The sequence below is a fragment of the Mycetocola sp. Y442 genome (assembly GCF_056898615.1).
In genome coordinates this window covers 632,106-688,428 of sequence record NZ_JBXHBV010000003.1, presented here as the reverse complement: position 1 = coordinate 688,428, position 56,323 = coordinate 632,106, and the positions used below count along the sequence as shown (strand labels likewise).

Sequence of the window (56,323 nt, the reverse complement as noted above, 5' to 3'; positions counted from 1 at the left end):
GTCGGGCACACCGGACTTCGACCGGTTGTACAACGCCTGGCTCGATGACTTTGAGGCGCGCCGGGTCACCGCTGTTGGGTTCGGATACATCACACTGCGGATGCCACTGGCGGGCGACCCATCACTGCGGCGACTTGAACGGTTGCACGGTTCGCTCGGCACCAATGAGTCAGGCCTTGGCGTGCACCTCGCGTCTGTGCTCGCCGCGCACGACTGGCAGAAGGTCCGCGACGACGAAGAGCTGGCCCTGTCGCACGTCACTGCCGCGCCTGACGTGACCGAGGAACGCCACTACTGGCCGGGAGACGAAGACCCCACCGCGATGATGCTGCGACAGGGCAGCGGTTTCGGGCGAACGATCCGGATGGATACCGCTTTGTCCGCCCTCGTCGGCGCGAGCGACGGTGACCTGACAATTGGTGCTGTGACCGCGGCCATCGCGCAGTTGCTCGAGGTCGATGTCGCCGAATTGCTTGCGGAACTGATGCCGCGCGTCCGCGGCCTTATCGACGACGGGTTCCTCGTCCCCGTCGATGAGACTGAGTAGTCGATGACGCTGAGTAGCCGCAGCGGGCACAAGAGATAAGGCATTCGCCCGATACTGCTCGCCCCCCTTAGAGAACACGATGGAGTCATCAATCTCAGGAGGACACCATGCAGATCTCAGGCGAATACGGAACGGAACTTCTGCTCCGCTATTCCGAGGAGGAGCTCAGGCGGCAACTGGAGTTCCGCCGCGTGGCCGAGGAGCGTGCGGGTGAATCCCGCGGTGACGCCGGGGCAGTCGGCGCCGTCCGCCCGTCGATGCTCGCCCGCTTCGCCCGGTTCCTGTTCCGCGAGGACACCGCGGCAGGAGGGCCCGAATGGATCCGCCCCGCTCAGGGATCATCCGCGAACCCCGAGCCCGTGCTGCCGCCGGCTCGCGTCGAGGCGGCGCCGTCGGTCACGAGCGTCGGCACGGAGAGTTCAGCGGAACGCGACGATGAGCGGATGCCGGTGATGGCCGGCTCGCCGCGATGACGGCACTGTGACGGCGACGGCGACGGCGACTGCGATCGTGACGACGCCGGCGGTCGACGTCCTCGCCCGGGTGCCATCCACCAACTCCGCTTCGGCCGGTTCGGGTGCCTCGACGCGTGTCAGTGCGTCGTGGCACGATGAACAGGTGAGGTCACCGGCGTCAAGTCCAGCCATGATCGGGCGTGAGTCCGAACTTGCGCAACTGCACGCGGTCTTTGACCAGGTCCTCACCGGCCGCCCGCAGGGTGTCGTCATCTCGGGCGAAGCCGGGATCGGCAAAACCCGCCTGATCGAGGAGTTTCTGGGTCTCGCATCCGTCGACGCACTTGTGCTTACCGGGCAGAGCGTCGACCTCGGTGCTGTCGGCGCCCCGTACTCTCCCATCCAGAGTGTCCTCCGCGGCCTGGTTGCCGAGCTTGGTGTAGAGGCAGTGCTCGAGGCGAGTGGTCCGGGGGCAGAGGCCCTCACCGCTCTCCTGCCCGAACTTGGCGCCCAACGCGCCGATCCGGCGGGTGCCGCCCTCAATCGACTGCACGACACGGTGGCCACGCTCGTCGAGACTGTGTCACGGCGGACTCCCCTCGTCATCGCGATCGAAGACCTGCACTGGGCGGATGAAGGCACCCTTGACCTCCTTCGTTTCCTGCTCCGGGTTCTCGGCCGTGGCCGCATTCTCGTTGTGCTCAGCTTCCGCTCCGAAGACGTGGGTCGCGGGCATCCGCTGCGTTCGCTCCTCAGCGAACTCGACAGAAGCCGCAGCGTGACCCGGGTCGAACTTGCTCGGCTCACGAAGGAGGAAGTGCGCAGGCAGGTGGCCGCGATTCTCGGATCCGAACCCGACGACGAGGCGTTCGACAGCGTCTACGCACGCAGTGAGGGAGTGCCGTTCTTCGTCGAAGAGCTCGTCGGCTTCGGGTCGACGGGTGAAGGCGAGTTGCCCTGGACCCTGCGCGAGCTCCTCCTCGCCCGTTATGAACGACTCAGCGACGAGTCGCAACACCTGCTGCGCCTGATCTCCGCCGGGGGCGTGCGTGTCGATCACGACCTGCTGTCGGCGGTGTTTTCCGGCGAGCCCGAGCAATTGGATGCCGCGGCCAGGGAAGCGATGATCGCCAACATCCTCGTGGCCGATGAACTCAGTTACGCGTTCAGGCACGCCCTGGTCCGCGAGGCCATTCACACGGACCTGCTGCCGGGCGAGCGGACCAGATTCCATACCCGGTTCGCCGAAGCCCTCGAGGCGCTGTCGGGTGAACGACGCGTCGCGGCAGAGATCTCCTATCACTGGCTGGCTGCCCACGACACGCAGCGTGCCTTCCCCGCGACGCTCGACGCGATGACCGAAGCTCGGGCGACCCACGCCTACGGCACGGCGGCGCAGATGGGCGAGCGGGCTCTCGAGCTGTGGGACCAAATTCCTGACGCGGAGAAGGTCGCCGGACGCCAGAAGATCGATCTCCTCGCGCAGACGGCATCCGCTCTTCGCAACGCCGGGGAGGGTGAGCGCTCGCTCGCGATGATTAACGTCGCACTCGAGGAGAGTCCCCGCACCGAGAGCCTCCGCTACGCGCGGTTGCTCAGGGACAAGGCGCTGTACCTCGGCAATACCGGCAAGCCGGGTTCGATTCCGTTGCTCAGGGAAGCCCTCGAACTGGTGCCGCCAGGCGCGACCGGAATGGCGGGCACAACCGGACTCGCGCGCGCCCCGATGAGCGCCGGTGAATTGCGATCGGCACTTCTCACCGCGCTCGCCGGTCGACTGATGCTCGCGGCACGCATGGACGAAGCAATCGAAACAGCCCGTGAAGGGCTCCGCGAAGCAACGGATGCCGGCTCAGACCGGCACGCATCGATCGCCTCGAACATCCTCGGTACGACCGAGATCAACGTCGGTCGATTCGAGGAGGGACGTGCGCATCTCGACGAGGCGCTGGCGCTCTCGCAGAACGAGACAAGTGCGCGTTTGCGTTACCGGGTCAATGCCTCCGACAGCGAATACCTCCTCGGGCACTACTCGGAGGCGGTGAGTATCGCTGAACTGGGCATCCAGCGCGCCCGCGAACTGGGCGTCGAACGCAGTTCGGGCATCATCCTCAAATCGAACGCCGTCGATCCCCTCATCGCCCTCGGACAGTGGGAACGGGCCGACCAGTACATCGACAGCGCCGTCCGCCTCCTGCCGTCGCCGACGTTCAACGCCTACCTCAACCGCGCGCGGATGTTCCTGCTGACCTGGCGGGGCGAGACCGACGCGGCGTACCGGCTATACCGCAGTGCTCGGGCGCACGCGCGTGAACTCGGTGAGTCCGAGATGCAGGTCAGGCTCAGTTTTCCGCGAGTCGCAGCGGAGCTTCACCTTGCCCGCGGCGCGGTGGCCGAGGCGTGGGACGAGATGGATGTCCTCTTCGACGGCGACCACACGCCCGTCGCCGGGTATGAACTTCCGTTGCTGGCAACGGCCGGCCGCACGCTCGCCGCCCTCAGGCGTGCTGGTGAATCTCCTGTGTCAGACGGTGCCCTGGAGAACCGACTCCGGGCGCTGGTCGGTCGGGTGGACTGGTGGCCAACGGCATCCCTCTGGTCGACGATCTTTGACGCTGAACTCTCCGGGGCGCGAGGGATGGGTGATGATCCTGGCGCGTGGAAGCGTGCGGCGGAAGTCGTGGCCTCCGACCCGGCTGCGCAGGCCCACCTGCCGTCGTACACGGCCCTTCGTCTCGGGCAGGCGCTCGTCGAGGCCGGTGAACGTCACGAAGCTGTTGTCGCCCTCCGTGACGCGGTTCGCGGCGCTGAGCTGCTCGGTGCCGGTCTTGTCGGGCGCACCGCTGTCGGTGTCGCCGAGCGCGCGGGACTCACCCTCGACGAGGCACCGAACAGGCGAACGACGAACGCGACGGAACTGACGCTTCGCGAGCGTCAGGTCCTCGACCTGCTCGGGCAGGGCCTGACCAACCGTCAAATCGGCGAGCGGCTCTTCATCAGCGCCAAGACGGCGAGCGTCCACGTCTCAGCGATCCTGCGGAAACTCGGCGCCTCCAGCCGTACCGAGGCCGCGTTTCTGGCGCGCGAGTCCGCCTGACAGGCGACTCACAAGCTCAGTGGGTGCTCTATGCATCCGGCGGTTAGGCATCCGGCGGTGCTGCCGCGTGCGTGGGTGAACCGTGCAGTCTGAGTGCCGCGAGCAATGCCCGCACTCCCCCGTTGGGTGAGGTGAGCACGCGGGTCGGAAGGTCAACGCCGTGAAGCGCCTCAGCCATCGACGCCTGGGCGAGAACGAGAACATCTGAGCGGGCCGCGAATTCGATCGCTGCGTCCCTGACCAGGGCGTTGTGCCCCGCGATGTCACCCTGTTCCTGTGCGTCGGCGGCGCCATCGACGACGGTGACGTCGACGGTCACGTCGGGGTGAGCGGCCGCGAACCGTTCGAGCAGGCGGCCGGTTGGCCCGACGGTGGACGGGCGGGTTACGAGTACTTCGATGTGCCCAGTGCGGTCTTCGCGGCGGGCCGCTTCGGTCGCGATCGCCACGGCCTGTTCGGCCATCGCCGCGTCGACCCGAACAACGGGAACCGTCGAGTTGACCTGCTCCGCAACCTCGGCGGTCGATGTGCAGGTAACGAGAATAGCCAGGGCGCCGGATGCTTCGAGGTGCCTGATGTGGGCAGCGACGCGGTTGGTGAGTTCCTGTGTCACCCCTCCGGCGGGATCCGGGTCGAGCAGCCCTGCATCCACAATATGGACTGATTCGACAGTGGGATGAGCGTCGCGGAGTGCTGAAGAGAAGGACGCTGCGAGGGCGGGATCTGTATGCAGCAGGCCGACCCGCTGTGAGTGTTGCGTGGTCATGAGTACTCCTGCCCGAGAGACCTGATCGAAGGTCGAGCACACTATGTCACAGTCCCGATCTGGCCAGAAGGGAGGATGGTCAACCCTCTCGCCGGATCATCGGTACCTCGCCGGTGGCATGATAGCCGGATTAATTCTGCTGAGAATGTCTTGCCGAGTTCTCCGTTCGCTTCTAGAGTCCCGTTGTAATGGCGCCGCAACAAGGGCGTGGTTTTCAGCTCGGTTTTTTCAGCACTGTCCTGAACCTGACACAGAGAAGAAGCATGAACAGACGAATCTTCAGGGCGTTTCGGACACGGGACCGTTCGTGACCAGCGTCGTCGGCCACGCAGAGGGCCGTGACACGAAGGCAGGCGCTCGACGCGTGCGCCCTCGCCGGGCGCCCAAGCGAACCTACAACCGCCGCGAAGCCATCGCCGGCTATCTCTTTATCGCTCCATGGGTGATCGGGTTTCTGATCTTCACCCTCGGTGCGATGGTCTACAGCCTCATCATCTCCTTCAGTGATTACAACCTCGCGGCGAACAGCTCGACCCCCGTTGGGTTCGCAAATTACGCCCAGCTCTTCGAGGACCCGAAGGTCGGTCTCGCTCTGGGCAATACCCTCGTCTACGCGCTCATGGCCGTCCCGCTGGAAATTGCGTTCGCGTTGTTTCTGGCGATGCTGCTGGCGCGCGTCGGAAGGGGCGCAGGCTTTTTCCGCACCGTCTACTACCTGCCCAAAATGACCCCGACAGTCGCGACGGCATCCGTCTTTCTCCTGCTCCTCAACGGCAACTCGGGCGCCATTAACCAGGGACTCGGCCTCCTCGGCATCGAAGGCCCGCAGTGGCTCGTCGACCCGGCGTGGGTGAAACCGTCGATTGTGTTGATGACGCTGTGGACGGTCAGCGGAACAATGGTGATCTTTCTGGCTGCCTTGAAGAGCGTGCCCCGAGACCTGTACGAGGTGGCGTCGCTCGACGGGGCCGGGCCGGTGCGGAAGTTCTTCTCGATCACCGTGCCGATGATCTCGAGCGCGATCTTTTTCAACGTGATCGTGCTGACGATCGGGGCGTTTCAGGTGTTCGACCAGGCATATCTCCTGTTCTGGCGTGACCAGTCCAACGCGTCACCGGAGTCGTCCTTGTTTTACGCGGTTTACCTGTTCCAGCAGGCGTTTCGGCAGTTCGATTTCGGGTTCGCCGCTGCGATGGCATGGCTGTTGTTCATGATCATCATGCTGATCACCTTTATTCAGATGAAGTTCGGCAACCGGTTCGTGTACTACGAGGGAGATGACCACACATGAGCGTGACTGAGTCATCGCCGGACGCCGTCAGGCTCAAGGGCCAGGTGATCGGGGAGCAGACGGTTGCCGGCACTCCCCGAAACGGTCCGAAGGTCGACCGTTGGTACAAACCGAAGAGTGTCCTCGGCAGGGTAGTTCTCTGGATCGCACTCATCGGCTTTGGGCTGTTGTTCATGTATCCATTCGTCTGGCTACTCGCGGCGAGCCTCAAGCCACGCGGGCAGGTTTTCGACAACTCGCTTATCCCGCGCACTTGGGTTCCTGAGAACTACGTCGAGGTCTGGGACCAGTTACCCCTGGTCAGCTGGATGTTCAACAGCCTTTCGATCGCCCTGCTCGCGGCTCTGGCGGTTGCCATTTCGAGTTCGGTTGTGGCGTTCGGCTTTGCCTACTTCAAGTTCCCGGCGCGCAACCTGCTGTTCGGGCTTGTCCTCGCGACGATGATGTTGCCGGGTGCCGTCACGATGATCCCCCAGTACCTCATCTGGAAGGAACTGGGCCTGATCGGAACGTGGGTGCCGCTCTGGGGAGCGAACCTCTTCGGGTCTGCGTTCTACATTTTCCTGCAGAGGCAGTTCTTCCTCGGGCTCCCGCGCGAGCTGTTCGAGGCCGCCCGCATCGACGGCTGCAGTTACTGGGGGCTCTTCCGCCGCATCGCGATGCCGCTGTCGATCCCGTCATTCATCATCGTCTTCGTCTTCGAGTTCCAGGCCAGCTGGAACAACCTTCAGGCGTCGCTCATCTACCTCAACGCGGGTTCGGTCGAGGGATTCACCGCACCGCTCGGGATCGCGTACGCGATGACGAAGTACAGCCCCACCGCCGGCGGCCACGGCGATTACCAGTACGTGATGGTGGCATCGCTCATCATCACCCTGCCCATGCTGTTGATCTTCGCCTTCGGCCAGCGTTACTTCATCGAGGGGGTGGCGACGCAGGGGCGAAAAGGCTGAACTTTCGCCTCCCTCACACAGAACGGGCAACCCAGCAGGGTTGCCCGTTCTGTGTGAGTCGCGTCAGACGTTACTTCACGACCTTGTCGTATGCCCGCATCGCCGCGTCCTGAGCGTCGGCGAGAGCATCCTCAGACGACTTGTCACCCAGCAGCGCCGACGTGACCGCGTTCTTCAATTCGGTCTGGATCTCCTGCCCCGCAGCGGAAGCGCCGTAGGACTCACCTTCTCCGACGACCTCGTAGAACGTGGCGATCGTCTGGTCGAAGCCGGCGTTTCCGCTCTCCTTGACGAACTGGTCGCGAATCGCCTCATCGGCCGCCGGCGATCCGGTGAACAGGCCGGTGTTGATCGCTCCCGGGCTCTCGGAGATCGTCGCCGCGCGCGCCTCTCCCGCAGCCAGCCACGCATCCTGGGAGGTGAGTTCCAGCGCCCAGGCGCAGGCGGCATCCGCATTCTTCGCCCCCACAGGGATCACGAACGCGGTACCGCTGGCGACCGAGAACGGCTCACCCTCGATGTTCTTGAACGGGACAGCCTCGATCTGGACCTCGTCCACGTACGGGCTCAGGACGTTCACGTACCACTGCGCGTTCACCTGAGCGCCGACCTGATCAGCAACGTAGGGGTTGTTGTCGCCGAACGCATCGAAGGAGTCCGTGAAGCTCCGGTATTTCGCATATCCGCCCTGGGCGTCGAACAGTTGCTTGAGGAAGTCGAGCGCCCGGGCATTCTCGGGTGAATCGAGAGCCGGCACGCCCTCGTCATCCATAATCTCGCCGCCGAAGCCGAGGAGCCATAAACCGGCCTGGTTGACACCGACGGAGTCGAAGCCGAGGACGGTCGGGTTCCCACCCGATGCGGTGTACATCATGCCAATGGCCCCGAGGAGGACATCGGGCTTTGACGTGTCGATCTGGTCAGGGGTGACGCCTGCTGCGTCCATGACGCGTTTGTTCAGGATGATTGCCGGTGGCTGATAGAACTGGGGGACTCCCCACACTTTGTCGTCCCACTCAACGTCATCCACGACCGACTCGTAGTACTGCTCGTCAGGGTCGACGCCGTGCGTGGCGAAGCACTCGTCGAGAGGTGTGATGAGCCCTTGCGCCGCATACGTGCCGACGAATTGGCGATCCATCTGCACCACGTCCGGGACATTTCCGCTGGCGACCCTCGTCGTGAACTTCTGTGCGTCGAATGCCGTTTGGTCGATCTCAATGTCGACATCCGAGAGCTGCTTCTCGGCGTATTCGAGCCGCGACGTTCCGACGTCGTCGGCGTTGTCGAATCCCCATGCCGCCAGGGCACCGGACGGGCTGTCGCTGAATGATACGTCTGCCGTTTCGCCGCCGCCCCCGCTGCACCCCGTCAGGACGAGCACGGATGCCGCCACAGTCACCGCAATAAGCCGCTTCTGCCTCTGAACCATCGAATTCCCTTCGTTGAGTCACGAGGCCATCCGCGATCGGCCACCGTGCCGAGAAATCACCAGCGAAATCGCTGCTCAGCTGAAGTTATCGACGGCCTTAACGACCAGCAAGGGGCTTGCGCATCCGCGTGATTCCGGGTTCGCTTCTCTTTTCGGCAGCGCGGGACGCTCTTCCCGCGATCGCGCGTCAGTTGGCGGTTGCGCCACCCTCGGCGAGGTAGGCGAGGCGCTGCAGCGTTTCGTTGTTGCGTGCGTGCAGCATCAGCCGTCGGACGGGTTCGGGGATGAGGCGGCCGGGGCCCTCGACGGCGTCTTCGGTGATCCGCACGACACAGTCCTCCCCGCGACGCTTCACGTCGAGGGTGACATGCGCCACTCCGATCGGCCAGCCGCGGGCACGAACCTTCATGTGCCGGGGTGGATCCCACTCCAGCACCGAAGTCGAGTCGTTGATGAGGCAGGGCCAGACGCCGAACGAGTGGAAGAGCTGAGCGCCCTCTTTGGGCCAGGAGTCATCGACGTCTCGCATCCGGGACGCACCGACGACCCAGCTCGGGTACAGCCATCCGTTGGCAAGCACCTCAAAGACGCGTTCAGGGCTCGTGTGGATGAGTCGGTAGTTGACGCTCATGGCTGCCTTCCGAGTAGCTGGTCTGGTGTGGGCGAGAGTGAGGGTGGTGTCGTGATGCCGAACCTGTCGCGGAGGGCGAGCAGTGCCGCGTTCCAGCCGGGCATTCCGTGCACGCCCGGGCCCGGTGGGGTCGACGACGAACACAGATACAAGCCGGCGAGAGGGGTCCGCCACGGGTTCAGCGAGAGGGTAGGACGGGCGACGAGCTGGAGCATGTCAACGTCGCCGGCGGAGATGTCGCCGCCGACGTAGTTGGGGTTGTACGACTCGTACTCGACGGCCGACTTATGGGCGCTGGCGAGGATCAGGTCGCGGAAACCTGGCGCGAACCGTTCGATCTGCCTGGTGATCGCCTCGGTCCGGTCCTCGGTGGATCCGGCGGGAACGTGTGTGTACGCCCACAGGGTGTGCTGGCCCTCGGGCGCTCGCGTCGAATCGAACACGCTCGGCTGCGACACGAGGACGTAGGGGTTCGACGGATGCCGTCCGCTGGCGACATCGTGCTCCGCGGCTGCGATCTCCTCGCGGGTGCCGCCCAGGTGCAGTGTGCCGGCCTCGCGCAGGGTTTCGTTGGTCCAGGGCACAGGCCCGGAGAGGGCGAAGTCGACCTTGGCGACGGCGTTGCCGTAACGGAACTTGCCCAACCGCCTGGCGTAACCGGCGGGCAGCCGGTTCCCCGCGATCTTTACGAGGCCGCGCGCGCTCGTGTCGAGCAGTACAGCCCTGGCTGGGGGCAGCTCGCGGAGGTGGGTGACCTCGGAACCGGTGACGATCTCGCCACCGTGCGCCGTGACATCCGCCGCCATCGCGTCGACGATCGACTGACTGCCACCGATCGGGACCGGCCAGCCTTCAGCGTGGGCGAGGGTGGCAAGCACAAGCCCGGCGGCGGTCGGCGCGAAGGTCGGCAGCGGCCGGATCGCGTGCGCGAGCACACCGGTGAGCAGTGCGGGGGCGGCATCGTCGTGCCAGCGCACATTCCACAGCGGGCTGCCCTGCTCCAGGGCGCGCAGCCCGAACCTGGCCATGGTGATCGGATGCTTCGGCACGCGAAGAAGGCTGCTTCCGACGAAGCCGGCAACCGAGGAACCGTGCGAAACGAGTGGCTCGAACAGTTGCCGCCATGCGGCACCGTCACGTCCGAGGTCCTCGACGGTGCGGTCGAGGGAGTGCCAGGCGAGGCCGGCGCGTCCCGAGTCGAGGGGCTGGGCGTAGGAGAGTTCGGGAAGTGCAAACGGGATGCGGTCGGTCAGCCCGAATCGGGAGAAGAATTCCGAGGCGAGGGCCATCGGGTGCACGGCGGAGCAGGTGTCGTGGCGGAATCCTGGAAGGGTCGCCTCCGAGGTGCGTGACCCGCCGCCGATGGTGTCGGCGCGTTCGTACACGCGAACGGACAGACCGGCTCGAGCCAGTGTGACGGCGGCGGCGAGGCCGTTCGGACCCGCTCCGACAACGATTGCATCAGGCTCAGACATCCTTCGCAGTATGCCAGCGACCACTCTCAGGATCGACCCCTTGACGGGGACGCGCGCGGAGCGATTCGATTTCCGCATGCCTTCCGACATTTGCCTTCCGTTGGGACACCTGCCGTGTCGCATTCACCTTTCGTTAGGAATGTTCTGGTCAAATGGCAGTTAACACCTAGGGTGGACACCACGAGGCATCACCGCCAAACCCGATTGGACGGATTGTGATAGAGCGCACGGCCGAGTATCCGAGGCCGGACCACTTCCTTCTGCACATCAGTGACACTCACCTTCTGGCCGGAGGTAACAGGCTTTACGGCTCGGTCGACAGCGAAGAACACCTCAGGCAGGTGTTCACAGAGCTCGAAGCCTCAGGGGGTCGTCCAGAGGCCATCATCTTCACGGGGGATCTCGCCGACAAGGGCGAGCCCGACGCTTACGAGCGCATCCGGCGCATCGTGGATCCGGCGGCGAGCCGGCTCGGTTCCCAGGTCATCTGGGTCATGGGAAACCACGACAAACGAGAAGCCTTCCGCGCCGGGCTGTTCAACGAGGTGCCGACGTCGAGACCCGTTGACCGGGTGTACGACGTCAACGGCCTTCGCGTCATCACGCTCGACACCTCAGTACCGGGGCATCACCACGGCGAAGTGACGAGCGACCAGCTCGATTGGCTCGCGGAAGAGCTTTCGGTGCCGGCGCCGGACGGAACGATCCTTGCGTTGCATCACCCGCCGGTGCCGAGTGTGCTCGACCTCGCCGTGAGCGTCGAGCTTCGCGACCAGAGCGGTCTTGCTGAGGTGCTTGAGGGGTCCGACGTTCGGAGCATCCTCGGCGGTCACCTGCACTACTCGTCGATGGCGACCTTTGCGGGCATCCCGGTCTCCGTGGCATCCGCCACCTGTTACACCCAGGACCTCACGGTCCCGGTCGGCGGGACCCGCGGGCGTGACGGGGCTCGGGCGTTCAACCTCGTGCACGTGTATCCCAACACTGTGCTGCACTCGGTTGTGCCGCTCGGTTCGTTCCCCACGCTCGACTACATCGATCCGCAGGAGAGCGCCAAGCGCCTGGACGTGCTCGGCGTTCACATCGCCGAGCCGATTGCGGGCGAGCCGGTTCCGACGCACACGGCTCCGACGCCCGTTCACCGGAGCGCTCCGCCGACGGAGTCGATCCCGGTACTCGTCTAGCTCTTCTGGGGCCGCCCCGTTCCCGGGTGCTCTCGCGAGGCCTGGGCCGAGAACATCAGTTCCGGTCGAGCGCATCAGTTGCGCGGGATGTTCTCGACCGCAAGTGATGCCCTCGCGCGACTGGAGTAATGGCATCCGCTGGTCGTCGACGCAAACGGATGCCGGGCCTGACGTCGCCGTGCGACGACCGGCTAGATCGCGTCCGTGACCGAGGCCGTGAATGATTCGGTGATGGACACCGTCACGCCCTCCTGCATCAGCTCCGGCTCTGCGCCGTGAACGGCGACTTCGGTCTCCCACGGGGCCGCGAACGGGAAGTAGTGCTCGAGGAACCGGGTGACAGCCTCCGTACGCTTCTCAACCGAGATCTCGGGCTTCGAACCGTCATTGAGGCAGAACATGTCCTGGTCGCGGCGCTTGAGCAACCGCTCCATCGACGGCAGTGACGACTTGAGCGTCGTCTCGATGTACTTCACTCGGGCGTTGGTCTGCACGACCGCTCGCCCCGTCATAAGCGCGTAGTAGTGGTAGAGCGAGTTGGTCACCGAAATGTCGGTCGCCGAGCGGAACCGGCTCGCCGCCGTGCGCGCGAACTCCTCGGGGAACTCGGCCTCGAGCTCGTGCAGGACGCTCTTGCGCATGGGTGCTGCCGAGTGCTCGAGGTGCCTCGTGGTGACTTTGCCGAACCGCTCGCGGAGCAGTCCCCTGTTGACACGAGCCGCGTTTTCGTAACCGCTGCGCGACGGGTCGCTGTCACCGAGTCCGATGCGCGTGGATGCCTCCACGAACTTCGTGATCCCACCGGGCGAGAAGAAGATGTCGGGGCTGATCGGGCGCCCGAAGAACATGTCGTCGTTCGAGTAGAGGAAGTGCTCTGAGAGCCCTTCGATGTAGTGCAACTGGGCCTCGACAGCGTGCGAGTTGTGCGTCGGGAGCACGCTCGTGTCCTTGAAGTGGTCCTCACTGCGGACGAGGGTGACAGCGGGGTGCTCAGCCAGCCACTCGGGGCGGGGTGAGTCGGTGACGATGAAGATGCGGCGCACCCACGGCGCGAACATGTAGACGCTCCTGAGCGCGTACTTAAGCTCGTTGATCTGCCGGAACCGGGCGTCGGAGTCGTCGCCGTCACCAACGACGTAGTTCTGCATCCGCTTCGCGCGTGCGCGCTGGAACTCTTCGCTTGAGCCGTCAACCCACGAGAAGACCATGTCGACATCGAACGTCACGTCGCTCGCCAGATCCGCGAACATATTCTGCAGGGTGGGCCAGGTCTGGCCGAACATCTCGACCGTGTCTTCGAGCGCTTCCGACCGTGGCAGCCTCCTGCGCATCAACGCGTTCTCGACGGGTGCGACGATCTCGTCCTCACCAAACCGCCAAAGTTCGAGCTGCACGGCGGTATCCGGGCCGTAACGCAACCGCCCGATCGGCTCGATGCGGGGACGGTACAGCCGGAAAACCGATGCTTTCTTGTCGCTCGCGAACGTGCCGTCCGCGAGCAGCGTCGGGGTGGCATCCGGCGTCTTACCGGGCTTTCCGCCGTCCCGGAGCGTCGCGGGGTCAATGGCCTTCGCGTAGAACGGCTCGTCCTCGTAGGCGGCGGCGAATGCGGCCGAGAGCTGCTTACGGCATTTGCGATCGACAGCGATCACCGGGTTGCCGTTGCTGCCACGCACCAGGAGATACGGGATGTCTGCGTCTTCGAGCACCCGACGGATGCTGAGCAGGTCGGTGATCATGGACTCACGCGGGGTGAGGTGGCCGTTGATCAGCGTGAATTCGCCCTTACGAAGGACCACATCGTCGCGGGAAAATCGGTTCAGGCGAGTGCCGTTTGAGAGCAGCACGAGCTCCGGTGACTCACTGATGATCGGCATCGACGCCGTGATCGGGTTATCACGGCGAAACGCATCGGCGGCGCTCTCGGTCGCCGTCTTGTGCTTCTTCGGTGTGTTAAACGTCGTCATGATCGCCACCCTTCTCGATGGGTTCGCCGTATCGGCGTGTGTGGTGCGCTCCGCATCTGCGGGCATGGCGGCGCTGCCTGCGCTGGGTCGACGGAGCGGCCGGGTGGCCGGTGTCGCAGTGCTCATTCTAAACACACCCGGCGCCGAATGACTCCTGAGCACCTCTGGACGCGCTCTCAGGCCGTGACCGAACCGCGTAGGACAGCGGAAACTCGCGGATAATGGATGGTTGTAGCGTCAAGCATTAGTAGACTGGCTTCATGACTGACGCACGCTGGCTCGATGAGGACCAACTCAACGCATGGAAGAAATTCGTTGCGGTGGTCGAGCTGTTGCCCGGCGTGCTCGACTCGCAGCTGCAACGTGACGCTGAACTTAGCCATTTCGAGTATTTCGTGCTCGCCATGCTCTCCGAGTCCCCTCACCACGTGCTTCGGATGACGGCCCTTGCGTCGGCGACGAACGCAACGCTTCCGCGGCTCTCGCACGTGGCATCCCGACTGGAGAAGAAGGGGTACATCGAACGCCGGCCGTGCGCCGAGGACAAGCGTGCGACAAACGCACACCTCACCGACGCGGGGATGGCGAAAGTGGTGGCGACGGCGCCCGGTCACGTGAACACTGTGAGGGACAACGTCATCGACCCGCTGGACGCCGCGGACATCGCAGACCTCGATCGCATCATGGGGCGAATTCTCGACACCCTCGATCCCGACCACAGGTTCGCCAGGCAAGCGCGCTGAGGCTGTCAGCGCCGGTCGAGCTCGGATAGGGGCTGAGCGAGAATTGTGGAATGACTGAGGCCGGCGAGTTCATCGACGCGGCTCTGCGGCGGGAGACCGCGTGGACGCCGCCCGCCGACGACCGGGACTCGAGCGGGCTGGGATCGTACGGCGCGTCGGTCGGTGCCGTGCGGGGTACCGTTCGGGATGCCATGCGCAAATACCGCGGGATGTCGCACGACGAGATCACCGCTCTGGCATCCGAGCTGTGGCGGCCCCCGATCTACGAACGTCGGCTCGCGGCGGTCGTGTTGCTGCAGTCACACGTGGCGATGCTCGACAACTCGGACCTGACCAGGATCGAAGGGTTCCTCCGTGACGGACGTGCTCGCTCGCTGGTCGACCCGCTCGCGACAGACGTCGTCGGGCCGATGATCGAGCAGTTGGATGACGTGGGCCAGAGCAAGGCTCGTGCGGCCCTTGACCGCTGGCTCGGAGAGAACAACGTGTGGCTCCGTCGCGCCGCGATCCTCGCCCCGCTCCGCGCGTTGCGCGCAGGGACGGGCGACCCCGAGCGGTTTGCGCGCCAGGCCAGGGCAATTCTCGCCGAACCGTACGCCAGTGAAATCGTCAGCGAGGCCATCGACCTCGTGCTGGATGCCCTGGCGACGTGACGCCAGTGCCGGAGACACCGCGCGGGAGATCCCACCGGCGACGTGTCCGGCATCCCACGTGTCCGGCATTCGTCCCCGCGGATAGTGGCTCGCGGAGCACCCGTCAAGGCCTGTGCCCGCGCATGGCCCAGGGCGTAACGTGGCAGGCCCCGAAAGGAGCACGATGACTGAGAATATCTCTGGCAAGAAGGTCGCATTTCTGCTGACCGATGGTTTTGAAGACTCCGAGCTGACGAGCCCATGGCAGGCGGTGACGGATGCCGGTGGCGAGGCAGTTCTCGTCTCACCGAAGATCGGCACGATCGAGGGTAAGAACGGGCACGAGCAGGACGTTGACGTGCGTTCGGCCGACGCGTCAGCCTCGAAGTTCGACGCGCTCATGCTGCCCGGCGGTGTCGTCAACGCCGATCACCTGCGCATGGACGATGACTCGGTCGCGTTTGCCAAGAGCTTCTTCGAGGAGCACAAGCCGGTTGGCGTCATCTGCCACGGCGCGTGGATCCTGATCGAGGCCGGCGTCGTCCGTGGCCGCGAACTCACGAGCTACCCGAGCCTCAAGACCGACCTGATCAACGCCGGAGCGAACTGGGTCGACGAAGAAGTCGTCGTCGACAGCGGCTTCGTTTCGAGCAGGACACCCGATGACCTGCCGGCGTTCAACGCCAAGTTCGTCGAAGAGATCGCCGAGGGCGAGCACTCCGGGCAGACCGCGTAGTCTCTCCGGTCACCATCAGAGGCGCCGCCGGATTCAGCGTCCGATCACCCGCGTGATTGTCATCACGAGGATCACCCGATCGGCGCTGTCCGGCGGCGCTTCTTGCGTGGCATTGCCGTAACGCTTGCCGAGTCGCACGTAGAACGCCCCGGTGGGGTCCGGGCGCACCTCGGCGAGCTCTCCGCGAAGCTCGATATAGCTCAGCGGGTTCTCCGGATCGAAGATTGAGAACGCCATCGACGGGTTCTTCTGCAGGTTGCGGAACTTGGCCCGCTTGGTCGTGTGCGTGAACAGCAGGTTCTCACCGTCGAAATCGAACCACATCGGGTTGACCTGCGCTGTGCCGTCGGGTCGCACTGTGGCGAGGCTGCCGAAGTTTGCATCGGTCAGCAGGTGCCGGAGATGCTGCGGGATCTCAACTGTCATGTTCCCAATGTACGGCGGCGTCGTTTCGCTGAACAGCACCGGCAGGGACGCCGCGGTTATCCACAGGCATCCGTTTGTCCACAGATTCCGGATGCCGTCGGCCGGGCCCCGCGCGCAGGTCGAGTATCGAGCCATGACAGAGATCAGCGCCTCGACGGCGAATCAGCAACCGCTCGACACAGACGAGCTCATTGAACAACGGGTGAGCGCCCTCATCGGCCGCGCCTCCCGACGGCAGCTCTGGCTGCTCTTTCTCGACGACGATGATGTGCAGCTGCCCATGCTCGTCCCGATCGACGACTTTCCGGTGCAGCCCCGCCCCGCAGAGGCCCATGCGCTGGCGACCGGCGTGGCGACCATCATGGAGTCCGCGGGGGCGGTCCGGGTAATCCTTGTCTGGGAGCGATACGCGGGCGCTGACCTCACCCAGCTCGACCGGGCGTGGGCGCGGCAGTTGAATGCCGAATGCGCCGCGGCCGGCGTGCCGGTTCGAGCTCAATTGCTGAGCCACAAGCGCGGGGTGCGGTGGATCGCTCCTGACGACTACCTGGCTTGAGGGGCAGCCTAGAGGTCGACCGACTTGTTGTCGCCGATGTCGGGCTGGTTCCCGGTCACCACGGCTTTTGCGATCTTGAACATGGTCACAACGCCTGGTTCGTTCAACGCCCAGTACTCGGCCGACTGCGCGCTGACCTTGATCAGGGCGACCGTCGGGTCGTCCTTGCCGTCGGGGAACCAGGCCTCGAGGGCGGGGCTCCACAGCTCGTTGATCTTGTCGCGGTCGTGCACGAGCGTCGCCGAACCCGAGATCGAGAGGTAGCCCTTGCCCGACTCGAAAGCGGCGTTGACCTGGTCGTTCGAGCGGATGTCTTCCACCTTCGAACTCGGGTCCTGGGTGAAGAACCAGAGGTCACCGTCGAAGTCGGATTCCTGGGTCGCAAGCGGACGGCTGTGCAGCTGGCCGCTCGGCGTGACCGTGGTGAGCAGTGCAATCTTCGACGCCTTGACCAGCCTGGCGATCGTGACCATGTCGTCGTCTTCGGCGGCGTGGAATTCTGGCGAAGACGGATCGGTGGTTTCCTCGGCGGTGCTCGGCGCTGTCACCGCGTCACTGATGCCGGCGTCGATGAGCCCGTCGTCAGTGGTGGTTGTCACCTCAGCCGTGTCGTTGGGGTCCGGGATCGTGTCGGCGCCGTGCGCAGCATCGGTGCGGCCGTATGCCGTGTTGACGGTGTCTGCGCTGGTGCCAATGGGTTCACCGGCGGCGCCTGTCGTACCCGGGGAGCCCGGCGTCCCTGAGTGTCCGGCACGGGTTGAATCGAATGGGTTGTTCAACGTCATCGCTCTGTCTCCCTCGTTGTGCGTGACGGCGCGCAGAATGCACGCGCCGGTCGATCCCTTGCGACGCTACGCTGGCGCGACAGCTGTTCTCAAGCGGTTGACAGCACCCCGGAGGCCGGGACTACCGTCGGCAGCATCATGGAGTGGTTTGCAGCGGGGGACTACGAGCTGGCGCGCCAGGTGCTTCAGCGCGGCATCGCTGCGCTCTACCTGATCGCGTTCATTTCTGCGGCCAACCAGTTTCCTGCCCTGCTCGGCGAGCGTGGCCTGGCGCCCGCGCCGTGGTTTCTGAACCGGGTCACTTTTCGGCAGTCCCCGAGCCTGTTCCACTGGAAGTACAGCGATTCGTTTTTGCTCGGCATCGCCTCGGCCGGCGCGGGGTTATCGGCGACCCTGGTGGTCGGTCTGCCGCAGCAGGGGCCACCGTGGTTGCCCATGGTGGCTTTCCTGCTGCTCTGGGTGGGGTACCTGTCGATCGTCAACATCGGGCAGACGTTCTACGGCTTCGGCTGGGAGAGCCTGCTCTGCGAGGCCGGGTTCATCGTTGCGTTCCTCGGTTCGGACGAGGTCGCTCCGCCGCTCGTGGTGATCATTTTCCTTCGCTGGCTGGTTTTCCGGCTCGAATTCGGTGCCGGAATGATCAAGATGCGTGGCGGGTCCGAGTGGCGTGACCTCACCGCACTGACCTATCACCATGAGACCCAGCCGATGCCGAACCCGGTCAGCTGGTACGCACACCACCTGCCGCGGTGGTTCCACAAGGGGGAGGTGCTCGGCAGTCACTTCACCCAGCTCGTCGTCCCGTTCTTTCTGTTTGCGCCCCAGCCCGTGGCATCCGTCGCTGCGGTGATCATCATCCTGACCCAGCTGTGGCTGGTCTTCACCGGTAACTTTGCCTGGCTCAACTGGATCACCATCGTGCTCGCATTCTCGGCGGTGAGTGATGACGAGGTGCAGGCGGTGTTCCCCGGTCTCCTGCTCGATGCTGAGCAACCGGAGACGCCGCTCTGGTTCGTTGTGGTCGTGCTTGCGGTGACCGCGTTCCTGGCCGTTCTCAGCTGGCGGCCGCTCGTGAACCTGTTTGCGCGGCATCAACTCATGAATGCGAGCTTCAACAGGTACCACCTCGTGAATGCGTACGGCGCTTTCGGCACGGTGACGAAGGTGCGGCTCGAGGTGATTGTCGAGGGCTGCACTGACGAGCACCCCGGACCCGACTCGGAGTGGTTGCCTTACGAATTCAAGGGCAAGCCGGGCGATGTGACACGGATGCCGCCGCAGATCGCTCCGTACCACCTCAGGCTGGATTGGCTGATGTGGTTTCTGGCGCTCGGGTCGCCCGACAATCGCTGGTTCCAGATGCTGATTGTGCGGCTGCTCGCCGGCGACTATCGCACGATACGGTTGCTCGGCGTCAATCCGTTTCCGGTGGCCCCACCACGATGGATCCGCGCCCGGGTATTCCGTTACAGGTATTCGACACCCGAAGAGAAGCGCCGGACCGGTGCGTGGTGGTCACGCACGCTCGTCGGGACGCTCGTGGATCCGGTGACCCTTCACCCCCAGGGGCGGGACTAACCGCGCGCGTCCTCGCGTGCCGAGCCGTATACCGCTGCGGGTATCTGGTCGGTGAAGATCCGCGCGGTGACCGGCCCGATTCCCTTGAGCGCGGTGAGGCGCCTGGTCAGCTCGTTCTCGTCCTCGGCGGTGGCGACGAGCCGGTGCACTGATCCGTAGTCGCTGATGATCGAGCGCATCACAGCGTGGAGGGTGTCGGCCATCTGGTAATCGAGGCGAACGTATCCGCCCTGATCGAGGAGTCGCCTGAGTGGTTCCCTGCCGATCTCGCCGAACTTCTGCGGGCTCGTGAAGTCGCGCTTGATCAAAATCCGATACGTCTCGGCCGCGACGGACTGCTGGATCGGACGCCCGAACAGCACGCTCGCCAGAAACCAGCGGTAGAGCTGCTGGGGTGAGCCGCTGGACGGGTCGAGGTCGAGGTCAGCCGGCGAGAGATTGCCGCTCATTCGGAAGGGGTGTCCTCCGACGACTGCCCGGCGTTACCGTTGCCCTCGCCCAGTCCTGTGCCATCGCCGATTCCGTCGTCGGAGCCGAAAGCCGCGTCATCCGAGGGGTTCGCATCGCTGTCGAGCGGGTCGGTCGATGTGGGGCTGGATTCACGGGAGAACTCACCGGAGTCGTTGGTCGTCATGTGGTGAGCGTACGCCGGGTACATCCCCGAGTCACAGGGGTTGACGATGGCATCCAGTCGTGGCATCCGTTCGTGGCATCCGTTGTCCATCGCTGGATTTTTGGCCAGGAAGGAGATGGCGCTCGGCCTCTGGTGACCCCCGTTTCTGCTGGCCGGAATGGAAGCATCGGTCCCGAGAGGGTAAACAGGACATATGACCAACTCTTCGGAACCGGGCCGCTCGCAGGTCGAGATCGAGCGCAAGTATGACGTCGACCGCGATGTGCAGCTCCCTGAGCTGGTGGGGGTTGCAGGTATTGCATCGGTCGAAGTGAAGGATCCGGTCACTCTCGAGGCCGTCTACTACGACACGGCTGATCTCGATCTCGCGAGGCGTCGGATCATCATCCGGCGGCGCGAGGGCGGGTCAGACGCGGGCTGGCACATCAAGATGCCGGCGGCGGAGGGGCGTACAGAGTTGCACTGGCCCCTCGGGGAAGACACCGGTGCGGTTCCTGACGCTGTGCTCGAACCAGTGCGGGTGTGGGTGCGCGACCGAGAGGTCACGCCGCTCGCACGGATTTCGACGACGCGGACCGCGGTCCACCTCAAGGACGCGACCGGTGTCGGGGTGGTCGAGCTTGCCGATGACGAGGTCGAGGCAACCGACATCCGCCATGAAGCCCTCCGCAGGTGGCGAGAGTGGGAGGTCGAGTTGCTGAGCGGTGCTCCCGACACCGAAGAGGGCAGGACCGTGCTGTTGGACCAGATCGAACGGATGCTCGGAGCTGTCGGTGCGCATCCGTCGTCGAGTGTCTCGAAACTGGCCCGCACGCTCGGGAGTGATTCACTCACCGATGTCGTTCCCGCCCACGAGGTCGGTCTCTCCGAGGAGGAGCCGACGAAGGCCGAGCTGCCGGACGGGAGTGCGGCATCCGTTGTCGTCGAGGCTCTCTCCACGCTGGTTCTGACCCTCGAGCAGGCGGACCCTGCGGCGCGTGCCGACGAACCGGACGCTGTCCACCGGATGAGGACGACCATACGGCGGTTGCGGAGTGTACTAGCCGCATATCGAAAGCTGTTCGACCGCCCAGCCACCGATGATCTGCGCGATCGCCTCAAGCGGTTCGGTGCCGCGCTGGGTGAGGTGCGAGACGCGGAGGTGCGTGGGATGCGTGCGATCGCATACCTCGACGGGTTGCCGCCGCAGGACGATGATGACGATGCCAGACTTCGGCTCATCGACGGTGCGAAAGTCGACTACCGGGATGCTCACGATCGCCTGCGCCGGCTGATGACGTCGACCGCGTACTTTCGACTGCTCGATGCGCTCGATGAGTTCGTCGCTGACCCTCCGTTGACCAAAGCCGCGTGGAAGCCCGCGAAGAAGGTCGTGAGGAAGACGGTCCGTCGTGAGATCCGTCGGGTGACGAAACGTGCGGATGCCATCGGCAATGCGGGAACTGACCTCGAGGTGCAGCTGCATGCGGTGCGGCGAGCCGCACGGCGGTTGCGTTATGTCGCTGAGACCGTGGCAGGAAAGAAGGGCTTCGGCTCGAAGTACGAACGCGTCGCGAAGGCGGGTGAGCTCGTGCAGGACACGCTCGGTGAGCATCACGACAGTGTTCTGTTCGGTCAGCACCTGGTGCTCACGGCGAACCGTGCCGATGCCGAAGGGGAAAGGACCTTCGTTTACGGAGTTCTCGCCGGCATCAACGACCGGAACGGTGACACGGCGCTCGCCGAGTCATCCGAAGCGATCGACGATGTGGAGAAGCTCGCCGATCGGTTCTAGGGCGGCGGCGTGAACTGCTCCCCCAGGTGCCCGCCTTGAGGCTCCTGGGGAGGCAGTGGGGCCGAGCCCCGACGTCACTCAGCGTGAGGCTTGCCGGCGTTCCCGCTCATATCGATCTCACCCGGGTCGACGTCGATGTCGCCGACATCATCGGGTCCACCCGTGCCGGGCAACAGAGTGACGTTGTCATCGTCGATGTCAGGATCGTCGAGGGCCGGCGAATCGCCGCCCGCGTTCTGCAGTTCCTCGGTCTCGACCGCGCTCGACGGACTGTATGACCGGTCCTTCGTGGTCTGCTCAACGTCGTTGAGGTCACCACTCGGCGTCTCTTCCACCGGGTCACCACTCGGTACGCCCTGTCCTGGGTTCAGTGTTTCATCACTCATGCGTCGAGGTTACGGGGGCGGGCCGATACCCAGAACCCCCTTGCGCTCCGGGGCTGCTTCCGCTCAGGTCGACGCGCGCGAGAGCATCAGTTCCGGTCGAGAACATCCGGCGCAACGGTTGCTTTCGACCGGAACGGATGCTTTCGGCCACCGCGGGCGCGTAACCTCACCGCGCAAATTTCCCGGCACACTTCCCGGCACGCACAAAAGGAGGGGCCGAGCGCCAGGCGCCCGAACCCCTCCTCGGGAAATCGATTAGTTGGTGCTGGCGGTGCCATCATCCGTGGTGTCCGCTGCGTCCTCGAGGACCCGTACAACCACGAATGCGTCATCGAGTTCGACGTCCGCCTGCGTGCCGTCCTCGCGGGTGATCTCGACCTCGAACGCGTGGTCGGCGTCGTCGCTGCGCTCGACGTCGGTGACGGTGCCCGGAACCTCGGCAAGCGCCGCAGCCTCAGCCTGTGCGCGCTCGTCGGCGGTCAGCGGAGTTTCAGTGGCGTCCGTTTCAGCGGCATTCGTCCCGGCATCACCGTTCTCGGTGGCATCCGTCTCTGAATCCTCGTCACCCTCATCAACCCGAACAACGGCGAAAGACTCGTCCAGAACGACCTCCACTTCGGTTCCGTCGTCGCGGGTGACCTCAACCTCGTAACCCGAACCGTCAGCCTCTGAGTCGGTCACCTTTCCCTCGCCGACCTCGTCGAGGGCTGCCTTCGACGCCTTCTCGAGCGACGAGCCGGTGAGCTGCTCATCGTTGTCGAACGGCTCGGTCACCGCGACGGCGACGCCGGTTCCTCCGAGCACGAGCACTGCTGCGAGTGCGGATCCGATCAACACTGTCTTCTTCTTCACGAGAGCCTCCTTGTGGCGTTTGCTGTGGCGTTTGTTCCACTGTGCCCGTCTCTCGCTGAAGCAGGCCTGAAGCCTCCTGAAGCCAATTTCAGGAAGGCGAAACGGATGCCGCCGACATCCTCGGGTAGGGACGATGCGCCCTGACGCCGGGCCGGGACAGGACGTTTGGCTCTATTCGCTGCCGCACCCGAAGGGATGATCGCGGGTAGTGTTTGCGGCTCTCCGACTCCGGCGGCACGCAGGCACACGGCGGGGGCTGTAGTGAGGGGGTCCCGGTCGGTCAGATGCGACCAGTTCACAGGATGTTGGGGAAACCAATGAACGCTGCACCCATTTTTAGTCGTCGCTCGATGGGACGGTTCGGTGCGTATCGAGTCCTGTTCTTGTTCGCAGCGGCCATCGCCCTGTTCGCGATGGTCCTGACGCCATTGGGCGGTGCAGCGAGGGCGTCAGTGCCTGACCCATTTCCCATCTCCGATGCCGAGCCGGGTGCGAACACGGAAATCCGAGCCACCGCCCTGGGTGCTGCCCAGAGAGTCGCGGCGTTCGCGCCGCCAACATCGTCACCGCCCGATCCGGCTGAGCCGTATCCAACCGCCAATCCGACCGGGTATCAAGCGGTGGGCAGGTACGCGGGAACGATCATCACGAGTTCGGTCGACAACCCGGCCCTGACGGCTGAGGTGTACTGCATCGAGCTCGGGGTGGAGACACAGGTTGGTGTCGGCTACGAGAGTGCAACCTGGGACGAGGCCAACGTGGCCAACATCGGATACGTGGCCTACATCGTCAATAACTACTACCCGTCCACCACCGAGCCCAGTGGGCTGACAGATAACCAGAGGGCCGCCGCCGTCCAGGCCGCGATTTGGTGGTTTACCGATGGCTACATCGTGAACACGTCTGAGCAGGTCGTGAGGGCGGCAACGGTGGCCATCGTCGAAGCAGCGCAGGCCGCGGGGCCGACGGCTCAGCCAGCCGCTCCCGATGTGACGATTACTCCGCCGACAGCCGAAGCTCCTGTGGGTTCAGCTGCCGGGCCGTTTGTTGTCGCCGCTGAGGGTGCCGCCGAGTTGACGGTATCGGTGCCGACCGGATACTCGATGTTCGCCGATGCGGCAGCGACAACCCCGCTGGCGAACCCCAGCACTGTTGCCTCGGGCACCTCCATCTGGGTGACCAGTGAAACGACGACACCGAATGAAACGACGTTGAGCGCGCGCGCCGCGGTGACCGCGCAGGGCGGGCAGATCTATGTCTATGACGGCAACGATCCCAACCTGCCGGACGCGCAGAGTGTGATTCTCGCGCGGACCACCGAACTTGAGGCCGTGGCGCAGGCGACACCCGGCTTCTTCGCAGCCGGAAGCTTGACCGTGACCAAGACCTTTGCTGGCGATGGGGTTGGACAGCAGGGCCCGATCCAGCTCCTGGTGGACTGCGGCGAAGGTTTCAGCTTTACGAGTGTCATCCCCGCCAATGCGACAGAGCCGCAAACCTTCACGTACCCCGGGATCCCGGTTGGAAATACCTGCACCGTTACCGAGCCGACGACAGGGTCGACAACCGCGGTCGAGGTGACGAGCAACACGCCACAGGAGGCGACGATCGACGCTGATGGTGAAACGGTCACCGTCGATAACACGGTCACGCTTCGGCCAGGCGATCTCACCGTCACCAAAGTCGTGACCGGAGACGCCGCCGGGCTCCAGGGCGAGATCGTGCTCGACATCGATTGCGGCACGGCGCTCGCCGAGACCGTGACGATTCCCGCCGGCACCGTCGCTGGCTCCTATGTTCAGGCATACTTCGGCCTTGCCGCCGGCACCGAGTGCACGATCTCGGAGACCAGTACCGGTGCCAGCGGGGCCGTGCTGGTTGACGCGACGGATGACGTCACGGTCGTCATTGTCCCTGGTCTGGTGGTTGACGCAACCATCACGAACACGGTCACAGAGGAAGAAACACCGGCAACCCCGGTGACCCCGTCGACGCCGGAAACCGGCGGCCAGTCCGGGTACTTGCCCCCGACGGGCGCGAACCCGACGGCGCCCCTGCTCCTGGCGGGAGGAGTACTCGCAGCTGGAACGCTCATGGTGCTGCTTGCAGCAGCGGCGTCACGGCGCCGCCCGAGGATTGTGGGCAGCGAGAAATGCTAGCGGAGAGGCTGCGGCGGATGATTCCGGCGCGCCCTCTCGTTGGTTCTCTCTCAACAAACGGATGCCGCCGGCATCCGCAGTTGAATCGAGAGCACGAGAGCACGGGACCCGGGCCCGCACGGGACATTCGCCTCTATTCGCTGCCGTAGCGACGGGGATGATCACCGTTAGTGTTCGGCGGCTCGCTGGCTCGGCTGGTCCCGGACACGACTGGCGGTTGTGATGCGGCCGTTCTGCCCGATGTGACCTGTGCACGTAACGAACCAGATGTGACCCGTTCACGTAATGAAGTTGAGGAAACCAATGAACGCCGCACCCATTTTCGGCCCTCGCTCGATCGGGCGGTTTGCGCCATATCGACTCGTGTTCTCGATCGCAGCCGTTCTCGCGATGCTCGCGATGCTCCTCATGCCCTTCGGCAACGCAGCCGGGGCCGCTGAACCTGATCCCCAGCCCGGTGGCAACTCGCCGCGAGCGTCAAACACAGAGATTCAAGTCCTCGGCCGTGGTACCGGCCAGACAGTCCAGGGGTTCCTTCCGACAACACCGACCACCCAGGACCCCACGGCGGCGTACCCCACCACTAATCCGACCACCGGCTATTCACCAGAAAACTCGTGGGCGGGAACCATCCGGACGGCATCGCTCTCCGACCCGACCCTGACGGCGGAGATGTACTGCATCAACATCCGGGTCCAGACGCAGAACGGGGTCGGATACGAAAGCGGCACCTGGGAAGAATCAACCATTCCCAACATCGGTTACGTGACCTACATCCTCAACAACTACTACCCGACCACGGACCGACCGACCGGCCTGACAAACACCCAGAAGGCCGCCGCGGTCCAGGCCGCGATCTGGTACTTCACTGATGGCTACGTGGTGGCTACCGCGCCGGGACCTTTGCGGAACGCAGTAGCGGCGATTGTCCAGGAGGCGCAGACCAACGGGCCCGTCGTGGAACCGCCCGCTCCCAACGTCACGATCACTCCGACGACAGCCGAGGCACCCGTCGGTGGAACGGGTGGTCCCTTCGTCGTCGAGGCAGATAATGCCGCCGAGTTGACTGTTTCGGTGCCCGACGGGTACGCGCTTTTCGCCGATGAGGCGGCGACCATCCCTGTGGCCAACAACAGTACGGTGCCATCCGGCACCTCCCTCTGGGTCACGAGTACCGCAACGACGGCCAACGACACGACGCTGAGCGCCCGGGCCGCTGTGACCGTGCAGCGGGGGCAGGTGTACATCTATGACGGCAACGACCCCGACCTGACCGAGGCCCAGCACCTGATTCTGGCGCAGACCACAGAGCTCGAGGCAGTGGCGCAGGCGACACACACTTTCTTTGCTGTCGGAAACCTCACGGTCAATAAGACCTTCGCGGGCGATGCTGTTGGTCAACAGGGTCCGATTCAACTCCTCATCGACTGCGGTGAGGATTACACCTACACGGCGGATATCCCTGCCAACGCGACGACGACGCAAACCTTCACCTATCCGGGAATTCCGGAAGGGAACACCTGCACGGTCACCGAGCCGACGACAGGGTCGACAACGACCGTAGAGGTGACGACCGACGCACCCCAGAGCGCGACCGTCGATGCGGACGGCGAGACAATCACCATCGCGAACACGGTCACCACCCGGCCGGGTGTGCTGAACGTGACGAAGGTCGTTACGGGTGAGGCAGCGGGCTCGCAGGAGGACATCGTCCTCAGCATTGACTGCGGTGCCGCTCTTGCGGAAACCTTCACAATCCCTGCCGGCTCTGCTGCGGGCTCCTACGTTCAGTCCTACACGGACCTTCCCGCAGGAACTTCGTGCACCGTCACAGAGACCTCAACCGGTGAATCCTCCACGGTTGTGGTCGATCCAACCGAGGCTGTGACGGTCACCATCGCACCGGGAGCCACGTCCGATGCGACAATCACGAACACAGCCACCTTCCAGCCAGGCGGTCTTCGGGTGACGAAGGTTGTCACGGGTGAGGCTGCTGGTCTGCAGGGTGAGATTGTCCTCCAGGTGAGTTGCGGGGAAGCGCTGAGCGAGACCGTCACAATTCCGGCGGGTGCGACGGCCGATTCGTATGTTCAGACTTTCAACAATATTCCGGCGAACACCGAGTGCACGGTCACCGAGACCGAGACTGGGACAACGCAAACTGCTCTGGTGGTGCCGACGGAGAACGTGACCGTCACCGTGACGCCGGGGACGATCGTCGACGCGACGATCACCAACACGGTGACCAACCAGCCGGGCAACTTGAATGTCACGAAGGTGATCACGGGCGAGGCGGCGGGTTCGCAGGAGGACATCGTCCTGAGCATCGATTGTGGTGAGGCTCTGAGTGAGACCTTCACGATCCCTGCCGGGTCTGCCGCCGATTCTTACGTTCAGTCCTACGCGGATCTGCCAGCGGGTACCGAATGCACGATTACGGAGACCGAAACCGGTGAGTCGTCCACGGTCGTGGTTGACCCGACCGAGGACGTGACCGTCACGATCGAACCGGGTGCAACCGCCGAAGCGACGATCACCAACACGGTGACGTTCCGGCCAGGTGTGCTGAACGTGACGAAGGTGATCACGGGTGATGCTGCCGGGTCGCAGGAGGACATCGTCCTGAGCATTGATTGCGGTGAGGCTCTGAGCGAGACCTTTACGATCCCTGCAGGGTCAACCGCGGATTCCTACGCCCAGTCCTACGAGGACCTGCCGTCGGGTACCGAGTGCACGATCACGGAGACCGAAACGGGTGAGTCGTCCACGGTTGTGGTCGATCCCACGGAGGACGTGACCGTCACGATCCCGCCCGGTGAAGGGGCCGAGGCGACGATCACGAACACTGTGACGTTCCGGCCAGGTGTTCTGAACGTGACGAAGGTGATCACGGGTGAGGCTGCGGGTTCGCAGGAGGACATTGTCCTGACCATTGATTGTGGTGAGGCTCTGTTAGAGACCTTCACCATCCCTGCCGGTTCCACTGCGGATTCGTACGTGCAGTCCTACGCGGATCTGCCAGCGGGTACCGAGTGCACGGTGACGGAGACGGAAACGGGTGAGTCGTCCACGGTCCTGGTCGACCCCACGGAGGATGTGACCGTGACGATCGAGCCAGGTGCGACCGCGGACGCGACGATCACGAACTCGGTGACGTTCCAGCCAGGTGGCTTGAACGTGACGAAGGTGATCACGGGTGAGGCTGCGGGTTCGCAGGAGGACATCGTCCTCACCATCGATTGTGGTGAGGCTCTGAGCGAGACCTTCACGATCCCTGCCGGATCCACTGCGGATTCGTACGTGCAGTCATACACGGATCTGCCTGCGGGAACAGAGTGCACGGTAACGGAAACGGAAACCGGGGAGTCGTCCACGGTTGTAGTCGACCCGACCGAGGATGTGACCGTCACGATCGAACCTGGTGCGACTGCTGAAGCGACAATCACGAACACGGTGACGTTCCAGCCGGGTGCTCTCCAGGTGAGGAAGGTTCTCACCGGTGAAGGTGCCGGATCCCAGGAGGACATCGTTCTCGACATCGACTGTGGTGAGGCTCTGACCGAAACCGTCACGATTCCTGCAGGGTCAACCGCGGGTTCCTACGTGCAGACGTTTACGGATCTGCCCGCGGGAACGGAGTGCACCGTCACTGAAACTGAAACTGGTGAATCATCCGCCGTTGTGGTTGATCCCACCGAAGACGTGACCGTCACGATCGAGCCGGGAGCAACCGCCGAAGCGATCATCACCAACACGGTGACGTTCCAGCCGGGCAGCCTGAGCGTGACCAAAGTGATCACAGGAGACGCGGCAGGACTACAGGGCGAGATCGTTCTCGAGATCGACTGCGGCGAGGCGCTCACCGACACCGTGACGATCCCCGCGGGTGCGACGGCCGATTCCTACGTTGAGACCTTCGACAACATTCCGGCGAACACGGAGTGCACGGTGACGGAAACCGAGACCGGTGCGACCGAAACTGTCGTGGTCGAACCGACTGATGACGTAACCGTGACCGTTGCGCCGGGAGCTACGGTCGACGCAACCATCACGAACACCGTCAGCTACCAGCCGGGTGGCCTGCGAGTGACAAAGGTGATCACCGGAGGAGCCTCCGGGCTCCAGGGCGAGATTGTTCTCGACATCGATTGCGGTGAGGCATTGACGGACACCTTCTCGATACCGGCTGGCTCGACGGCGGATTCCTACATCCAGATCTTCCAGGGCATCCCGGCAGGAACCGAGTGCACCGTCACGGAGTCAACGAATGGCGGGACCGCAGGAATCCAGGTAGCAGCGACGGATGATGTGACCGTCACCATCGCGACCGGTGCTTTCGTCGACGCAACGATCACCAACACCGTGACCAGGGAAGAAACCCCCAGTGGCGGCGGCGGTGGCTCAAGCTACCTCCCGATGACGGGTTCCAACCCGGGCATGTCCCTGCTGATTGCGGGCGGGGTGATCGCGGGCGGGCTGGCGATGATTCTGATCCGCGGCGCGGCGGTCCGGCGACGTGAATCCGCCCGCCGGAACAGTTAGAGGGTCAGCGGGCTAGTCCGGCTAGCCATGACAACGGGGCTGTAGTGGGGAAACCCATTACAGCCCCGTTCTCGGCGTTGCCTGGAGTGTGCGTTTTATTCGGGCGAAACGGATGCCGCCGGCATCCGCAGTTCGAATCGCGCACCACCCAGTTCGCTTGCGGTGACAGCGACAGACCCGCCGTGTGCAACGGCGATCTCGCGCACGATTGACAGGCCGAGACCGCTGCCGCCCGAGTCGCGGGCGCGAGCGTCGTCGAGCCGGACGAAGCGCTCAAAGATCCGCTCACGGTCGGCCTCCGGCACGCCTGCGCCGTCGTCGGAGACCGCGAGCAGTACCTGCCCGGCCGCCTCGCTCAGCTCGAACCGCACGGTTCTCGCCGCGTGACGCGCGGCGTTATCGGCGAGGTTTCGCACAGCCTGACCGAGTAGGCCCACATCGCCGAGCACCCGAGCAGGCCCGACGGCGCTGGCGTCGATCCGCAGCGACGTGGTGTCTTTGAGCCGGCGGACCTCACCGAGCACGAGGTCGTCGAGGTCGACGGGCGTGCGGTTCGGGATCAGCGTGCGCTCATCCGCCTTCGCGAGCACGAGCATCCCCTGCACGAGCCGCTCGAGCCTCGCGCCCTCGTCGAGGACAACGTCAGACAGCTCGGTCCCGCTCACCCGGTCGGGATGCGCACGGGCCACCTCGGCATACTGGCGCATCGACGCGAGCGGTGATCGCAACTCGTGCGAGGCATCCGAGATGAACCGTCGCTGGGTCTTCTGCGACGCGTCGAGCCGGTCGAGCATCCGGTTCATCGTTGCCGCGAGGCGCCCGATCTCGTCGCGTGACCCCGGGTCGGCGATCCGCCGGTCGAGGTGGGCGCTCGTCACGTCGTCGACCTCGCGGCGCATCCGTTCGACCGGCTGCAAGGCACGTCCGACGACGAACCACGTGGTCAGCGCGACAAATGCCAGAAGCACGGGCAGGGCGATCGCCAGCAGCTGGATGACCGTTTCCGTGGTTTCGCCGACGTCGCCGACGCTTCGACCGGTCACAATCGTGAGGTCGTCCACCTCAGTTGCGACGGCGATGAACCGCTCAGAATCTCCGGGCTGGGTCACTGTTTCGGCCTCGCCGCGCGGCGGAACCGCCACGGCACCAATGTCGGCGGCGTTCTCGCTTGCCGCCAGAACGCGGCCCGACGTGGCGATCACCTGGAAGAAAGCCTCATCGTCGTCGAAGCCGGCGAGGAAGTCTTCGGTCGTCTGGGTCACCGGGTCGTCGCTGCTGTCGGAGTCGTCATCGTCGTCGTCGGAATCGTCAGGTGACGGGGCATCCGGTGTGGTGGCATCCGTTGTCAGCGATTCAAGGCCGGATGCCTCCACCCGGTTGACGAGGTCGCTGAGGGTTTGCTCGGCCCTCCCCTGCACACCCTCGCGGAGTGACCCCTGCAACAAGGCGATGAACCCGGCGGCGCCGACCAGGAGCGCGACGGCGACAATGGCGGTCGCGGCGAGGACGATGCGGCTGCGGAGCGAGAGCCGTCGGCGCGCGGGCGAGTCAGCCACCGTTCGCCGCCAGCCGGTAGCCCGCACCGCGCAGGGTTTCGATGGCCTCGCGGCCAAACGGACGGTCGAGTTTGTTGCGGAGGTGCCGTACGTAGACCTCGACGATGTTCGGGTCGCCCTCGAAGTCGAAGTCCCACACGTTGTCGAGTACCTCGCGCTTCGACACCACGGTGCCGAGATTGCGGATGAGGTACTCGAGCACGGCGAATTCACGGCTGGTCAGGTCGATCGGAGCGTCACCGCGCCAGACCCGACGGGCGGCCGGATCCACCCGGATGTCGCCCGCCTCGAGCACGACGGGGCGCTCTGCGGCACCGCGGCGCATCAGCGCGCGCACGCGGGCGAGCAGGATCGCGAAGGAGAACGGCTTGGTGAGGTAGTCGTCTGCACCGGTATCGAGTGCCTCGACCTGGTCCCATTCGCCGTCCTTGGCGGTGAGCATGAGGATGGGCGTCCAGTTCTTGTCGGCGCGCAGGGTCTCGCAGACGCGGTAGCCGCTCATGCCCGGCAGCATGATGTCGAGGAGGATCACCGAGTACTGGTTTTCCCGCGCCAGCCAGAGCCCGTCGGTGCCGGTTTCGGCGACATCGACCGCGAAGCCCTCGGCCTCAAGCCCACGCCGGAGCCCGTCCGCGAGCCGCTTTTCGTCTTCGACCACGAGTATCCGCATGCCGATCACCTCCCCGGCCATTCTGCCGGAGCACGGCTGAAGCGGCGCTGAAGCTGCCGCCGAAGCCGAGTGTGCCGGGCAGGCCCGTGGCTTCGGGAGGTAGAAGTCTGGGTCCGTCGACGTGTGGGCCTTGGGTGGCCGGTTCTTCCTCCCGAAACACCGCGGAAGGGGTACTGGCTTCGGCTCGGCACCAGGCCGTAGAGAGTCAGCCCGGGGCGGGGGCGGCGAACTCGGGCCGAGGCCCTTCACGGGGCGGAGCGGTTGGGGCGGCTGGTTTGGGGAGGGAAAAGGTGGGGTCCGTCGACGTAGGGGGCGTGGGTGGCCGGTTCTTCCTCCCGAAAACCCGCAGCGACCCGGCGGTGGTGGCACCAGGCGCGGTGACCCGGCGGTAATGGCGCCTAGCGCGCGCGGCGACCGGGCTGGGGCCGCTTCGCCGGGGGCGGTGGGTTTTGGGGAGGATTAAGGCTGGGCCCGTCGAGGTATGGGCCTTTGGGGGCCGGTTTTCCTCCCGAAGCACACCGGACCGCCGGGCGGTCCCGACCTTTTCGCTCAGGGCGTGAACACGGTCGCCTCGCTCACAGATTTTCTCGGTATCGTGAGTCAGCAGATTTCCCGATTGAAAGCGAGCGGATGCCAGACAGCCCGATCTCGGCGACGCCATACGAGGTGCTCGGTGTGAGTCCGACCGCCGACCAGGACGAACTTCGGCGCGCGTACCGCAGGCTTATGCGGGAGACCCACCCCGACACCGGTGGCAGTGCTGCCCGGTTCACGGCGGTGCAGGTTGCCTGGGAGCGGATTGGAACGGCAGAGGGCCGTGCGGCCTATGACCGGGGACGCGGCAGCGGATCCTCGAACGGGGAGACCCACCCCACCTGGTCGGCATCGGCCGCGAAACCCCAGCCAGACTCGCGCCCTCGGGCGCGCTCATACGGGCACCCCGGCGGCTGGCGCAGGGAACGCTACCTCCGGCTCATGCGGGAGTGGACCGGTCGTGGCGTCGAGGCGGACCCGTACGACCCGGCTCTCGTGCGCACCGCTCCGCGCGAGCTCAGGCATCTCCTCGCCGATGCGCTCGCCGAGGAAGCCACGGCACGCAGCCTGGCCGACCTTGGCCTCGGCTTCACCGTCTGGCACGACGTCGCAACCGGCGCTCCCGACGAGAAAATCGACCACATAGTGCTCGGTCCGACGGGGCTCTTCGCTCTGCTGTCGGAGGACTTCGGTGGCCCGGTGAAGGTCAAGCGCGGCGAACTCATCGGTGAGGCCGTTGCCGGCGAACGTCCCATGCACGACCTGGCCGCCCGCGCCAAGGTCCTGTCCCGGTCGCTTCGGGCGCGTTTCACAGCGCTGGTGATAGTGCTCCCGGATGACGCGATCGAGGAGTCCGTCGTCGAACTCGGCTCGAGCCGCGGCGCGGTGACCCTCGCTGTGCGTTCGTCGTACCTGCCCGGGCTGCTGCGCAATGGCCTGCCCGGTATGGATCGCGCCGGCGGAAACGAACTGTTTGACGTGCGAACGAGGCTGCAGAACGGCATCCGCTTCGTCGAATAGTCAGCGAGAAGCGCCGCGATCGCGATGCCTGACAGCTGCTAGAGGGGCACCTACCCCCTGCAGGTGCCCACTCGTCCAGCACGGCGGGCGTGAACGCTCCGCCTTCTCTTTCCCCCGAAAGAGACCGGATCCGACACTGCCGGAGGACGCAGTCTGCACATTCCCCGTTGCGCGGTCCGGTTTCAACATAACCGGGATGAGCAACGCCCGCAAACTGTACGACGGGCGGGCCAAACGGCTCTTTCGGGCCGTGGGGCGACGGCACTACGGTTGCTGAAAGCGAAAGGACCGATCATGACGAGCTCACTGCCGGAACCGGTCGCGCGACTGATTGCCGCCGCGAACGCCGGGGATTCCGAGGCGTTTATCGAGACGTTCGCCGCCGACGCAACGGTCAATGATCGCGGCAGGGTCGTCACCGGTCGCGACGCGATTCGTGCCTGGGCGGAGGCCAATCTTCGCGGAGCCGGGGTGGCCGTCGACGTCACCGCCGAGATCACAACGCGTGAGCACGCCACGGTAACCGCAACGGTGGGCCGTGGTGGCGCCACGGCGCGCGTGCATTTGAGCTTCACTGTCGCGGAAGACCTCATCAGCGACATGACGATCACTGTCTGAGTCCCTGACCGTTCGGCGTCGGGCGGCCCGGGTCGTTGCGGAGCCCCTGACTGGTGTCTATCGCCGCGAAATAGCGCCCCGCTAGGCTGGGGGCGCCGCCCGACCGCCGGCGCCGAGGAGAGTCATGGAATTGCTAGGAATTGTTCTGAGCCCGATCATCGTGGCGGTCGTGGTGGGTGTCATCCTGCTGATCGTCATCATCATGTTCATCCAGGGCCGCTACAAGATCGCGCAGCCCGACGAGGCGATCATCGTCACCGGGCGTCGTGCCCGCAAATCGGTGGGCGCCGACGGCCGCACCATCACCGACCTCACCGGCCAGAAGGTGGTGCAGGGTGGCGGTGTCTTCGTCATCCCCTTCCTGCAGAAGCAGTTCTCGATGTCGCTGCGCTCGCGTGCCATCGGCATCCAGGTGGTCGCGCAGACCCGCAACGGTGTGACCATTCGCATCGAGGCGGTCGCGGTCGTCAAGGTCGGCGACAGCGACGGGGCCATCCGTTCTGCTGCCCAGCGCTTCCTCGGCCAGGACCAGCACATCGAACCGTTCACCCAGGAAGTGCTGTCGGGTTCGCTGCGCTCGTCGATCGGTAACCTCACCGTCGAGGAGATCATTCGGGACCGAGCCGGCCTCGCCGAGCAGGTCATCGAGGCCGCGCGCACCTCGCTCCTCAACCAGGGTCTCGACGTCGACACCTTCCAGATCAAGGAAATCGCCGACGACAAGGGCTACATCACCGACCTCGGTCGTCCGGAGCAGGCTCGTGTTCGCCAGGCCGCAGAGATCGCCGAGTCCGTGTCCGCGCGGGCATCCGAGCAGGCCCGCATCGAGGCAGCAGAGGCCATCGCCGACGCCAACCGCGAGCTGTCGCTGAAGAACGCGTCGATCAAGAGCGAGACCGATAAGGCGCTCGCCGAGGCGGAGGCAGCAAAACCGCTCGCCGAGGCATTCGCGCAGCAGGGCATCCTGCAGCAGCGTGAGATCACCGCCCAGCGCGAGACCGCACTGCGGGAGCAGCAGCTCAACGCCGACGTGCGTAAGACAGCGGATGCCGAGTCGTACCGCATCCGCCAGATCGCCGAAGCTCACGCAGCCCAGGTCGTCGCAGAGGCAAAGGCAGACCGCGACCGCCGTATCGCCGAGGCAGAAGCAACCCGTGCCGAGGGTGAGGCTGAAGCAGCCGCCATCTTCGCCAAGGGTGAGGCCGAGGCGCGAGCCACCGAGCTGCGGGTTGCCGCGCTCCGCGACGAGTCCGAGGCGCTCCTGCAGCAGCGCGCCATCGAGATCCTGCCCGAGATCGCCAAGCAGCTCGCCGCTCCGTATGGCGCGATCGACAATCTCACGGTTATCTCGACGGACGGTGCTTCGCACCTGTCGAAGCAGGTCGTCGGCAACGTCACCGAGGTCACCCAGCTGCTCAAGGACTCGACCGGAATCGACCTCGCGAGTCTGCTCAACGGCTACGTCGGTGGTCGCTCGGCGTCGGCCGCTGCCGCACCCAAGAAAGGTGTGACGGCCGAGGCGCCTGCGCCGGCGCACGCTGCTGCTCCCGCCGAAGCAGTCGCCGCCGAGTAGTAGCAGTAAGCCGAGTAGTACCCCGGGCGTGCCCGCGCCCAGATCAGGACAAAGGCCCCAGACAAGGACAAAGGCCCCAGACAAGGACAGGAATTCACTTTCCTTCCTTATCTGGGGCCTTTTTCCTTGCGCCGCCGCGGCATCCGCGTGGTGTGAGCCGTGGCATCCGCTCTGCCGGATGCAGGTGGTTCAGTCCGCGAGGAGCCAGGGCACCACGAAGCCAACGACGATGATGCCGAGACCAATCCAGAGATTGCCTCCACCCCGACGCAACCGACGGCCATCGACGGCGACACCGGGCGGCCGCGACGGTGGGGGTGCACTCACGGCCGCAGCCGTGGGCGCATCCGCAGGGATGCCAGCTGGAGCCGGAGCTGGAACGGCAGCGGGTTCGAGCAACCGCTCGTCGCGCCAGTGCGTCCACTGATCGATCTTGGTCTGCAGCGCCGATACCGTGCCGAAGAGCCAGGCCCACATCTCAGGGTTCAGCGTCGAGATTCCGGGACCGGTGTAGAGAAAGAGGGTGTTGTCGACGATTTCGATGTCAAAGAGGGCGGCGTTGTCGACGAACCGCGCCATGATGTCTGGTGAGAAGAGGTAGAGCGCGTCGCGTTCGTACCCCTCGGGGCAGTACAGCTCGAAGTAACGATCGAAATCGCCCTCGAGCGAAAGTCGCTGTTGGACCCCAAACGAGGTCGGCAGGTTCGTGCCAAGAATGGAGTTATTCGCGGCGGCGTCGAGCACGATGTGTGGAAGCGCAGTGCCGAGTTCGATCGCGATGTAGCCCCAGCGGTATGTCGTCGACCTTTTGCCGCGGCGCACCACGTAATCATGGTGGCCGTATTCGACGTGCGGTGACCCAACGGTGCGAAGGACGTCGGTGGAGACGCGCCCGCTGCCGACCCAGAAGATCATTCCGGGATGCTTGGGGTCGGTGACACGGGGCTGGTACGTCATGCCGTTCGCGGCCGCGAATCGGTCAAGCCGGTAACGAGTCTCCTGTTCGCGGCGCCCCGCCGCAACGGCTCGCCGAACCATGAGCACAATGGCCGCCACGATGGCCGCGAGCACGAGTGGGACGAGGATCGGCCCTGCGGGGAGGAGGGCAAGGTCGATGAACAGAGGCACGACCGTAATGAGGCAGCACACAGCAGCGAAGGCGACAACGGCCCACACGATCACGATCCACACGAACCCGCCGACAGTGGTGGGTTTGCGGCTCGCTTCCTTCGCTTTGTGGTACTCCAGAACTCGTTGCGGGTCGACCGGTTCGATCAGCGGGGTCGGGTCAAAATCGAGGGAAGATTGAGGGGACGTCAGGCTCACGGTTACACGCTAGCGGTCGGTCGCTGTGCTTGTTTCCATCGGACGACGGCTTTCGCGACGTTGGGCCTGGACACCGTGCGGATGCTGTCAACCGGCCGACGGCATCCGCCCGCTGTTCTCTATCTATCGGCGGCTATCTCGCCATAATGGGGCTATGAGCCCAGTGCGAAACACCAAACTCTCGATCATCGGTGCGGGGAGTGTGGGATCGTCTCTCGCCTTTGCCGCACTCATTCGCGGCTCGGCGAGGGAGGTCGTGCTCTACGACCTCAACGCGTCGAGGGTAGACGCTGAGGTGCTCGACCTCGCACACGGCAGGCAGTTCATCGGGTCGAGCCGCATCACCGGTGGCGCGGACATCGAACTCGTCGCGGATTCCGACGTCGTGGTGATCACCGCAGGGGCCAAGCAGAAGCCCGGCCAGACGCGGCTCGATCTCGCGGCGACCAACGCCCGAATTCTCGAGGACCTCATGCCCCGGCTCGTCGAGCTCGCGCCGAACGCCGTGTTCGTGCTCGTGACGAACCCGTGTGACGTGCTCACCGTCGTCGCCGAGCGCGCGGTCGACCTGCCCGCCGGCCGCATCTTCTCCTCCGGCACCGTGCTCGACTCCGCGCGGCTGCGCTGGCTGCTGGCCGAGGCCGCCGATGTGGCGCCGCAGAGCGTCCACGCCCTCATCATGGGCGAGCACGGTGACAGCGAGTTCCCGATCTGGTCGGATGCCACGATCGGACAGACCCCGCTGCGCGACTGGACCGACGAGAGCGGCACGCGGCTGTTCCCGCGCGAACGGCTCGAGTCGCTCACCTCGGATGTGGTGCACGCCGCCTACAAGATCATCGAGGGCAAAGGTGCGACCAACTACGCCATCGGCCTCTCGGGTGCGCGCATCGTTGAGGCCGTGCTGCAGAACGAGCGGGCGATCCTCCCGGTGTCGAGCCTCTTGACCGACTACCGCGGCATCAGCGGCGTCGCGCTCAGCGTGCCGTCGATCGTGGGTTCGCAGGGCGTGATTCGCACGCTTGATGTGCCGATCGACGAGGTCGAGGTCGACCTTCTGCACCGGTCGGCGGAGGAGCTTCGCGCGTCACTCGCCCACGTGCTGTAGTCGGGCGCCGGCCCGTTCTCGGGGCTCCACTCTCGGGCTCCGCTCTCGGGGCTCCACTCTCAGTGCCGCGCTCTCGGTGCCGAGCTCTCGGTGTCCCGCTCTGAGTGCCGAGTTCTCGGTGCCGAGATAAGGACAACGGCGCCAGATAAGGACAGAACCGCCGGTTTGGTCCTTATCTGGGCACTGTTTCCTTATCCCGGCCCGGTTCCTTATCCCGGGCCGACGGCATCCGTTCGTTGATGGTGCTGCGCCGAGCGGATGCCGTCGGCCAAGTCGTGTGGGAAGGCAGCGGATGCCGTCGGCCGCGTCCGCAGCGCAGGAGATCGCATGGTTATCAGGATGCTTTCGCGACTTTGGTCCTGATAAGCGTGCGATCTCCTGTTAAACGTGCGGGCGCGCGACCGCCACTCGGCGCCCCCTAGTCGGTGACGACGATGAGCTTGCCGCGCACGTGGCCGCGCTCGAGCTCCTCGTAGGCTTCGGCCGCACGCTCGAGCGGGTAGATGCCGCTCACCGGGAACTCGAGTTCACCGTTCGCGACGAGCTCGGCCACGCGGGCGAGGTCCTCGGTGCTGGCCTGGGCGCCGCCGATGGGGGACGCGCCGCGGTCGGCCGGGCCGTAGACGGCGATCGTGTTGATCCGCTCGATCGGGATGCCGAGCTCGAGTGCCGCGTCGATGGTGTCAGGTCCGTGGTTGTCGAGCGCCGCCGTGTAGCCCTGCGGTGCTGCCGCACGCAGCCGCTCCACGAACCCGTCGCCGTAGGCAACGGGGATCGCGCCGAGTGAACGCACGAACTCGTGGTTCGACTCGCTCGCTGTACCGACGACCGTCGCGCCCTTGCGCTTCGCGAGCTGAACGGCGAGCACACCGACACCACCCGCGGCGGCGCTGATGAGCACGGTGTCGGCATCCGTCAGTCCGAACGCCTCGACGGTGGCCCACGCGGTGCGTCCGACAACGGTGAGCCCGGCGGCCTGCTCGAAGCTGAGGTCGGCCGGCTTGTGCACGATGGTGGCGTCTTCGGTGGTGACCAGGAAGTCGGCCATCGCGTAGTTGCGGGCACCGCCGAACACCTCGTCGCCGACGGCGAAGCGGGTGACGCCCTCGCCGATCTGTTCGACGACACCCGAGTAGTCGTTGGCGACGCCGGAGGGCAGTGTTGCCCCGTAGGTCTCGGCGGCCGGACCACGGAAAATCTTGAAGTCGACGGGGTTGAGACCGACGGCCTTCACCCGAACGACGATCTCGCCCGGCCCCGCGGTCGGCTTGTCGACCGTGATGAGTTTCAGGACCTCTGGCCCGCCGAACTCGGTGTACTGGAGAAATCGAGGCATGCGTCCTGCTTCCTGTCGTGCACGGGCGGTTGTTGCCCGTCCCTGAGTCTTACGCGGCAGCTGTCCGAATTGTTCCCATTCGCGGCGGTTTGACACGGTGCATTCGGGTCATGAAGTGGGGAGAATGGATGCCGTGACCACAGCCACCGTCGACCTCATCGCCCTGCAAAAACGTACGGTGTGGGTGCTCGTCGCCGGCCAGATCCTCGGTGGTCTCGGCATCGGCGCGACCCTCTCCATCGGGTCGGTGCTCGCGACGGAGGTTGGCGGGTCCGAGGCCTGGGCCGGCACTGCCGCGACGTTGAGCACCCTCGGAGCTGCTGCCGCGGCGATCCCCCTCGGCCGGCTCACCCGTCGCAACGGCAGGCGAATCTCCCTCTCACTCGGCACCCTCACCGCCCTGTTCGGTGCGGTGGTCACCGTGCTCTCCGCCGCGATGGACTTCTTCCCGCTCATGCTGCTCGGCTTCGCCATGCTCGGCGCCGGCGCTGCTGTCGGGTTGCAGTCGCGGTTCGCGGCTACCGACGTCGCCGATCCGCGTCACCGTGGCCGCGACCTCTCGATCGTGGTGTGGTCGGCCACCATCGGCTCCGTCATCGGACCGAACCTGTTCGGCCCCGGCGAGGTGATTGCCGAGTGGTTCGGGATGCCGCCCCTCACCGGATCCTTCGTCATCGCGATCGTCGCCCAGTTCGCGTCCGTGTGTGTCTACGCTTTCGCGCTGCGGCCAGACCCGTATCTCGTCAGCCAGGAACTCGCGGCGGCCCAGCCCACACAGGACTCCGCAGAAGCGGAAACTACCCCGGGCGGTCTCGCACGCAACCGCTCCCTCGTGTTCATGACGATCGGCATCCTCGGCCTCAGTCACGCGATCATGGTCTCGGTGATGTCGATGACGCCGGTTCACCTCGTGCACCACGGAACCTCGCTGGCCGGCGTCGGCCTCACGCTGAGCCTGCACATCGGCGGCATGTTCGCCCTGTCACCGGTGTTTGGCTGGCTCAGCGACCGGGTCGGCCGGTTCCCGATCATCTTTACCGGGCAGGCACTGTTCGTGATTGCGCTCGCAACCGTTGCGTTCGGTGACGACTCCACGACCCTGGTCACCGTCGGCCTCATCTTCCTCGGCCTGGGCTGGAGCGCGTCGACGGTCGCGGCATCCGCTCTGCTCGGTGACCTCGTGACCGGCGCGGCCCGGCCCGTCATTCAGGGCCGGAGCGACCTCGTCATGAACCTGGCGGGTGCGGCGGGCGCTGCCTCGGCGGGTCCTGCTCTCGCGCTTGTCGGGTACCCCGGCCTCGCGGTGTCGGCTGGGGTGCTCGTTGCGGTGATCGTCGTTGCGGTGCTGGTGGTCGGGCTGCCGGCGGTGCGCCCGCGCGCCGAACGCGCGACCTCCGGCGCCACTGTCGAGTAACTTTTCCTTGACACCAAGTCAGGTTTTCTTTACATTGATCGATGTAAGGTTTTCTTGACATGCAGGGAGCAGCGGATGTCGTCCGAAGAGAAAAGCGCGTGGGTCATGCTGGTCGTGTCGCTCGCGGGCTACGCGACGTACCTGGTGATCCTGGCCGTGCAGGGGGCATCCGTTTCACTGATGGATACCGCATGGGTGACGACGATGCTCTGGACCATCGGCGGCGGGATCGTCGCTGGAATCCTGCTCAACATTCTGTTCGGCATCTTCTCGCCGAAGGACGCTGGGAGAAAAGACCAGCGGGACCGCGACATCACCCACTTCGGTGACTCGGTTGGCCAGTCGTTCGTCATCATCGGTGCCGTTACAGCGCTGATTCTGGCGATGCTTGAGGCGCCGTACTTCTGGATCGCCAACGCGATCTACCTCGCGTTCGTGTTGTCGGCCTTCCTCGGCTCCATTGCCCGCGTCATCGCCTACCGCCGGGGCCTGCCGACATGGTGAGGACGAAGGCGGCCACGCGCGTCACCAATGACATCCGCCGGCTGAGGTTCCTGAACGGCGAGATGACCCAGGCCGAACTGGCCGACCGCATCGGCGTCACGCGCCAGACCATCATCGCCATCGAGCAGGGGCGGTATTCGCCGTCGCTCGAGATGGCATTCGAAATCGCCGGTGTCTTTGGGGTGCCGCTCGACGATGTGTTCTCTTATTCGGCGCCCTCCGTCACTGAGGAGTGATCATGAAGGTTGTCGTTCAAGACCGATATGGAACACCGGATGTACTGCGGGTCGATGACGTCGATCCACCTACGGTGCGCGATACCGATGTGCTCGTGGCGGTTCGGGCCGCTGGCGTTGACGCCGGGGTCTGGCACACCACGGCCGGGAAGCCCTATCTGCTGAGACTGTTCGGGTTTGGTTTTCGGGGCCCGAAGCAGCCGATTCCCGGTCGGGATGTCGCTGGCGTGGTTTCAGAGGTCGGCTCTGCGGTCACCCGGTTCACGGTGGGTGACGAGGTATTCGGCACGACGCTCGATGGCAGCTTCGCCGAGTTCACCCGTGCCGCCGAGGAGCGTCTAGTGCTCAAGCCCGCGAACGTGAGCTTCGAGCAGGCCGCAGCGGCGCCCGTGTCGGGGTGCACGGCGCTGCACGCGGTGCACGACGCCGGCGGACTGATGCCCGGGCAGAAGGTGCTCGTGCTCGGCGCCGGTGGCGGGGTCGGCTCCTTCGCCGTGCAGATCGCCGTAGCGACGGGTGCGACCGTGACCGGGGTGTGCGGCACGGGCAAGGTCGACTTCGTGGCGTCGCTCGGGGCAGCCCGCGTGATCGACCGAACCGTCGAGGATGTGACTGCGGGTGCCGAACGGTTCGACCTCATCATCGACACCGCGGGACGCACGCCGCTGGGCAGGCTGCGTCGGGTGCTGACGAAACGAGGCACCCTCGTCATTGTCGGCGGCGAGGGCGGTGGGCCGCTGCTCGGTGGGTTCGGTCGCTCGATGTTTGCGCCGCTTCGGTCGCTCTTCTCGGACCAGAAGTTCAAGGGACTCATGTCGAGTGAGGACCTGCCCACCCTCGAGGCACTGCGCGACATGCTCGGGGCTGGCACGGTTGTGCCCGCCGTCGACCGGGTGTTCCCGCTCGAGCAGGCCGGCGACGCGATCGAGTACCTGCACGCGGGTCGGCCGCTCGGCAAGGTCGTCGTCTCGGTTTAGCCTGAGGCCCGGGGCGGTTCGGCACCCGTCGGGCTGAGATAAGGAAACAACGCGGGCACAGGGACTCGAGTCGCGATTGCGTCCTTGTGCCGGCTCGTTTTCCTTGTCTCGCTGCGGGCGACGCCCCGGGGTGGTCGCGAACGCCGCTCAACGGCATCCGTTTTTCAGGTAATAGTGCGATTAACAGGTGACTTCTGGCGATCCCGTCCTGATAATCGTGCGACCTCCTGACGCGCCGTCGACGAGTTTGGTGACGGATGCCGTCGGCACGCCTTCGCGCCCAAAGCGGGTGTACGCCGAGGACGGGTCTGAGTAGCATGGGCGCCGCATCCCGCCGATCCGTCAACGCGGCAAACGTACAGTCAACGCGGCGCCCGTACGAAGGAGTACCCCATGCAACGCATCACCCCGTGCCTGTGGTTCGACAGCCAGGCCGAAGAAGCGGCCAAGTTCTACGTGTCGGTGTTTCCCAACTCCGAGATCGTGCACGTGTCTCGCTACGGCGAGGGCGCTCCGATGCCCGTCGGCACGGTGCTCGTCGTCCTGTTCCGGCTCCACGGTGTCGACTTCCAGGCACTCAACGGTGGACCGGCGTTCACCTTCAGCGAGGCCGTCTCGTTCTACGTGAACGCCGACGACCAGGCCGAGATCGACCGGCTCTGGAACACCCTCATCGCCGACGGCGGTGAGCCCAGCCAGTGTGGCTGGCTCAAAGACAAGTACGGGCTCTCCTGGCAGATTGTGCCGCCCGTGCTCAATGAAATGCTCGAGGATCCCGACCTGGAGAAAGCCCGACGGGTGATGCAGTCCATGCTCGGCATGTCGAAACTCGACATCGCCGAGTTGCAGGCCGCGTACCGCGGCGACTGAACGCGGCGGCTGTGCGTGCCGCTGATCCGCTCACCGCCCCGAGATAAGGAAATAGCGCCCACACAAGGACGGAAGCCGGCATCCGGTCCTTATCTCGGCCCGTTGTCCTTCTGTCGGCGCGACCCCGAATGCCGCGACCCCGAATGCCGCGACCCCGAACGCCGCAACTCAGAACGCAGCAGCACTCACTGCAGGATGCTCGGCTGCAGGTCGGTCAGCGTGCGGTGGTGCGTCTGCCGCGTGACCCCGATCACCGTGGCCACGATCCCGATCGAGAACCACAGCACGAGCATGGACAGGTCCGCGCCGACACGACCGACGTCACCGCCGTACATAAGTTGTCGGAGAGCATCCACCACATAGCTCATCGGGAATATATGGTGAATTACCGCGAGCGGCCCCGGCAGAGTCTGCCACGGGAAGGTGCCGCCCGCCGTCACCAACTGCAGCACCATCATGACGAGTCCGATGAATTGCCCCACCGCGCTCAGCCACACATTGAGCGCGAGGATGATGGCGGTGTAGGTGAGGGATGCCGCCACCAGGATTCCGAAGGTGGCGAGCGGGTTCGCGAACTGGAAGCGAAGCGCGAGTGACAGCACACCGAACAGGCCGAGCATCTGCACGGCGCCGAGCATGGCCGGGGTCGCCCAGCCGGCGAGGGTCACCCGGAACGGTGAATGGAGTGCGGTGACGGCGCGACGTGAGATCGGCTTGACGATGAGGAACAGCGCGTAGATGCCGATCCACGCGGCGAGTGCGGCGAAGAAGGGGGCAAGTCCGGCGCCGTAGTTCTGCGCGGGAGCGATCGCCTTAGTGTCGATCGACACCGGAGTGCCGAGGGTGGTGGCCTGAGCCTGACGGGTGTTCTCGTTATCGTCTGGCAGTTGCGCCACGCCGTTGTCGAGGCCGGTCTTCAGTTCGTTGGCGCCCGTGAGCAGCTCACCGAGGCCGCTGTTGAGCGTGGCTGTGCCGTCGCGCAACCGGACGGCCCCGTCGGCCGCCGTAGCGGCGCCCGAGGCGAGTTCGGCACTGCCAGATGCCACTTCCTGTGCACCCGCGTTGAGCTGGTTGATCTCGGACACGGTGTTCTGCACCCGCCGGTCGATGGTGGTGAGGCCGGTTCCAATGGGCTGGAGGCGCGCAAGCACCGCGTCGATCGTCGCCTGGTCGAGGCCCTCAGCGGCGAGGACCTGGGCAATATCGGAGCGGACCGTCGGCAGTGCAGCGATCACGTCATTCGCCGCGGTGCCGACACGTCGAGCGACGTCATCGATTTCCTGGGTGCCATTGGCGACCTCTCGCGCACCGGTCGCGAGGCTGGCAGACCCGCTGCGGAGTGTCTCGAGGCCCGTCGTGAGTTCACTGGATCCGGAGACGAGTTCTCCCGCCCCGGTTTGCGCGGTGGTGAGTCCCGAGACGAGCTCTCCGGAGCCGGATGCTGCCTCGCTCAGCTGACTGCGGATGGTGCTCAGCGCGTTGAGCAGCGTCAGTCCGGCTTCGGCGACCACTTTCGCCGTGACCTCGGTCTGGATCTTCTCGATCGCCTGGTTGCCGATGGTGGTGGCTAGGTAGTTGTTGGCATCGTCGGTGCGCAGGATCAGCTCCGCCTTCTTCGGGTCGCTCGAGTTGATGGAGGCGACAGCTTCGGAGAACCCAGCCGGGATTTCGATGACGAAGTCGTAGTCGCCGTTCTCGAGGCCGGACGTGGCGGCATCCGCTTCGACCTGCGAGAGGTCGAAGGTCTTCTCCTTCACGAGCGCGTCGGCGACCTCCGTGCCGAGGTTGCGTTCGGTGCCATTGATCTCGGCACCGGTGTCTTCGACCACGAGCGCGACCGGGATCTCCGAGAGTCGGCCGTACGGGTCCTGGTTGGCCCACAGGTAGAGGCCGCCATAGAGAATCGGCACGATCAGCAGGGCCATCAGTGCGAGCGCTTGCATCGGGGTCGAGACCAGTCGCCGCAGTTCGGCGAGAATCATCTGCGGGATCTTCATGACTGCCCCTCAATCGCTTTTCGTGATCGCCGGTCGTGCCCTTCCACCTCCGGCAATGGCGCACCGCCGCTCTGCGCCCAGGCGCCAGCGCGTTCCTCGAGCATTCCCAGGGCGCCGAGATCCCTCTCCGATTTCCCGATCTCTCTGATGTCGTGCTCGTGGCGGATCGTCCACTCGGATGCCCGGCCAGCGATCATCAGGACGGCGAAGTCGCGCGAGGCGAAGTCCTGCGCGAGGCGCCACCACACGAGCGGATGGCCGCCGTGACGGTCCGGTGACACCACCACGAGGCCGGTGACCCCGGACCGCAGCACGGCCAGTTCGCACAGGGCGCGCAGCCGCGCCTCCGGTGGGATGTCGGAGATCGGGGTGGTGGCGAGGTCTTTCATGCCGTAACTGGCGAGCCAGCGCCTTGCCGCGATGGGGTTCGAGTGGTGACCCGCGAACATCAGTTGCTCTGCGACGACGCCGGCGAACAACACGTTGGAGTCGGGGTCGGAGACGTCGGGTGCGTCGACGAGTGCGATGCGTCGCCGCATGAGCGCGCGGTTCACTTCACCGTCGATCGTGATTGTTCCGGCATCCGGTCGCATGCGTCCCGATGCGAGGAGGCCAAGCACCGTCGGCCGCTGCTCCGTTTCGGCGGCGGCGAGCACCGCCTCTCCGGTTTCGAAGGATAGTGAGGTTTCCGGCAGCGCCCTTCCCTTGCGACCCTTGGACACGTCCCGCAGCTCGACGCGCATCAGGCCTCCTGAGTGGGTGCCCGGGAGGAGGAGTGCTGCACCGGAGGTTGAGGGGTCACGCCCTCAGCGTAGGAAGCTGCCGGGCGATGTCAATTATCTTTGGTCCTGTGAGCGCCGGATGCTCGGCGCCTGACTCTGCTCGCGCGGACCCCGGTGTTCTGGCTGTCTGCCCGCACCGTTCTAGAGAAGGCTGCCGCCGGAAACCTCGATGCGTTCGGCCGTCATCCAGCGCAGTTCGCTCGACGCGAGGGCTGTGATGGCATCCGCGATCTCGTCGGGCTGCCCGACGCGGCCGAGCGCGGTGTTGTCGGCCAGGTGGCTACGCAGCTCGTGGTCGTCGCGCATGGCGCCGCCGTTGAAGTCGGTGGCGGTTGGCCCGGGGGCGATGCTGTTGACGCGGATGCCGCGTGGCCCGAGTTCCACAGCGAGGCTGCGGGTAATTGCTTCCACCACCGTCTTCGAGGCGGCGTAGAGCGAGGTTCCCGGGCTGACGTGGCGGGTGAGTGAGGTGGATACGTTGATGATGCGACCGCCGTCGGCGATGTGGGGTGCCAGCGCCTGAGTGAGGAAGAACGTGCCGCGCACGTTCGTTCCGAAGAGGGCGTCGAACTGGTCGACCGTGGCGTCTTCGAGCAGGCCGAACAGCCCGATCCCGGCATTGTTCACCAGCACGTCGATGGCGGAGCGCCCCCACCGCTCCTCGATGTCGCGACGCAACGAGTCCGTGAAGTCGACGAACGAGGCGACATCCGCCAGGTCGAGTCGCGTGGCGATGGCATCTCCGCCTGCGGCGCGGATCTCCTCCACGACGCGGGATGCCTCGGCGGCGTCACCGCGATAGGTGAGCACAACGGCGAAGTCCCGTTGGGCGAGGGCGAGGGCGGTCGCTCGGCCCAGACCCCGATTGGCCCCGGTGACGACGGCGATTCGAGGGGTGTTCTCGGTCATTCGGCATCTCCTTCAGGGAACTCCACGCTGATGAGCGGACTTCCCTCCATCCATTCGTCGAGGGGCGCGACCGGCTGCGGGATGCCGGCCGGGTTCCATGGCTGATTGAGGTCGGCAATGATCGACGAGAACACGGCTTCCCGCTGAGCGCGGTCGAGCACCGGTGTGCCCACGGCCCGCAGATCGGCCCGCACTCCGTGCTTGAGATGGAAAGTGAACTCCGGGTTCGCCACGATATTCACGTACCAGCTGCGCGTCGCCGGCGTGGTCGAGAGATAGATGCGCCCGTCGACCCGGTAGAACCACACCTCGATGCGCCGCGGCCTGCCGGTGCGCCTGCCTGTGGTGGTGATGTCGATCGTGCGCTCCCGAGCGCGTGACGCAGGGGTGATAGCCAGGGCCCGTTCGATTCTCGCGTCCATCATGCTCCAAAGTAAGTAGTCATTTACTTATAAACTAGACGCGGGATGAAGATCCTGTCAAGGACGACACTAAGAGAGCGGAGTGAGCATGGCGCAGCGAGACGCGGAGGCGACCAGAGCACGGATTCTCTCGGCAGCGGTGACGGAGTTTGCGGCGCACGGTTACTCGGGTGGCAGGGTTGACCGTATAGCGAAGGATGCCGAGAGCAATGTGCGCATGATCTATGCCTACTTCGGCAACAAGAGCGGCCTGTTCGATGCGGCGCTGGCGGACGCGATCGTGCGGATGGCGGAAGAGGTGCCCCCTCGGCCTTCAGATTTGCCGACGTGGGTCGGCGAGCTATTCGATTTCCATCAGCGTCGGCCCGAGGTGCTGCGTATCTCCCTCTGGGCTCAGCTCGAACGGCCGGAGGCGGCCTCCGAGCCGCTCGAGACGTATCTGGCCAAAGTGGAATCGGTGCAGCAGCACGCGTCGCCAGCCTTCAGCGCCGTCGATCTCCTCGTCATCATCTACGCCGTGGCCCAGGCCTGGCAGCTCGCGCCGATCGGCCTCCTGGCAGCCGACGCGAGGGCCAGCAGCGAAACGAGGCGAGCGGCTGCGGTCGAAGCGGTCACCCGCATGCTCGCCTGACCTCAGGGCCAGTACATCTAGTTTCCGCGGATGATCTCCGCGCGTGCGGACGCGTGCTCATCAGCGCTGATGACGTTCCGGGCGTGCAGCTCATCGAGCTTCGCCAGCCGTTGTTCGGTGGACTCGGCCGGGCGCATGGCCTCGCTGTCCAGGGCGCGGTTGACGAGGTCAGCGTGCAGCGTCAACGGGTCGTGACCGGCATCCTTCACCTTGCGTGCATTCTTGACGCTCATCACGACGATGAGGATTGCGGCAATCACGATGATGGCGGCCACAAGGCCGAAGATGATCGGGAAGAAATCGAACTGCGGACCCACGGTTGTCCTCTCGTTGACGAGTGTCCAGCTTGGCAATGGCGGCAGGTCGAGTCAACAGCAGGAGCACTGACCGGATGCAAAAGTGCCGGTCAGAGGCAAACTCTGACCGGCACTATGACGTTGAATGACCGCGGGGGCGTTCCTGTGAGAGCGCCCCGCAGCATCCGTTTTCGTCAGCGTCGTCGGTAGGCCTGCGCCACAGACCTGCCGCTGGCCGCCGGGTTACGGAACCAGGATGGCCCGGCCGGGAACGATGCCGGCCTCAAGGTCGGTGAAGGCCTGGATGCCGTCTTCGAGCGAGTACTGCTTGGTTTCGACGGAGATCTTGCCGAGTTTGGCGAGTTCAATCACCTGGCGCTGGTCGGAGCGGGTGCCGCCGTAGGAGCGGCGCACGTCGACGCCCCACGGGAGGGTGCTCGTGAAGCCGTCTGCGGCGTAGGTGAAGGAGCCGCCGCCGAGTCCGACGAGGCGGAGTGCGCCGTCGGGGGCGATGATCTTCGTGGCGAGGTCGACCGTCGGCTGAACCCCGACAAAGTCGAAGACGGCGTCTGCGCCGTATCCGTCGGTGAGTGCGAGCACCTTGTCTGCGGTTTCGCCGTCGCTCAGGAAGGTCTCGTCTGCACCGTGCTCGCGGGCAATTTCGAGCTTCTGTTCGCTCGAGTCGATCGCGATGATGCGGGCACCGGTGGTGGCCTTGAGGATCTGCAGGCCCATGTGGCCGAGCCCGCCGACGCCGATGACGGCGACTGTTGAGCCTGGGGTGAGGCGGTGGCGTGCGCCGTTGATGGCGTGCATTGGGGTGACCCCGGCGTCGGCGAGGGGGCCAGCGACGGTCGGGTCGAGGTCACCGAGCGGTTCGAGGTAACGAGCCTTGACCTTGATGTATTCGGCCATTCCGCCGTCTGGGCCGAGGCCAGGGCAGGGCGGGGTGCCGAGGCGGCCAGCGGCGTTGACGCAGACGTTGTCGCGACCTTCGATACAGGGGCGGCAGACGCCACAGGCCCAGACGAGGCAGACCAGTACGGCTTCGCCGTCGGTGAGGCCGGTGACGTTGGCGCCGAGCTTGGCGACATGGCCGGCCGTCTCGTGGCCGAGGGTCATGGGCGGAAGGGGCCACTCGGGTGAGTGGAGGACGTGGACGTCGGAGTGGCAGAGGCCGGCTCCGGCGACCTTGACGAGGACTTCGTCGGCTTCGATTTCGGGAACTGGAACGTCCCGTACTTCGAGTACGCCGGCTGACACGATTTGCAAAGCGCGCATATTGCTCTTTCTCTTCTGAACTGGCGGCCGTCTTTGGTCGCCATCCTCACAATAGGGCAGATGCCCCATAGAGCGCGGGACGTAGACTCGCTGCGTGACCGATGACGCTGTTGACCCACGCCAGCGTCGTACCCGTGCCCGGTTGCATGAGGTCATTCATGAGCTCGCGGCGTCGACGCCGCTGGACAGCATCACGATGTCTGACATTGCCCGGGCAGCCGGGGTGAAGCGCGACACCGTGTATCGGCACGCGGGTAGTGCTGTTGCCCTGCTGGTGCAGGCCCTTGAGGCAGAGGTTGAGGAGCTGGTGCAGCACACCTCGCAGCTGCCAGCGGTGTCCGAGACCGGTGAGAGTGTCTTTGCCGGCCCGGAAGTCTCTATGTTTGAGCATGTCGCCTCACATGCGGATATCTACCGCAATGCCCTGTCGTCGCAGGTGAGCAGTCCGGTTCGGGACATGCTGATCCGGTCGAGTGCTCGGGCATTGACGGCGCACCTGGAGCGGCATCCGGAGATCGCGCCACTTGTCGATGGGCGACCGGCCACAGAAGCAGAGAAGCGGACGTTTGTGGCCTTTGCCGCGTCGGGCACCTTTGGTGCGGTGCAGGCCTGGTTGAACGAGGGCGACCTCAGTGACCTGGATGCCGCTGCTGCGGCGACCCTGGCGGCGGCGCCGGAGTGGTGGATGGGGCGGCGGTAAGGGGGCGACTAGCTTGCTTGAACCAGTTCTTCCGGCTCGGGTGTCGGAGCTGTCCAGAGGCCGCGGTGATACTGAACATTGGCGACGTCGATTGAGTGCTCTGTTCTGAGTCGCAACTGCTCGAACGGAACGAGTGATGAGGTGCGCGCCACAGAGAGATCGTCCAGTATTACGATTCCGCCGATATCGAGTTGAACGTGATGGTTGGGGCAAAGACACAAGAGGTTTCCGAGTACATCCGCTCCGAGGTGCGGGCGACCTAGCGGCCGAATGTGGGCGCCCTCCGAGTAGAGTCGCTCCGCCAGCCCGGGAATGGTGATCCCGCAAACCTGGCACCGGTTGCCATACGCCCGTTTCACCTCCCGGGCGAGAGCGGTGTCGCGGATTCGCCGTGACACCGTGGTCGTTGCAAACGCGGGGTCGATCTCAGGTTCGATGCGCGTGACCAGCGGTGCTTGTTCCGGCAATCGGTCGAGGCGGAAAAGGTATACGAGGAAGCCATCCGAGCCAATTTTCGGGAGGACACTGGAAACTGAGAATAGGCCGGCATAGACCAAACCAGACGCCGGAGCATAGGGTGAACCGCCCTTGTGAGCGCCACGTGTAACTCGTACGGGCAGGCCCTTGACCATGCTTGTTATTAGCGCGGCATTTCCAGTCGAGGCGAGTGTTTGGTCCGCGATTTGGCGTGGACTATTCGGATCTTTGCCGCCGTGACCTGTATAGAGGATGTAATCGCCGTAATCCTGGTCTGTCGCGTATCCCCCTGACAGGACGATTGAGTCGGCTCCTTCATTTCGGCCGCCTGAGATACCGGCCTGTAAAGGCCCGTGGACGCCCGAATCGTGTAGGTCCCGCCGGTCTATAAAGTGCTGACCAACGCGCACGCCCAATGGTGCGCCGAAGTGCCGAAACATATGATTATTCCCCCCAGGACCATGAGGCTATGCCCCGTTCCTGCCTGCGGAACAGTCCCCGGTAGGGGGACTCAAAGCTGGTTAGCCGAGCAAACCCACCCAAAGGCCGTCTCGCGCGCGAGTCATGGCGACATAGAGCTCTCGCCGATCGCGTTCGTCCCGTTCACGGATGATGTCGCTCGTCGAGCCGATTGTGTCTTGCGCTTCCCGGGCGTTGGAGTAGAGCTGTTCAGCCTTGAGCCGGGGGACGAGGACCTGCTTGAACTCAAGACCTTTTGCTCGCTTCACAGTTCCGATCTTGACCGCGTCAACGGGCGTCCCGTCATACTTCTCGAGGTCGATTGTTGGAATGTTTGCAGCGCGACACGCGCGGGAGATGAGGTCCACGGTCGCGTTGGTCAATGCCAGGACCCCGATGTCTCCGAACGATGTTCCGACTTCGCTGGCGATCTCGCGGATGTGACTGACCATCGCCGTGTCGTGAGCCTCCACCGTCCTGTGTCGCGAAATAACAGGAGCGTCGCCGTGTCGTGGAACAGCCTTGGTTGAGTCCGCCTGCTGACTCTTCCCCTCAATATCGGTGAATTGATCGCCCGCGATCATTGCGTCAGCGAAGGCGAGAATCTCGGCGGTGTTTCGGTAATTCGTATCTACGACAACGCCGCGACCAGCCAGCGAAATACCGAGTTCGGCGAGGGTGTAGCCACCGGGGTAAATGCTCTGCTGGCCGTCCCCGATCAGAGTGAAACCGTCTGCCCGATCGCCCACGAGTGAGTACAGCATTCCGACCATCGCGCTTGAGAGGTCCTGCGCTTCGTCCACAATAACGGCGGAATAACCGGGCATGGGATCATCTCGAAGGGATTGCGCCGCCAGAAGTATTTGGTCCGCGAAGTCATTGACACCTGCGCTGCGTAATCGATCCTCATAAGAGCGGTAGAGCGCCCACACTGCCCGCCGCTGGTCAGCCGTCAAACCGCGACGTCGACCGACTCGAGCGGAGTCCGCATAAGATTCGAACGAGGTCATGCCGCGTCCTTTGATGACGTAGTCGATTTCTTCGCGCCAGTATCGATCCTTGGGCTCGATAGCCGCCAGTGCTCCCCTCGCTCCTATTTCTAGCCAAGCGGCACGAAATGCACTGTTTGCTTGCTTCATGTCGGTCTTGATGCGGATTCCGCGCTCGCTCAAGACCCGATGAGCGAACTGATGGACTCCCATGAACTCGACGTTTCCGAGGACCTCCGGAGCCATCCTCTCCATGAGGCTGGCGAGAACGGACGGAAGGGTGCGTACATATGTAGTCACGAGTACTTTGCCCGGGCGTGAGCGTGCGAGGTAGGCGGCACGGTGCAAGCCGATGACGGTTTTTCCCGTCCCGGCGGCTCCCCGAATCCTTGACGGTCCGTTGAAATTGCGGCGAATGAGTTTGGTTTGATCGGGGTGCAGGAAGGTCATCCAGTCCTCGACGGGCGATGCCAGAAGGCCCTCGAGGAGGGCGGAGTTCACTTCATCGGTTGAGAGTAGTTCGCTCTCGTCAATTTCTACTGCGGGAGCTTCTATCACCGGCTCCGGCAACGCAACGTTGATGGGTTGCGGGGCTCCGATGACCGGGAAATGGGCAAGGGCCGCGCGGAGTACGGTGTCGACCTGGAAGGATGTCAGCCGATTGCCTCGGGACGCGATGTGCCGTAGGACATCGGCTTCACCGACAATGTCGACCGTGCCGACCGTTGCTTTGATGTCCCTGCGGCCAGCCAGAACCACGATGGGTCGAACTTCGCCCGGGGCGAGACCCACGGCCCCCAACGCCCCTTCCGCCCCGTACGCCAGGTCCGCGAGATTATCGAACTCATCAGTGACGTCGTCCTGATCGCGGAATACGCGCCCGGCTGCGATTACAACGTCTTTCCACCATTTTGTGTCGACGATGAATACCCCACCGGGGCCTACCATGACGAGATCGACCTGGGCCGTGCGGCTACCGGGCCACTGGCGGTCGGGTAGAAAGTGGTATCCCGCGGCCGACAATGGGGCAAGAACCCGGGCGACCTTCTTCTCGGACAACGATGCGGCGCGATACCGGCCCGCGGCTTCACGGGCATCCTTCGCTGCTCGTTCGTGCTGGACTGCCAACGCGAGTTGCCGGAGGGATTCGTGCCCCGCAGACGAGCCAGCCGACATCCGCACTCCCCCCTCGATGGTACGTACCGGCCATTCTGGCATTCGAAATGTGTTCGAACCGTCGCAGGCCGCAAGCTGCACCCGAAGTGGGGTCGAGTTCGAGCGTCTCTCGACAGCCGGATGTGAACTCGACAAGGTCCGAAGGCCTTAGCCCGCACCAATCCCGGCCCACTCGAGTACGCGCACCGCACGCAGCGTCACCCAACGGCTCGGCTCGCCCCCCGATTCCAGCTCGAAGTGCACTTTGCCTGGATGCGGGTTCTCGAGTGACCAACGCCTGTCGGCACCGCGCTTGCTCTCGACCAGGTCGAGCGCCTCGTCCAGTCGCGGGTCCGGCGCGCCGCCGGCGCTCCGGAAGTAGTCGAGACCCCTCAGCACGTCATAAAACCAGCGGGTGGGGAAGGAGAAACGGGTGAAATCGGGGTCGGCGACCTCTCCCGTCGACAGGCGCCGGAGCATCCGTCGTTCGAGGAGGTATTCCTCCCCTCGTCGTCGTGACGCAGACACCTCGGCAGATGCGCCCCGCGACCGCTCGTGCTGCAACAAGCCCTCGAGCACACAGATCGTGGTGTGGAACGACGACCGGGTGGAGCCGCGCTCGGCGTCGCAGTTCCACCCACCGTCGTCGAGCTGCTCGGCGAGGAGCCGATCGACGAGAGGCTGCACGTGTTCACCGAAGTAGTCACCAATCGCGACCACCAGGCCGTTGACGCACGGCTCGACCTCGCCGTCGAAGTATTTCTCGCCGTCGTGCTCCCACCTGCTGTTCTCCCGCACCAGCCCGATCGCCCTGCGGGCTTCGGCGCTCGCCGGATCGAGGCCCAGCTCACGGAGCAGGACGAGGGTGTGGTGGGTGGCGGTCCAGGGCTGGCCGGGCGCGTCTGGTTCGGTCTCCTCGGCTGGGTCGTAGGTGCCGCCATCCCACTGCCCGTCCGGAGACTGCAACGCGAGAAGCCGCGCACCCCACCCCTCAGTCGCGACGCGGGACCGCTCGGCGGCCACCGCCTCGGCCGGCTCGTCGAGCAGGTCGTTCATCACCTGCCAGCGGATCGCGGGGTCGGATTCGAGCAGCCAGTCGGTCACGGTCATGACCGGAAGCCTAGGCCGCCCTGTGCGTCTAAAAAAGGGACAAGCGTGGGTTCCGTCACGCGCAACGCGCTGTCAGACTCGGCCCGTGGGTCAGCTTCAGCTGAGTCGAATCGCGAACGGAATGAACGTGGACAAATACGACGTCAAGGTGGCCCTCAAAGAGCTGTATTCGCCCTCGTCAAAGGACTTCTCGATCGTCGACGTGCCACGGATGCAGTACCTCGCGATCGATGGACACGGAGACCCGAACACCTCACCGGAGTACGCGGCGGCGATCGAAGCGCTCTACCCCCTCGCGTACGCGGTGAAGTTCGCGAGCAAGAAAGAGCTCGGCCGCGACTTCGTCGTTGGACCGCTGGAAGGGCTGTGGCGCGCCGATGACCCTGCGGTCTTCACCCAGCGGCAGAAAGACGCCTGGGACTGGACCATGATGATCAGCCAGCCCGACTGGATCACGCCTGAATTGACGGATGCCGCTATCACGGCAACGAAGACGAAGAAAGGCATCCCCGCGGTCGATCAGCTTCGTCTGCTCGAGCTCACCGAGGGTGCGTCCGTGCAGATTCTGCACATCGGTTCGTATGACGACGAAGCCCCCCCGCTCGCGAAGCTGCACGACGAATTCATGTCGGCCAACGGCCTCACCTTCAACGGTGATCACCACGAGATCTACCTCAGCGACCCGCGCCGGACAGCATCCGACAAGCTCAAGACGATCCTGCGGCAGCCGGTTCGCCCGGCGTGAGCGCGAAGAACGGGCGTCGCATCGGCCCCGTACACTGTGGCTATCACGAGACCGGCGATGCTGCCGCGTGCGGCCAGCTGCCGCATCGCTCACGGCATCCCACGCATGGAGGCGCTGCCCGACGATGAGCACATTAAACGAACACCTGGCCAGCCTCGCGACCGAGTCGGTCGACTCCCGATACAGCGACATCGACCGGATGTCCGTGGCCGAATTGGCCGCGACGATGAACGCCGCAGACGCCGAGGTGCCCGCCGCCGTTGCCCGCGCACTCCCCCAGATCGCACCCGCTATCGAAGCGGCAAGCGAGCGGATGTCGCGTGGCGGCCGCCTGCTCTACGTCGGCGCCGGCACGCCCGGCCGCATCGGCATCCTCGATGCGTCTGAATGCCCGCCCACATTTGGCACTCCGCCCTCACTCGTGGTTGGAATCATTGCCGGTGGCCCGTCCGCGATCGTTCACCCCGCTGAGGGGGCTGAGGACGATGAGATCGCCGGTTCGGCCGCGATGGACGAGGCTGGCATCACCCCGAATGACACCGTCATCGGCATCGCGTCGAGCGGCCGGACTCCCTACGTCATCGCTGCGATTCGCCGCGCTGGCGAGCTCGGCGCGCTCACCGTGGGGCTGTCCTGCAACCTCGACACCCCGCTCAGTGCCGTTGCGGCGCACGCGATCGAGGTTGCCGTCGGACCGGAGGTGCTCGCGGGATCCACCCGGCTCAAGGCGGGCACCGCACAAAAACTCGTCCTCAACATGTTCTCGACCATCGTGATGGTGCAGCAGGGCAAGACCTATGGCAACCTCATGGTCGACCTCAATCCGAGCAACCACAAGCTGCGGGAACGCGCGATCGGCATGGTCTCGGCCATCGCGGGGGTGGACCGGCCCGTCGCGGCGGCGACCCTCGAGTCGGTGGACTTCGACGTGAAGACCGCCGCCGTCATGCTGCGCCTCGGACTCGACCGCGCCGCTGCCGAGCAGCGACTGTCTCACGCCGCCGGCCGGCTACGCGCGGCGCTGGGC

51 protein-coding genes (2 of these 51 only partly in view) are annotated in these 56,323 nt (G+C 65.0%); 27 read left to right on the top strand and 24 right to left on the bottom strand.

Annotated features, from left to right (window positions below):
• The 3 genes from AC1X6S_RS14780 to AC1X6S_RS14770 form a co-directional block, all read left to right on the top strand.
• A protein-coding gene (locus AC1X6S_RS14780) for a class I SAM-dependent methyltransferase (RefSeq protein ID WP_483406513.1) crosses the window boundary here: on the top strand, positions 1-547 show its 3' end. Its footprint begins 989 nt before the window's first position; 547 of the gene's 1,536 nt are visible here — the last part of the coding sequence; the start codon falls outside the window, past its left edge; the stop codon is at positions 545-547.
• Between the two features lie 107 nt (positions 548-654).
• On the top strand, positions 655-1,020 hold the full coding sequence (locus AC1X6S_RS14775; RefSeq protein ID WP_483406512.1) for a hypothetical protein: 366 nt from the start codon (positions 655-657) through the stop codon (positions 1,018-1,020).
• A 37-nt stretch (positions 1,021-1,057) separates the two neighbouring features.
• A complete protein-coding gene (locus AC1X6S_RS14770) occupies positions 1,058-4,099 on the top strand; it encodes an ATP-binding protein (protein WP_483406511.1) in 3,042 nt (1,013 codons plus the stop codon).
• A 43-nt stretch (positions 4,100-4,142) separates the two neighbouring features.
• On the opposite strand, the gene AC1X6S_RS14765 is transcribed toward AC1X6S_RS14770, so the two are convergent.
• Positions 4,143-4,865, bottom strand: a complete 723-nt coding sequence (locus AC1X6S_RS14765) for a hypothetical protein (RefSeq protein WP_483406510.1) — start codon at positions 4,863-4,865, stop codon at positions 4,143-4,145.
• Between the two features lie 364 nt (positions 4,866-5,229).
• Between AC1X6S_RS14765 and AC1X6S_RS14760 the strand changes: the two genes are divergently transcribed.
• On the top strand, positions 5,230-6,156 hold the full coding sequence (locus tag AC1X6S_RS14760) for a carbohydrate ABC transporter permease (RefSeq protein ID WP_483406718.1): 927 nt from the start codon (positions 5,230-5,232) through the stop codon (positions 6,154-6,156).
• Complete coding sequence (locus tag AC1X6S_RS14755; protein WP_483406509.1) at positions 6,153-7,109, top strand: carbohydrate ABC transporter permease; 957 nt, start codon at positions 6,153-6,155, stop codon at positions 7,107-7,109. Before AC1X6S_RS14760 ends, AC1X6S_RS14755 begins: the two co-directional genes overlap by 4 nt.
• 70 nt (positions 7,110-7,179) lie before the next feature.
• On the opposite strand, the gene AC1X6S_RS14750 is transcribed toward AC1X6S_RS14755, so the two are convergent.
• The 3 genes from AC1X6S_RS14750 to AC1X6S_RS14740 form a co-directional block, all read right to left on the bottom strand.
• Positions 7,180-8,541 carry an ABC transporter substrate-binding protein gene (locus AC1X6S_RS14750; protein ID WP_483406508.1) on the bottom strand — a complete coding sequence of 454 codons (1,362 nt, stop codon included), beginning with the start codon at positions 8,539-8,541 and terminating at the stop codon, positions 7,180-7,182.
• A 187-nt stretch (positions 8,542-8,728) separates the two neighbouring features.
• The gene (locus AC1X6S_RS14745; protein ID WP_483406507.1) at positions 8,729-9,172 is read right to left on the bottom strand and encodes an SRPBCC family protein; all 444 of its coding nucleotides are present in this window, start codon (positions 9,170-9,172) and stop codon (positions 8,729-8,731) included.
• On the bottom strand, positions 9,169-10,647 hold the full coding sequence (locus AC1X6S_RS14740) for a phytoene desaturase family protein (RefSeq protein ID WP_483406506.1): 1,479 nt from the start codon (positions 10,645-10,647) through the stop codon (positions 9,169-9,171). The genes AC1X6S_RS14745 and AC1X6S_RS14740 overlap by 4 nt, the downstream gene beginning before the upstream one ends.
• A 215-nt stretch (positions 10,648-10,862) precedes the next feature.
• On the opposite strand from AC1X6S_RS14740, the gene AC1X6S_RS14735 reads away from it, so the two are divergent.
• Positions 10,863-11,831 carry a phosphodiesterase gene (locus AC1X6S_RS14735; RefSeq protein WP_483406505.1) on the top strand — a complete coding sequence of 323 codons (969 nt, stop codon included), beginning with the start codon at positions 10,863-10,865 and terminating at the stop codon, positions 11,829-11,831.
• Positions 11,832-12,022: 191 nt separating this feature from the next.
• Here AC1X6S_RS14735 and AC1X6S_RS14730 read toward each other — a convergent pair whose 3' ends face one another.
• A complete protein-coding gene (locus tag AC1X6S_RS14730) occupies positions 12,023-13,798 on the bottom strand; it encodes a stealth family protein (protein WP_483406504.1) in 1,776 nt (591 codons plus the stop codon).
• 260 nt (positions 13,799-14,058) lie between these two features.
• Here AC1X6S_RS14730 and AC1X6S_RS14725 point away from each other — a divergent pair, with 260 nt between their 5' ends.
• From AC1X6S_RS14725 to AC1X6S_RS14715, 3 genes are all read left to right on the top strand, one after another.
• Positions 14,059-14,541, top strand: a complete 483-nt coding sequence (locus AC1X6S_RS14725) for a MarR family winged helix-turn-helix transcriptional regulator (RefSeq protein ID WP_483406503.1) — start codon at positions 14,059-14,061, stop codon at positions 14,539-14,541.
• Positions 14,542-14,591: 50 nt separating this feature from the next.
• On the top strand, positions 14,592-15,194 hold the full coding sequence (locus tag AC1X6S_RS14720) for a DNA alkylation repair protein (protein ID WP_483406502.1): 603 nt from the start codon (positions 14,592-14,594) through the stop codon (positions 15,192-15,194).
• A gap of 163 nt (positions 15,195-15,357) precedes the next feature.
• Positions 15,358-15,909, top strand: coding sequence for a type 1 glutamine amidotransferase domain-containing protein (locus tag AC1X6S_RS14715; protein WP_483406501.1), 552 nt, complete (start codon positions 15,358-15,360; stop codon positions 15,907-15,909).
• A gap of 33 nt (positions 15,910-15,942) precedes the next feature.
• On the opposite strand, the gene AC1X6S_RS14710 is transcribed toward AC1X6S_RS14715, so the two are convergent.
• The gene (locus AC1X6S_RS14710; protein WP_483406500.1) at positions 15,943-16,335 is read right to left on the bottom strand and encodes a PPOX class F420-dependent oxidoreductase; all 393 of its coding nucleotides are present in this window, start codon (positions 16,333-16,335) and stop codon (positions 15,943-15,945) included.
• A gap of 133 nt (positions 16,336-16,468) precedes the next feature.
• Between AC1X6S_RS14710 and AC1X6S_RS14705 the strand changes: the two genes are divergently transcribed.
• On the top strand, positions 16,469-16,891 hold the full coding sequence (locus AC1X6S_RS14705) for a hypothetical protein (RefSeq protein ID WP_483406499.1): 423 nt from the start codon (positions 16,469-16,471) through the stop codon (positions 16,889-16,891).
• 8 nt (positions 16,892-16,899) lie between these two features.
• Here the strand turns inward: AC1X6S_RS14705 and AC1X6S_RS14700 are convergent, their stop codons facing one another.
• Positions 16,900-17,676: a pyridoxamine 5'-phosphate oxidase family protein gene (locus tag AC1X6S_RS14700; protein ID WP_483406498.1), complete on the bottom strand. Its 777-nt coding sequence runs from the start codon at positions 17,674-17,676 to the stop codon at positions 16,900-16,902.
• A gap of 138 nt (positions 17,677-17,814) precedes the next feature.
• Between AC1X6S_RS14700 and AC1X6S_RS14695 the strand changes: the two genes are divergently transcribed.
• Positions 17,815-19,254, top strand: a complete 1,440-nt coding sequence (locus AC1X6S_RS14695) for a lipase maturation factor family protein (RefSeq protein ID WP_483406497.1) — start codon at positions 17,815-17,817, stop codon at positions 19,252-19,254.
• Here AC1X6S_RS14695 and AC1X6S_RS14690 read toward each other — a convergent pair.
• Complete coding sequence (locus AC1X6S_RS14690) at positions 19,251-19,703, bottom strand: hypothetical protein (protein WP_483406496.1); 453 nt, start codon at positions 19,701-19,703, stop codon at positions 19,251-19,253. The genes AC1X6S_RS14695 and AC1X6S_RS14690 overlap by 4 nt on opposite strands.
• Positions 19,700-19,978: a hypothetical protein gene (locus tag AC1X6S_RS14685; protein ID WP_483406495.1), complete on the bottom strand. Its 279-nt coding sequence runs from the start codon at positions 19,976-19,978 to the stop codon at positions 19,700-19,702. The genes AC1X6S_RS14690 and AC1X6S_RS14685 overlap by 4 nt, the downstream gene beginning before the upstream one ends.
• Before the next feature lie 103 nt (positions 19,979-20,081).
• On the opposite strand from AC1X6S_RS14685, the gene AC1X6S_RS14680 reads away from it, so the two are divergent.
• Positions 20,082-21,662: a CYTH and CHAD domain-containing protein gene (locus AC1X6S_RS14680; protein WP_483406494.1), complete on the top strand. Its 1,581-nt coding sequence runs from the start codon at positions 20,082-20,084 to the stop codon at positions 21,660-21,662.
• Positions 21,663-21,736: 74 nt separating this feature from the next.
• On the opposite strand, the gene AC1X6S_RS14675 is transcribed toward AC1X6S_RS14680, so the two are convergent.
• Positions 21,737-22,048, bottom strand: a complete 312-nt coding sequence (locus tag AC1X6S_RS14675) for a hypothetical protein (RefSeq protein WP_483406493.1) — start codon at positions 22,046-22,048, stop codon at positions 21,737-21,739.
• A 255-nt stretch (positions 22,049-22,303) separates the two neighbouring features.
• Complete coding sequence (locus AC1X6S_RS14670; RefSeq protein ID WP_483406492.1) at positions 22,304-22,900, bottom strand: PepSY domain-containing protein; 597 nt, start codon at positions 22,898-22,900, stop codon at positions 22,304-22,306.
• Positions 22,901-23,217: 317 nt separating this feature from the next.
• Between AC1X6S_RS14670 and AC1X6S_RS14665 the strand changes: the two genes are divergently transcribed.
• On the top strand, positions 23,218-25,059 hold the full coding sequence (locus AC1X6S_RS14665) for a DUF5979 domain-containing protein (RefSeq protein WP_483406491.1): 1,842 nt from the start codon (positions 23,218-23,220) through the stop codon (positions 25,057-25,059).
• Between the two features lie 303 nt (positions 25,060-25,362).
• Complete coding sequence (locus AC1X6S_RS14660) at positions 25,363-29,601, top strand: DUF5979 domain-containing protein (RefSeq protein WP_483406490.1); 4,239 nt, start codon at positions 25,363-25,365, stop codon at positions 29,599-29,601.
• Between the two features lie 95 nt (positions 29,602-29,696).
• On the opposite strand, the gene AC1X6S_RS14655 is transcribed toward AC1X6S_RS14660, so the two are convergent.
• Both AC1X6S_RS14655 and AC1X6S_RS14650 read right to left on the bottom strand, forming a co-directional pair.
• Positions 29,697-31,157, bottom strand: a complete 1,461-nt coding sequence (locus tag AC1X6S_RS14655) for a sensor histidine kinase (protein ID WP_483406489.1) — start codon at positions 31,155-31,157, stop codon at positions 29,697-29,699.
• The gene (locus AC1X6S_RS14650) at positions 31,150-31,827 is read right to left on the bottom strand and encodes a response regulator transcription factor (RefSeq protein WP_483406488.1); all 678 of its coding nucleotides are present in this window, start codon (positions 31,825-31,827) and stop codon (positions 31,150-31,152) included. The genes AC1X6S_RS14655 and AC1X6S_RS14650 overlap by 8 nt, the downstream gene beginning before the upstream one ends.
• Before the next feature lie 630 nt (positions 31,828-32,457).
• On the opposite strand from AC1X6S_RS14650, the gene AC1X6S_RS14645 reads away from it, so the two are divergent.
• The 3 genes from AC1X6S_RS14645 to AC1X6S_RS14635 all read left to right on the top strand — a co-directional run bounded on the left by AC1X6S_RS14645 (position 32,458) and on the right by AC1X6S_RS14635 (position 35,572).
• Positions 32,458-33,381: a J domain-containing protein gene (locus tag AC1X6S_RS14645; RefSeq protein WP_483406487.1), complete on the top strand. Its 924-nt coding sequence runs from the start codon at positions 32,458-32,460 to the stop codon at positions 33,379-33,381.
• A 294-nt stretch (positions 33,382-33,675) separates the two neighbouring features.
• Entirely contained in the window at positions 33,676-33,999 is a 324-nt protein-coding gene (locus AC1X6S_RS14640) for a nuclear transport factor 2 family protein (RefSeq protein ID WP_483406486.1), read from the top strand.
• A gap of 124 nt (positions 34,000-34,123) precedes the next feature.
• Positions 34,124-35,572, top strand: coding sequence for a flotillin family protein (locus tag AC1X6S_RS14635; protein ID WP_483406485.1), 1,449 nt, complete (start codon positions 34,124-34,126; stop codon positions 35,570-35,572).
• A gap of 189 nt (positions 35,573-35,761) precedes the next feature.
• On the opposite strand, the gene AC1X6S_RS14630 is transcribed toward AC1X6S_RS14635, so the two are convergent.
• The gene (locus AC1X6S_RS14630) at positions 35,762-36,898 is read right to left on the bottom strand and encodes a hypothetical protein (RefSeq protein WP_483406484.1); all 1,137 of its coding nucleotides are present in this window, start codon (positions 36,896-36,898) and stop codon (positions 35,762-35,764) included.
• Between the two features lie 154 nt (positions 36,899-37,052).
• On the opposite strand from AC1X6S_RS14630, the gene AC1X6S_RS14625 reads away from it, so the two are divergent.
• Positions 37,053-38,006 (top strand): L-lactate dehydrogenase, encoded by a 954-nt coding sequence (locus AC1X6S_RS14625; RefSeq protein WP_483406483.1) that lies wholly within the window; start codon positions 37,053-37,055, stop codon positions 38,004-38,006.
• A 418-nt stretch (positions 38,007-38,424) separates the two neighbouring features.
• Here the strand turns inward: AC1X6S_RS14625 and AC1X6S_RS14620 are convergent, their stop codons facing one another.
• Positions 38,425-39,342, bottom strand: a complete 918-nt coding sequence (locus AC1X6S_RS14620) for an NADP-dependent oxidoreductase (RefSeq protein WP_483406482.1) — start codon at positions 39,340-39,342, stop codon at positions 38,425-38,427.
• Positions 39,343-39,466: 124 nt separating this feature from the next.
• Between AC1X6S_RS14620 and AC1X6S_RS14615 the strand changes: the two genes are divergently transcribed.
• The 5 genes from AC1X6S_RS14615 (at position 39,467) to AC1X6S_RS14595 (ending at position 43,343) form a co-directional block, all read left to right on the top strand.
• The gene (locus tag AC1X6S_RS14615; RefSeq protein ID WP_483406481.1) at positions 39,467-40,756 is read left to right on the top strand and encodes an MFS transporter; all 1,290 of its coding nucleotides are present in this window, start codon (positions 39,467-39,469) and stop codon (positions 40,754-40,756) included.
• A gap of 75 nt (positions 40,757-40,831) precedes the next feature.
• Entirely contained in the window at positions 40,832-41,260 is a 429-nt protein-coding gene (locus AC1X6S_RS14610) for a hypothetical protein (protein ID WP_483406480.1), read from the top strand.
• Positions 41,254-41,496, top strand: coding sequence for a helix-turn-helix transcriptional regulator (locus AC1X6S_RS14605; RefSeq protein WP_483406479.1), 243 nt, complete (start codon positions 41,254-41,256; stop codon positions 41,494-41,496). Before AC1X6S_RS14610 ends, AC1X6S_RS14605 begins: the two co-directional genes overlap by 7 nt.
• Positions 41,497-41,498: 2 nt before the next feature.
• Positions 41,499-42,473: an NAD(P)-dependent alcohol dehydrogenase gene (locus tag AC1X6S_RS14600; protein WP_483406478.1), complete on the top strand. Its 975-nt coding sequence runs from the start codon at positions 41,499-41,501 to the stop codon at positions 42,471-42,473.
• Positions 42,474-42,866: 393 nt separating this feature from the next.
• Positions 42,867-43,343, top strand: coding sequence for a VOC family protein (locus tag AC1X6S_RS14595; RefSeq protein ID WP_483406477.1), 477 nt, complete (start codon positions 42,867-42,869; stop codon positions 43,341-43,343).
• Between the two features lie 185 nt (positions 43,344-43,528).
• Here the strand turns inward: AC1X6S_RS14595 and AC1X6S_RS14590 are convergent, their stop codons facing one another.
• The 4 genes from AC1X6S_RS14590 to AC1X6S_RS14575 form a co-directional block, all read right to left on the bottom strand.
• A complete protein-coding gene (locus AC1X6S_RS14590; protein ID WP_483406476.1) occupies positions 43,529-45,340 on the bottom strand; it encodes a YhgE/Pip family protein in 1,812 nt (603 codons plus the stop codon).
• On the bottom strand, positions 45,337-46,083 hold the full coding sequence (locus AC1X6S_RS14585; protein ID WP_483406475.1) for a P-loop NTPase family protein: 747 nt from the start codon (positions 46,081-46,083) through the stop codon (positions 45,337-45,339). Before AC1X6S_RS14585 ends, AC1X6S_RS14590 begins: the two co-directional genes overlap by 4 nt.
• A 180-nt stretch (positions 46,084-46,263) precedes the next feature.
• A complete protein-coding gene (locus AC1X6S_RS14580; protein ID WP_483406474.1) occupies positions 46,264-47,031 on the bottom strand; it encodes an SDR family NAD(P)-dependent oxidoreductase in 768 nt (255 codons plus the stop codon).
• Entirely contained in the window at positions 47,028-47,456 is a 429-nt protein-coding gene (locus AC1X6S_RS14575) for a nitroreductase/quinone reductase family protein (RefSeq protein ID WP_483406473.1), read from the bottom strand. Before AC1X6S_RS14575 ends, AC1X6S_RS14580 begins: the two co-directional genes overlap by 4 nt.
• An 85-nt stretch (positions 47,457-47,541) precedes the next feature.
• On the opposite strand from AC1X6S_RS14575, the gene AC1X6S_RS14570 reads away from it, so the two are divergent.
• A complete protein-coding gene (locus AC1X6S_RS14570) occupies positions 47,542-48,084 on the top strand; it encodes a TetR/AcrR family transcriptional regulator (protein WP_483406472.1) in 543 nt (180 codons plus the stop codon).
• Positions 48,085-48,101: 17 nt separating this feature from the next.
• Here AC1X6S_RS14570 and AC1X6S_RS14565 read toward each other — a convergent pair whose 3' ends face one another.
• Positions 48,102-48,401, bottom strand: a complete 300-nt coding sequence (locus AC1X6S_RS14565) for a hypothetical protein (RefSeq protein ID WP_483406471.1) — start codon at positions 48,399-48,401, stop codon at positions 48,102-48,104.
• A gap of 222 nt (positions 48,402-48,623) precedes the next feature.
• Positions 48,624-49,661 (bottom strand): NAD(P)-dependent alcohol dehydrogenase, encoded by a 1,038-nt coding sequence (locus AC1X6S_RS14560; protein ID WP_483406470.1) that lies wholly within the window; start codon positions 49,659-49,661, stop codon positions 48,624-48,626.
• Positions 49,662-49,755: 94 nt separating this feature from the next.
• Here AC1X6S_RS14560 and AC1X6S_RS14555 point away from each other — a divergent pair, with 94 nt between their 5' ends.
• Positions 49,756-50,361 carry a TetR/AcrR family transcriptional regulator gene (locus AC1X6S_RS14555; RefSeq protein WP_483406469.1) on the top strand — a complete coding sequence of 202 codons (606 nt, stop codon included), beginning with the start codon at positions 49,756-49,758 and terminating at the stop codon, positions 50,359-50,361.
• A gap of 8 nt (positions 50,362-50,369) precedes the next feature.
• On the opposite strand, the gene AC1X6S_RS14550 is transcribed toward AC1X6S_RS14555, so the two are convergent.
• The 3 genes from AC1X6S_RS14550 to AC1X6S_RS14540 form a co-directional block, all read right to left on the bottom strand.
• The gene (locus AC1X6S_RS14550; RefSeq protein WP_483406468.1) at positions 50,370-51,278 is read right to left on the bottom strand and encodes a YDG/SRA domain-containing protein; all 909 of its coding nucleotides are present in this window, start codon (positions 51,276-51,278) and stop codon (positions 50,370-50,372) included.
• 81 nt (positions 51,279-51,359) lie between these two features.
• Positions 51,360-53,504 carry a nuclease-related domain-containing DEAD/DEAH box helicase gene (locus AC1X6S_RS14545; RefSeq protein ID WP_483406467.1) on the bottom strand — a complete coding sequence of 715 codons (2,145 nt, stop codon included), beginning with the start codon at positions 53,502-53,504 and terminating at the stop codon, positions 51,360-51,362.
• Between the two features lie 105 nt (positions 53,505-53,609).
• Positions 53,610-54,551, bottom strand: a complete 942-nt coding sequence (locus AC1X6S_RS14540; protein ID WP_483406466.1) for a prenyltransferase/squalene oxidase repeat-containing protein — start codon at positions 54,549-54,551, stop codon at positions 53,610-53,612.
• Positions 54,552-54,636: 85 nt separating this feature from the next.
• Between AC1X6S_RS14540 and AC1X6S_RS14535 the strand changes: the two genes are divergently transcribed.
• Together AC1X6S_RS14535 and murQ are read left to right on the top strand one after the other, a co-directional pair.
• A complete protein-coding gene (locus AC1X6S_RS14535) occupies positions 54,637-55,296 on the top strand; it encodes a GyrI-like domain-containing protein (protein WP_483406465.1) in 660 nt (219 codons plus the stop codon).
• A gap of 124 nt (positions 55,297-55,420) precedes the next feature.
• Positions 55,421-56,323, top strand: the 5' portion of a protein-coding gene (gene murQ / locus AC1X6S_RS14530; protein ID WP_483406464.1) for an N-acetylmuramic acid 6-phosphate etherase. It continues 6 nt past the right edge of the window; only the first 903 of its 909 coding nucleotides appear in the window; it begins with the start codon at positions 55,421-55,423; the stop codon falls past the right edge of the window.

Excerpts from the sequence above, each read along its gene's own strand:
- AC1X6S_RS14775 (WP_483406512.1), top strand. The coding sequence starts at position 655 with ATGCAGATCTCAGGCGAATACGGAACGGAACTTCTGCTCCGCTATTCC.
- AC1X6S_RS14765 (WP_483406510.1), bottom strand. The coding sequence starts at position 4,865 with ATGACCACGCAACACTCACAGCGGGTCGGCCTGCTGCATACAGATCCC.
- AC1X6S_RS14755 (WP_483406509.1), top strand. The coding sequence starts at position 6,153 with ATGAGCGTGACTGAGTCATCGCCGGACGCCGTCAGGCTCAAGGGCCAG.
- AC1X6S_RS14750 (WP_483406508.1), bottom strand. The coding sequence starts at position 8,541 with ATGGTTCAGAGGCAGAAGCGGCTTATTGCGGTGACTGTGGCGGCATCC.
- AC1X6S_RS14745 (WP_483406507.1), bottom strand. The coding sequence starts at position 9,172 with ATGAGCGTCAACTACCGACTCATCCACACGAGCCCTGAACGCGTCTTT.
- AC1X6S_RS14740 (WP_483406506.1), bottom strand. The coding sequence starts at position 10,647 with ATGTCTGAGCCTGATGCAATCGTTGTCGGAGCGGGTCCGAACGGCCTC.
- AC1X6S_RS14730 (WP_483406504.1), bottom strand. The coding sequence starts at position 13,798 with ATGACGACGTTTAACACACCGAAGAAGCACAAGACGGCGACCGAGAGC.
- AC1X6S_RS14725 (WP_483406503.1), top strand. The coding sequence starts at position 14,059 with ATGACTGACGCACGCTGGCTCGATGAGGACCAACTCAACGCATGGAAG.
- AC1X6S_RS14720 (WP_483406502.1), top strand. The coding sequence starts at position 14,592 with ATGACTGAGGCCGGCGAGTTCATCGACGCGGCTCTGCGGCGGGAGACC.
- AC1X6S_RS14715 (WP_483406501.1), top strand. The coding sequence starts at position 15,358 with ATGACTGAGAATATCTCTGGCAAGAAGGTCGCATTTCTGCTGACCGAT.
- AC1X6S_RS14710 (WP_483406500.1), bottom strand. The coding sequence starts at position 16,335 with ATGACAGTTGAGATCCCGCAGCATCTCCGGCACCTGCTGACCGATGCA.
- AC1X6S_RS14705 (WP_483406499.1), top strand. The coding sequence starts at position 16,469 with ATGACAGAGATCAGCGCCTCGACGGCGAATCAGCAACCGCTCGACACA.
- AC1X6S_RS14700 (WP_483406498.1), bottom strand. The coding sequence starts at position 17,676 with ATGACGTTGAACAACCCATTCGATTCAACCCGTGCCGGACACTCAGGG.
- AC1X6S_RS14695 (WP_483406497.1), top strand. The coding sequence starts at position 17,815 with ATGGAGTGGTTTGCAGCGGGGGACTACGAGCTGGCGCGCCAGGTGCTT.
- AC1X6S_RS14690 (WP_483406496.1), bottom strand. The coding sequence starts at position 19,703 with ATGAGCGGCAATCTCTCGCCGGCTGACCTCGACCTCGACCCGTCCAGC.
- AC1X6S_RS14685 (WP_483406495.1), bottom strand. The coding sequence starts at position 19,978 with ATGGACAACGGATGCCACGAACGGATGCCACGACTGGATGCCATCGTC.
- AC1X6S_RS14680 (WP_483406494.1), top strand. The coding sequence starts at position 20,082 with ATGACCAACTCTTCGGAACCGGGCCGCTCGCAGGTCGAGATCGAGCGC.
- AC1X6S_RS14675 (WP_483406493.1), bottom strand. The coding sequence starts at position 22,048 with ATGAGTGATGAAACACTGAACCCAGGACAGGGCGTACCGAGTGGTGAC.
- AC1X6S_RS14665 (WP_483406491.1), top strand. The coding sequence starts at position 23,218 with ATGAACGCTGCACCCATTTTTAGTCGTCGCTCGATGGGACGGTTCGGT.
- AC1X6S_RS14660 (WP_483406490.1), top strand. The coding sequence starts at position 25,363 with ATGAACGCCGCACCCATTTTCGGCCCTCGCTCGATCGGGCGGTTTGCG.
- AC1X6S_RS14650 (WP_483406488.1), bottom strand. The coding sequence starts at position 31,827 with ATGCGGATACTCGTGGTCGAAGACGAAAAGCGGCTCGCGGACGGGCTC.
- AC1X6S_RS14645 (WP_483406487.1), top strand. The coding sequence starts at position 32,458 with ATGCCAGACAGCCCGATCTCGGCGACGCCATACGAGGTGCTCGGTGTG.
- AC1X6S_RS14640 (WP_483406486.1), top strand. The coding sequence starts at position 33,676 with ATGACGAGCTCACTGCCGGAACCGGTCGCGCGACTGATTGCCGCCGCG.
- AC1X6S_RS14635 (WP_483406485.1), top strand. The coding sequence starts at position 34,124 with ATGGAATTGCTAGGAATTGTTCTGAGCCCGATCATCGTGGCGGTCGTG.
- AC1X6S_RS14625 (WP_483406483.1), top strand. The coding sequence starts at position 37,053 with ATGAGCCCAGTGCGAAACACCAAACTCTCGATCATCGGTGCGGGGAGT.
- AC1X6S_RS14620 (WP_483406482.1), bottom strand. The coding sequence starts at position 39,342 with ATGCCTCGATTTCTCCAGTACACCGAGTTCGGCGGGCCAGAGGTCCTG.
- AC1X6S_RS14615 (WP_483406481.1), top strand. The coding sequence starts at position 39,467 with ATGGATGCCGTGACCACAGCCACCGTCGACCTCATCGCCCTGCAAAAA.
- AC1X6S_RS14610 (WP_483406480.1), top strand. The coding sequence starts at position 40,832 with ATGTCGTCCGAAGAGAAAAGCGCGTGGGTCATGCTGGTCGTGTCGCTC.
- AC1X6S_RS14605 (WP_483406479.1), top strand. The coding sequence starts at position 41,254 with ATGGTGAGGACGAAGGCGGCCACGCGCGTCACCAATGACATCCGCCGG.
- AC1X6S_RS14600 (WP_483406478.1), top strand. The coding sequence starts at position 41,499 with ATGAAGGTTGTCGTTCAAGACCGATATGGAACACCGGATGTACTGCGG.
- AC1X6S_RS14595 (WP_483406477.1), top strand. The coding sequence starts at position 42,867 with ATGCAACGCATCACCCCGTGCCTGTGGTTCGACAGCCAGGCCGAAGAA.
- AC1X6S_RS14590 (WP_483406476.1), bottom strand. The coding sequence starts at position 45,340 with ATGAAGATCCCGCAGATGATTCTCGCCGAACTGCGGCGACTGGTCTCG.
- AC1X6S_RS14585 (WP_483406475.1), bottom strand. The coding sequence starts at position 46,083 with ATGCGCGTCGAGCTGCGGGACGTGTCCAAGGGTCGCAAGGGAAGGGCG.
- AC1X6S_RS14580 (WP_483406474.1), bottom strand. The coding sequence starts at position 47,031 with ATGACCGAGAACACCCCTCGAATCGCCGTCGTCACCGGGGCCAATCGG.
- AC1X6S_RS14575 (WP_483406473.1), bottom strand. The coding sequence starts at position 47,456 with ATGATGGACGCGAGAATCGAACGGGCCCTGGCTATCACCCCTGCGTCA.
- AC1X6S_RS14570 (WP_483406472.1), top strand. The coding sequence starts at position 47,542 with ATGGCGCAGCGAGACGCGGAGGCGACCAGAGCACGGATTCTCTCGGCA.
- AC1X6S_RS14560 (WP_483406470.1), bottom strand. The coding sequence starts at position 49,661 with ATGCGCGCTTTGCAAATCGTGTCAGCCGGCGTACTCGAAGTACGGGAC.
- AC1X6S_RS14550 (WP_483406468.1), bottom strand. The coding sequence starts at position 51,278 with ATGTTTCGGCACTTCGGCGCACCATTGGGCGTGCGCGTTGGTCAGCAC.
- AC1X6S_RS14545 (WP_483406467.1), bottom strand. The coding sequence starts at position 53,504 with ATGCCAGAATGGCCGGTACGTACCATCGAGGGGGGAGTGCGGATGTCG.
- AC1X6S_RS14540 (WP_483406466.1), bottom strand. The coding sequence starts at position 54,551 with ATGACCGTGACCGACTGGCTGCTCGAATCCGACCCCGCGATCCGCTGG.